Genomic DNA, 44167 nt, shown 5'->3' with positions numbered 1-44167 from the left:
GTGGTGGCCTGGGGCGGCTCGGGGGTGGGCTCCGCCGTCTTGCAGGCGGCGCCAAGGACACAGGAGGCGGCGAAGAGGGCCAGTCGCTTCAATGCGTTCTCCAGCACGGACAAGGGGTGAGAATCCGGCGCGCATCAACCCCTGATGCGCGGGGGCATTCCAGCTTCAACTCATGCGCGTGTGACAGGGCCGCCGCCCGCTGTCCACCATCTGAAGCAATGGCGTGGCCTCCGGAAACGACGGCGCCCCACGAAACGCCCCTTCCGTGAAGAAGGGACGCTCCGGGGGCGCGCGCAGGACTCCGGGTGAAGCACTCGAGGAGCGTCAGTCCTCCTTGCCGAGGATGCCGTCCTTGAGGCCGCCGTCCACGGGGTCCTTGCCCAGCCACACGGAGAAGAGCGCGTCCGCGAAGTCCTTGCCCTCCACGTCGATGGACTGGCCGCCCGTCACCTGCACGGTGGTGCCCTTGCCCGGCACGTAGGTGAGGTTGAGCTCCTGGCCCTCCTTCACCTCCGCGGGGATGGCGGCCTTGAAGGCGTCCAGGCGCGCCTGGAGCTTGGGCATGTTCGCGCCCGCGCTCTTCTTGAAGCCGTTCTCGATGGCCTCGGTGATCTGATCCTTCTTGAGGTCGCGCTTCATGAACATGCGCACGCGCTTCACCTCGTCCGCGTTGAGCAGCGCGGTGGCGTCCTGCGTGGGGTTCTCCACGTAGAGGCCCAGCGTGTAGACCTTGAAGATGGCCTTCTTGCGCAGGCCCACGCCGTTGAGCTTCAGCTCCTTGCCGGCCACGGTGGCGGTGTCCGGGTACTTCACACCCGCGATGTCCTTGGCCATGGCGGGCGCGGCGAGGGTCAGCGACAGCAGCACGGCGGTCAGCGTCTTCTTCATGGGAAAAACCTCCGGGTGGGTTTCCTGCGCGATGTTGGACGCAAACCTACCCATGCGTCTTCACGAAAGGATCCGCGAAGGACGTCCGCGCTTTGACGTGCTGCGGCGAAGCGCCCGGAAGGCGACGTTTCCCCGCGTGGCAACTCCGGGGTCTCCAATCAAAGACAGACGCCATTCGAGACATTGTTTCAGCCGTCCCAACAGGTAGACGGGCCGGGCCGGATTAGTGGCTCATTTCCGCCTCCGCTTTTCAACAAGCCACTGAATTTACTCGACTTTCAACTCCGCCACGCCCTCCGCGAGATCGGCTCGAAGGCACGAAACAATAATTCGCGTTTTATCGACAAACATTTCAAACACTGGCTTCGGAGTTTGAAATGACCATCCGCTCTCTCCTCTCTTCCCGTTCCTCCCGTTCCATTCCCGTGGCGAACCCCGCGCCGGGCTCGGCTGTCCGGGCTCCTGTCGCCCATCGCGCGCCAGATGGCTTCGAGCCTCGCCGGCCCGTCGTTCCGCAGGCGCCCCGTCCTTCCGTGGAGGACCTGCGCGAGGCCGTGCTGCGTTCGAAGCTCAAGGACGCAGCAGGCGCGCTTCGCGACGGCAAGAAGGAGGACCTCGGCGACGCTCTCCGGCAGGCCGTGCTGCGCGAACGTCTGCGCGACGTGGGCGAGGCCCTGCGCGGGGCCTTTGCCCCTCCGGCTCCGGCCACGACGACCTACACCATCCAGCCGGGCGACACCGTGGGCGACATCGCCTGGAACCTGATGCAGCAGGGCGTGCCGGGGCCGGTGGAGGCCATCGCGAACCAGATCGTCCAGCTCAACGGCCTCAGCAACCCGGACCTGATCATCGCGGGCGAAACGCTCCAGCTTCCCGCCGCTCCGGGCTCCGCCCCAGGCACACCTGGCGCTTCCCCCGGGACGCCCTCGGGCATGCCAGGGACGGGTGGGCCCAGCGCTCCGGGAAACCCCAGCGGCCCGGCGCGGCCGGGTGAGCGCTACCCCGTTCCGTTCATCAAGCAGATGTCGTCGCAGGGCACCGAGGACGACTGGAACCAGCAGTCCAACTGCGGCCCCACCACGATGGCGATGATCCTCAAGGGCTACGGCATCGGCACGGAGATGTCCGACGGAGCGTTCATCAACCAGCTGGGCCAGGGCGTGGGCATCACGTCCGCGGGCGTGGGCTACTCGGACATCCAGCGGATGGCCGCGAACAACGGCCTCACGTCAGAGGTCAACCCGGGCACGGACGTGGGCTGGATTGAACAGCAGCTCGCGTCCGGCAACCTGGTGGCCGTCAACGGCGAGAGCAACGTCATGTTGCAGAACGAGTCTCCGCCGTTCACCTCCGGCAGCTTCAGCGGCGGACACTGGATCGCCGTCACGGGCATGACGGCCGAGGGCAACTTCATCGTGCATGATCCGTCCAGCACCGTGACGGAGCTGACGCCCGCGGAGCTCCAGCGCTTCCTCGGGGAACACCAGTACGGCGGTTACTCCGTCGCCATCCATCCGCCGGCCGGCGTGGCCCCCACCGACGCACCGGGGCAGGCGCTGGAGTCCGTGCGGCTGGCGCCGGGGGCCATGTCGCTCGCGGAGTCCGGCTTCGCGGGCCAGGGCGAGTTCCTGATGCGCATGGCGCAGAAGTACGACGTGCCCATCGACCTGGCGCTCGCGATGCTGTGGAAGGAGTCGCAGTGGGGGACCGCGGGCGCGTCCGTGGGGGCCAACAACCCGGGCAACCTCAAGTTCGTGGGCCAGGAGGGCGCCCATGAGGCCTTCACGTCCCCGGGCGCGTCCGGCAGCTTCGCGGGCTGGCCCACGCTGGAGCAGGGCATCGAGGCGTACTTCAAGCTGTTGGGGACGCACTATCGAGCCGAGCTGGACAGCGGCGACTGGACGGCGCTCGTCAACCGCTACGCGCCGCCTTCGGAGAACGACTCCGGCCTGTATGTCCAGCAAGTGAACAGCTACGCGGCCGAGGTGCGGCGCCAGCTCGGAATCGGGTAGGCCCCTTCCGGTTAGACTCCCCTGCCCCATGGAGCCGTCCGCCCCCGCCGACGCCGTCTACCTCCGGGCCCGCGCCGCGTGGCCCGGGGTGGAACTCTCGCGCGAGGACTTCCTCGCCCACCTCGCCGCGCGAACGACGGCCGCCGGTGGGGCGCCGCTTCCACACGCGGAGGACCTGTTCCTGGCGTGCGCCTGCGCACGGGGACTGCCGACCGCGCTCGCCCACTTCGAGCGCCAGCACGTTCCCGCCGCGCGTCAGGCCCTGGGCCGCCGGGGCATCGCGCCGGACGTGGTGGACGAGGCGCTGCAACGGCTGCGGGAGCGGCTGCTGCTGCACCGGCCGGACGGGCCTCCGCGCATGGCGGAGTACGACGGCCGTGGACCGCTGGAGGCGTGGGTGCGCACCGTCGCCCTGCGCCTGGCGATGACCGAGCTGCGCGAGCGCGCCGCGCGTCCGGCGGAGGCGCTGCTTCCCACGCTGCTGCCCGCGGGGGACGCGTCCTTCGCCGCGCTCAAGCACCGCCACCACGCGGACATCGAGGCGGCCATCGCCGCGGCGCTCGCATCGCTGGAGCCCCGCCAGCGCACCATCCTCCGGCTGCACCTGGTGGAGAACGTGGGCGTGGAGGACATTGGCCGCGTCCACGGAGTGAGCCGCGCCACCATGACGCGCTGGCTGAAGGACGCGCGCGACACGCTCGCGGAACGGACCCACGCCGAGCTGCGCCACCGGCTGGACGTCGACGAACCGGAACTGCACAGCCTGGCCCTGTCGCTCCTCAGCGGCCTGGACCTGAGCGTGCGTCACCTTCTGCGCTGAGCCCGCCATGACCTGCCCTGACGAAAACACCCTCCTGGCGTACTGCGCGCGCTCGCTCGGCGCCGCGGAGGCGCGCGCGGTGGAGACGCACCTGGACGCGTGCTCCACGTGCCTCGCGCTGGTGGCGGAGGCGGCACGGGGCAGCGACCCGTCCACCCTGCTGGACGTGAAGAGCCCGGAGCGTCCCGACACGGGCCGCCTCCACGTTCCGGACGCCGAGCTCCAGCGCGGCACCGTGCTGGGCCGCTATGTCGTCATCGACCGGGTGGGCTCCGGCGGCATGGGCGTGGTGCTCAGCGCGTATGATCCGCAGCTGGACCGCAAGGTGGCGCTCAAGCTGGTGCGCTCGCTCCAGGGCGACGGCGCGCGGGAGCTGGAGCAGCGGCTCCTGCGTGAGGCGCAGGCGGTGGCGCGGCTGTCCCATCCCCACGTCATCACCGTCTTCGACGTGGGCACGGTGGACGGCCGGCTCTTCATGGCCATGGAGTTCATTGAAGGCCGCACGCTGCGCCAGTGGCTGAAGGAGCAGCCACGCACGTGGCGCGAGGTGCTCGCCGCGTTCCGGCAGGCGGGCCAGGGCCTTGCGGCGGCGCACGCGGCGCAGCTCATCCACCGCGACTTCAAGCCGGACAACGTGCTGGTGGACGCACGGGATCGCGTGCGGGTGACGGACTTCGGGCTCGCGCGGCTGCCGGAGGGTTCCCCGGCCCTGCCCCCGGAGTCGCTGCCGGAGGGCGTGACGCCCACTCCCGGCCCGGTGGACCTCACCCGCACGGGCTCCATCATGGGCACGCCCGCGTACATGCCGCCCGAGCAGTGGAAGGGCGAGCCCGGCGACGCGCGAGGCGACCAGTTCAGCTTCTGCGTCGCGCTGTACGAAGCGCTCTTCGGCATCCGCCCCTTCGCGAAGGGGCAGCCTCCGGACTTCAGCCGCCTCCAGCCTCCATCGAAGGAGACCGGCGTGCCCTCGTGGGTGCGCCGCGCGGTGGTGCGCGGGTTGAGCGTGTCGCCCGCGGACCGCCATCCATCCATGGACTCGCTGCTGGAGGCACTGTCGAGGACCCCGACCCACAAGTACACCTGGTGGGCGCTGGGCTCCGGTGCACTCGCGGTGGTGGGAGCGCTCCTGCTCGTGTCGAAGGGCGCGTCAGAGCCTTGCGACGGCGCTCCCGCGCGCATGGCGGCCGTCTGGAGCAAGGCCCGGGGCGAGAGCGTGAAGCGGGCCCTGGCGGCCACGCACAGTCCGCTGGCCGCGGAGGCCGCGGACGCGGTGGTGCGCAACCTGGAGGACTACGCGCGGAGCTGGGAGGAGGGCTACGTCTGGACCTGCCAGTCCACGCGCGTGCGGCAGGAGCAACCTGAGTCCGTGCTGGCGCTGCGCATGGCGTGCCTGGATTCGCGGCTGCAATCGCTGGGCGTGTTCGCGGACGTGCTGGAGCACGCGGACGCGCCGCTCGTGGCGAAGGCGGCCGAGGCCTCGCAGAAGCTGCCGCGCGTGTCGGACTGCGCGCGCGTGGAGTCGCTCCTCGCCGTGGTGCCGCCGCCGGAGGGCCCCGGCGTAACAGCGAAGCTCGCGGACGCACGCGCGAAGCTCGCCCGCGCGCAGGTGCTGCTGGAGACGGGACGCTATGCCCAGGGGTTGGGAGATGCGCAGGCCGTGCTCACGGTGGCGCGCGAGCTGGCGTACCGGCCGCTGGAGGCGGAGGCCCTTCATGCCATGGGCTGGTTCGAGCTTCGGCTGGCGCACTACGCGGAGGCGGAGCAGCGCTGGACCGAGAGCATGCGCGCCGCGCTCGCCGGCCGGCACGACCTGCTCGCGGCCCGCTCGGAGACGGACCTCGTGTTCGTGACGGGCTACGAGCTGGAGCGCGCGGACCGGGGCCTGGAGCACGCGGCGCAGGCGCGAGCGCTGCTGGAGCGCACCGGCCCCGCGGAGGAGGTGGAGGCCCAGATTGAACACAACCTGGGCGCGGTGGCCTTCGGCGAAGGGCTGCTGCCCCAGGCACGCGAGCACTTCGAGCGAGCCGCCGCGATCCGCGAGCGCGTCCTGGGCGCGGATCATCCCGACACCGCGAAGAGCCTCACCAACGTCGCGCGGATCCGGCTGCGCCAGGACGCGCCCGGCGAGGCCCTGGCGCTCTACCAGCGCGTGCTCGACATCCAGCGCAAGCGGCTGGGCGCGCGCCATCCCGCGGTCGCGGACACGCTGGTGCTGATGGGTGAAGTGCGCCAGCACCTGGAGGGACCGGCGGCGGTCGTGCCGCTCTACACCGAGGCCCTGGAGATCCGCGGCGCCATGCTCGGGGACACGCACCTGGACACGGTGCGGCTGCACAACCAGCTGGGCCTCGTCCACGAAGCCATGGGCACCTTCACGCTCGCGCGCCAGGAACATGAGCGTGCGCTCGCGCTGAGCGTCCAGGCCTTCGGCGAGGAGCATGTCGAGTACGCCCTGTCACTCGAGTACCTCGCCCGGTTGGAGGAGGCGCAGGGCACGCTGCCGGAGGCCCTGACGCGCTACGCGAAGGTCCTGGCCCTCCAGGAGCGGCTGTCCGGCCCCCGGAGCAACGCCACCCTGCGCGTGCGCGAGGAGCGGGCCCGGGCGCTGCGCAAGGCCGGCCAGGCGCGGGAGGCCGCGGCGGAGCTGGAGCAGGTGCTCGCCGCCAGGACGGCCACGGATGGCACCGGCCACGCCATGCTCGTGTCAGGGCTGACGGAGCTGGGCCGGACCTGGCTGGACCTGAAGGAGCCCCGGAAGGCCCGCGCCGTCATCGAGCGCGCCCTGGACATCATCCGTCCCCTGGGCTGGAGCGCGGTGCGCACCGCCGAGCTCCAGTTCGAGCTCGCTCGCGCGCGGTGGGACGCGGGCGAGGACCGGACGCAGGCCCTCACGCTCGCGGATCAGGCACTGATCACCTTTCAACAAGCCGGCCCGACGTGGCGCACGCAGGCTGAAAACGTCCAGCGTTGGCAGCAGGCCCGGCGCCCTTCACCCGCTGCCGCAACTCGCTGATCCGTCCCTGGATAATGAGAAGACCTTCCCCTCTGGAGTGGCCATGAGCTTCCTCTCCCGTCTCACGCCCTTTCCCCCGCGCCCGCCCGCTCCCAAGCCCCCGGTTGGCGTCGGTGTCCGGGCGCGGCCCCCCAGCCTGTCGCCGCATGATGAACAGATGCGCCGCGATCCTTCCGGAGGAAATGGCCAGGGCCTCTCCGTGGACAACTTCGATCCGAACCGGGTGGCGATGGTCTCTTCTGGAGGATCCGCCACGGTCCGCATGGCGTCCCAACCCGCGCTCGGCATGGTGGAGCCCCGGCTGCGGGCCGCGAATGATCCGAGCGGACCGGGCCGGGGAAAAATCGTCGTGGACCTGATCGGGGTCACGGTCATGCTCTTGCTTCGGGCGCTGCTGGGACAGCTGCTCGGAAAGCCCGCTTCTCCCCCGCCTCCGCCTTCCCCTTGAGCGTCACGACGGCGGGCGGTGCGTTACACACCACCGGCCGGATGCGCACCGTCCGAAGCGCGCGCCTCGGGGAGCAGCACGAGGCCGTCCTTCGCGAAGCGCACCACCTCCGCGTGGACGTCGTGCGCGGACATGCCGGTGGCCTGGACGACGGCCTCTTCGGACAGGCCCTCCACGGCCATCTTCAGCACCAGCAGCGCGGGCGGAGTGGCCGCCATGAAGAAGGTCACCAACCGCTGCGGATGGCGCCAGAGCAGCGCCAGCTCCTCGCCTTCCGCCGGCTCGCTCTCCGCGCCCCGGGCCCGCACGAACGCGCAGAGCCGGTAGGGATTCTCCAGCACCGTGAGCGTGGGGTTGGGCGTCAGCCGCTCCACGGCGTCCGGGATGCCCTCCTCGGACGCGAACACCGCGAAGTCCGTCCACTCGAAGCGCGCGAGCGCCGGGAGGAATGGCGGCAGACCCTTCGCGGCGGCGGCATCCGAGACGAAGGGCGCGAAGCCCTCGCCCAGGCGGTTGAGCTCGTAGTGCCGCGCGGGCCGCGTGCGGGTGTAGCCGTCCACCAGCGCGTCCCACGCTTCGGGCGTCACCGCCTTGCGCGTCAGCGGGAAGAGCTTCTCCAGCGTGGAGCGCACGTGGCCGCGCACGAACTGGCCGTAGAGCGCCATGCGCTCCGGATCCACATCCCAGCCCGGGTGCGACGCGGACAGCTTCAACAGCCCCTCCGCGCCGGGCGGCCCGGCGAGGTACGCATCCATGCTGTCGAAGAAGTGCTTCAGCGACGGCTTCATCGCGCACCCTCCGCGAGCACGGCGCGCGCCTGATCCGCCTCGTCCAGCACGGCGTCCAGGGACGGGATGGCCTGGTCCCACTCAATCAACGTGGACACCGGGCCGGTGCGCTCCAGCGTGTAGCGGTACAGCGACCACACGTCGTCGCAGACGCGGTCGCCGTGCGTGTCGACGAGGACCGTCTCGCGCACGTCGTGGCCGGCCAGGTGCACCTGCACCACGCGCTCCAGGGGCAGCGCGTCCACGAAGGCGCGCGGGTCGTAGCCGTGGTTCCTCGCGTTGACCCAGACGTTGTTCACGTCCAGCAGCAGCCCGCAGTCCGCGGCCTCCACCACCTGGCGCAGGAAGTCCGCCTCCTTCAGCGTGCCGCCCGGCATGGCCGCGTAGTAGCTGGGGTTCTCCAGCAGGAAGGGGCGCTCCACGCGCGCCATGACTTCGCGCACGCGCGGCACCACGTGCTCCACCGCGGCCTCCGTGAAGGGCAGCGGCAGCAGGTCATGCAGGTGCACGCCGCCCAGGCGCGAGTAGCACAGGTGGTCGGAGAAGAAAGGCGCGTCCAGGCGCTTCACCAACGCGGCCAGCCGGGTGACGTAGTCGTCATCCAACGCGTCCGGCCCGCCGATGTTGAGGCCCACGCCGTGCGGCAGCAGCGTCCAGCGCTCGCGGCACGCGTCCAGCGCGCGCTGGGAGCGCCCCCCCAGCGTGAGGAAGTTCTCCGGGATGATCTCCACCCAGTCCAGCGCGCGCGGCGTGCGCGGCAGCGCTTCGTAGAAGTCGCGGCGCAACCCGATGCCCGCCCCCAACGGCTTCAATCCATGGCGGTCTGTGTAGCGGGGGGACGGCATGCGGCACTTCCTCCTGGGGGTGGAAACAACACGGGCGGCAGGAAGGACTCTTCCCGCCGCCCGCGAGCCTGGGAGGAGACCTGTCACGCAGGCCCTCCCAGAGGGATGACTACTTCTTGCCGCTGCAGGAGCCAGCGCCGCAGGAGCCGGCGCCACAGGAACCCTCGGCGCCCTTCTCCGGGGCGGCGGCGGGAGCAGCACCCTCGGCGGCGGGGGCCGCGCTGGCCTCGGAGGCCTCGGGGGCGCCCGGCGACGCGGCGTGCACCTTGCTGCCCTCAGACGCCTTGTTGGACGCGCAGCCGGTGGCCAGCGCGCCGAGGGACAGGGTGCCGACGACCGCCGCAAGAGCCTTGACGTTCATGTGTTGCTTCCTTTCGTACCACTTGGGGGTGTGACTACGGGGACAGCGGACTCCGACCTGAACCACGTGGAGCGTCGAACAGCGGATGCATGCGATACGCGACATCCGCGAATCGGTTACGACCCTTTTTCTTCCCCAGACCGACCCGCGCCCAAGGCCTCACGAAGCCCACTGCCCGGCGCAGCATGGAGCTTGACGCCACCTGGGTCAATTCGGACGCCCAGGTCCTCCAGCAGGGGGTTCAACTCCGAGAAGGCGGGCTTCGGCAGGTGGCGGGCGAGCAGCGCGTCGAACAGCGGCTGGCCCGCGACCGTGTCCACGGCGTCGCCGAAACTTTCGAGTGTCGCGGTGGAGCCGCGCGTGGCGAGCAGCTCCAGCACGTCCTCCAGCCATGCGCGGCCGTTCGTCACGCGGCGCAGCTCCACGTCCAGGTGCAGCGCGAAGAGCGCGCCGGTCCAGTAGATGCCCATGAAGTTCCCCTCCTCGGCGACGACCTCCTTCATGGGGCGTGAGCGCGCGGCGGCCTGGCCTCGCGCGAAGCCATTCGCCAGCTCCTGCCAGGCCTGCTGGGCCGTCTGGCGTCCGGAGCGCATACGGGCAAGCTCCGTGTAGTAGGTGGCCAGTCCCTCTGTGAGCCAGGCCTCCCGGGGCACCAGCGCCGGATGCGTGAGGTGCAGCATCTCGTGGACGGCGACCCAGTCACGGGAGAAGGACGCGGTGGTGGCGTCCTGGCCCACGAGGATGGAGATGCTGGGCGGAGCGCTCCACAGGGTCATGCCGAAGTCGCCGGGCGTGGCCTTGCCGGGCACCGGGATGACGCGCACGGTGACGCGCGGGTACGGGAACGCCTTGCGCACGGTGACCACTTCGCGCCCGGCGTGTTCGAGCCACGCGCAGAGGTCCGCGTCCGTCAGGTGCGTGAAGCGGCCCAGCACCGCGACCTCCACCACGGAGGCGCCGACGCGCGCCTCGCAGCGCCTGCCTCCAAAAGCATGGAAGCCCGCGTCGATGAGGTCCTCGCCCCGCAGGTGATAGACGCCGTCGTCGCCGGCCTTCCAGGGCAGGAGCGCGTCCGCGCCGGACACGGTGAGCTCCACGCGCAGACCCGGCGGCACGTTGGCGGGGATCAGCAGATAGGCCTTGCCTGCCACGTGCCACGCGTCCCCCTCCCCCATGCCTCCAAAGAGGTGCCGGCCGACGCGTTGACCGGATGCGGCCAGAGGGTAGCGGTAGCGGACGGTGCGCGTCCCCTTGCGGAACTGCAACGAGCCTCGGGCTCCGGGGGTGAACTCGAGCCGGTTGCCACCATCATCCGTGGTGACCATGGACTCCACCCGCCCCGGCTGCTGGAAGATGAAGTTGAGCGAGAACGGTCGCGGTTCGGACGACACCGACTGCGGGAGGAGGAGCTCCACGTCCAGGCCCGGCGTGGGGTCGTTCGTGTAGCGGAGGTTGTAGCGGAGGACCGCGGTGTCCTCCCACGGGGCCGCGACAGGCACGGAGGCACATGCACCCAGCGTGAGCGCGAGGCAGAGGAGCCCCGCGCGAACCACCATCGTCTTCATTGCGTTCACTTCGTCCCCACGGTCCGGTGTCCGCGCGCAAGGACTTCACGGCGGCCCCCATGCCGTCCAGCGCTCAGTGGGGCTTCTTCCTCGGTGCGCGAACACGGCGCGTCCGGGGCGAGTCCTTCTCCACCTCCACCGGAGCCCCCGCGACGAGCAGCGCGCGAGCCGCGTCCAGAATCTCCCCCGCCAGCGGCTGGGACGCGGTGGCCCTCGCGAGCGTCATCGCGCCGAAGCACAGCGCCACCGTGGCCAGCATCTGCTGCCGGGGCGTGGCGCCCTCGCGCGCGGGGAGGTGCGCCTGGGCCTGGCCCACCAGGTCCTCCAGCCCCTGCCCGAACGCGGCCTGCACCTCCGGCGCCGCGCGCGTCAGGTCCGACAGGAGCGACGGCATCATGCAGGTCGTATCGCCCGTGTCCCGGTTGAACTGGTCCAGGTAGCGCCGCGCGAAGCGCTCCAGGAACTCCGTGCCCCGCACCGCCTCCAGCCCCGCGAGCCAGGGCGTCCTGCGCGCCGTCATGAAGGCGCGCAGCGACTCCGCGAGCAGCGACTCCTTGGAGGCGAAGTGGGCGTAGAAGCCGCCCACCGTCAGGCCCGCGGCCCGCATCACCCGCTCCACGCTCGCACCGCTGAAGCCCTCCGCGCGGAACAGCTTCTCCGCCGCCGCGAGGATGCGCGCGTGCGTGGCCTGCTTGTGTTCAGCGGTGTAGCGCATCGTCCCTACTCCTTGCCGCCCGCGCCCGGCGGCCGGAACACCATGCACGTCGTGGTGCCGTGCGCGTAGAGCGTGCCCTTCTCGTCCACCAGCCGGCCCTGCGCCGTCGCCACGCGGCCCCCCAGGTGGATGACCTCGCCCGTGCACAACAGCTGTCCCGTGTCGTGCGCGATGCCCTTCACGTAGTTCACGTGAAGCTCCAGCGTCGTATAGCCCGCGCCCACCGGCAGCATCGTGTGGATGGCGCACCCCATGGCGGAGTCCATCAGCGTCGCGGCCAGCCCGCCGTGCACCATGCCAATGGGGTTGTAGTGGTGCTCGCCCGGCTTCACCGCGAACACCACCCGCCCCTCCGCCACCTCCACCGGCGCGAAGCCCATCAGCTCCGCGATGGGCGGCGCCGGCAACTCCCCGCGCTGGATGGCGCGCAGGTACTCCAGCCCCGACAGCTTCTTCGCCGCGGAGGCGCCCTCTCGCGGGTCCCTCCACGTCACCGTCCGCGTGCGCGGATTCCCTGCCTGCTCGCTCATCGGGGCTCCCTTGGGCTTGAACTCATGGAAGGATGGTCATAATACCATCCTGATTCAACGAACAGGGTCAAGGAGTGCGCGATGGAACAGCGGCGCGTCGTGGTGACGGGAATGGGGCTCATCAGCCCTTGTGGCATCGGCGTGGAGAAGAGCTGGGACGCGCTGGTGAACGGCCGGAGCGGCGTGGCGCCCATCACCCTGTTCGACGCGAGCGCGCTGGACTGCCGCTTCGCCGGTGAGGTGAAGGGCTTCAATCCGGAGGACTACATCGAACGGCGCGAGGTGCGCCGCATGGACCGCTTCGCGCAGTTCGCGGTGGCCGCGTCGGACATGGCCCTCGAGGACTCCGGGCTGGTCATCACCGAAGAGAACGCGGAGCGCGTGGCGGCCGTCATCGGCTCCGGCATCGGCGGACTCAGCAGCCTGGAGGAGACGCACCGCAAGGCGCTGGAGAAGGGCCCGGACCGCATCAGCTCCTTCTTCATCCTCCAGATGATCATCAACATGGCGCCCGGCTACATCTCCATGCGCCACGGAATCAAGGGCCCGTCCTGGTCCACCAACTCCGCCTGCTCCACCAGCGCGCACGCCATTGGTGAAGCGATGCGCGGCATCCAGCGCGGCGAGTTCGACGTGGCGCTGGCCGGCGGCGCGGAGGCCCCCATCTCCATGCTGGGCGTGGGCGGCTTCGCCGCGATGAAGGCCCTGTCCAACCGCAACGACGCGCCCCAGGCGGCGAGCCGCCCGTTCGACAAGGACCGCGACGGCTTCGTGCTCGCGGAAGGCGCGGCCATCCTCATCCTGGAGGAGTACGAGCACGCCCGCGCCCGGGGCGCCCGCATCCTCGCGGAGCTCACGGGCTATGGCGCCAGCTCCGACGCCTACCACGTCACCTCGCCCGCACCCGGCCACGAGGGCGCCCAGCGCGCGATGAAGGCCTCCCTGAAGAACGCGCGCCTCGACCCCGCGGACATCGGCTACCTCAACGCCCACGGCACCTCGACGGACATCGGCGACCTGCTGGAGATGGAGGGCATCGCGAAGGTGTTCGGCGACGCGGCGAAGTCGCTCGCCATCTCCTCCACCAAGTCGATGACGGGCCACATGAACGGCGCGGCCGGCGCCGCCGAGGCCGTCATCAGCATCCTCGCCCTCACCCGCGGCGTGCTGCCCCCCACCATCAACCTGGAGAATCAGGATCCGCGCATCCCGCTGGACTGCGTGCCCAACACCGCCCGCGAGACGCGCGTGGACGCCGTCATGAGCAACTCCTTCGGCTTCGGCGGCACCAACGTCGCGCTCGTGTTCCAGCGGCTGCCGGAAACGCGCTGATTCTCTGTAAATAATCTGGCGCTTTTTTACTGACTTTTCCCCAGCCCCGCCGCGCCGCGTCAGTCAAGGGTTGACAACGCGGTGCGCGGGCGCCGCCGCCGCACACCGGGAGCGCCTGAAAGCCCCGTGATTACATGGGATTACGTCCCTACAAGGCCAGGGTGGAGGCAGTCAACCCTTCGCGCGTCGCCTGCGGGACAGCGCTGCGGCGTTCCAAAAACGTTGATTGCAAATCGGTAAATCGGTTTGCAGAGTGGATCCAGAGACCCGGTGTCGGAGCGCGGCTCCTGACGCGGCCCACCGGGGGTTGGAGCCATGAACAACGACAACGCTCTGAATGCGAACGTGGGGCTGAAGCTTCGCGGCCTGCGCTTGCAGCGAAACATCAAGCAGGCGGACGCCGCGAAGGACCTGGGTGTCTCGCCCGCGTACTTGAACCTCATCGAAAAGGGCAAGCGCGTGATGCCCTTCCCGCTCTTGTGGAAGGCGCTGCGCTACTTCGAACAGGACCCCGAACAGTTCATGTCCACGCTGGGCGAGGGCCGCGTGGACGAGGCCCTGGCGAAGCTCTTGGATGAACCGCTGCTCAAGAGCCTGGACATCGACTCGGAGTCGCTCCAGTCGCTGTCCGCGGAGCCGAAGCTGGCCGGCACCGTCGCCGCGCTGTTCAACCTCTACAAGAACACGCGCACGCAGCTGGAGAACGTGCTCGCGCAGCTCAACGTGGAGGAGCGCACGCGCACGCAGGGCTCCACCTCCGGTCTGGGCAACACGCCGGGCGTGCGCTTCGACTACTCGCCCTTCGACGAGGTCAGCGACTTCCTGGAGAAGCACCGCAACTACTTCCCGGAGCTGGAGGAGCAGGCGGAAGGACTGCGGCGCGACTTCCGCCTGGAGCAGCAGCTCACCAGCAGCAACCTCATCCGCATGCTGGAGGAGCGGTTCGACTTCAAGGTGCAGATTGAGCGCGCGGCCAGCGGTTCGTCCGTGGTGCGCCGGTTGGATCTGGACACGCGCACGCTCACGCTGTCACCGGACCTCACGGAGCAGCCGCTGAAGTTCCAGGTGGCCGCGTCCATTGGCCTGATGGTGATGGACCGCGAGAAGCTGGTGGAGCGCATCCTGGGCGCGGGCCGCATGCGCCACGGGGAGACGGAGCGCCTCATCAAGGTCAACCTGGCGAACTACTTCGCCGGCGCGCTGATGCTGCCCTACGGCGAGTTCTTCAAGGAGGTGCAGCGCACGCGCTACGACGTGGAGCTGCTCTCCAACATCTTCGGCACCACCTACGAGACGGTGGCCCACCGCATCTGCAACCTGTCCGACCCCAAGCGGCAGGGCCTGCCCTTCCACTTCCTGCGCGCGGACATCGCGGGGAACATCTCCAAGCGCTACAGCGGCACCGGCATCCGCTTCGCTTCCGGCGGCGGAAGCTGCGCGAAGTGGGCGGTGCACCTGGCGTTCCTCAACCCGTCCCAGATCACGCGCCAGTACTCCATCATGCCGGACGGCACGACGTACTTCTGCTTCGCGAAGGTGCAGCTGCAGCCGATTGAAGGCTCCATCGTGAAGGGCACGGCGTACTCCATCGGCCTGGGCACGCACGCGGAGAACGCGAAGTACCTGGCGTACGGCCTGCCCACCAACGACCTGCGCAAGGACGCCATCCCCAGCGGCATCTCCTGCCGCTTCTGCGAGCGCACGGACTGCAACCAGCGCGCGGCGGCCAGCTACCGCTTCGCGTTCGCCTTCGACGAGTACACGAAGAAGGACTGCTTCTTCTCCCCGCTGCTGGTCCACGAGAAGGAGAAGGCCGAGCGCAACGGAAACGCCGAGCCCGATGGCAACGGCGCTGAACACAGCGAGAAGCACGATTCGCTGGACAGGGGCGCCCGCCGCCGCAAGGTTCACGAGAACTGACATGCACCCGTCCGACAACGAACGCGCCCACATCGCCGACGCCATCCAGAAGCAGAAGAACGCGCTCGCCCCGCTGCGCATCACCGGCTCGCCCTCGGAAGTGGGCCAGGGGCTGGTGGCGCTGGCGGAGCTGTACGGGATGCTGGAGGACCACGCGGCGAGCCGCGAGCACTACGAGGAGGCCTTCGGCTTCTTCAAGACCGCGGGCAACAAGCCCGGCCAGGCGCAGGCGCTCTTCGGCCTGGGCGTGGTGAAGGCCCACTTCGAGGATCACAAGGGCGCCATCGAGCACATGGCCACCGCCGCCCTGCTCTTCAACGAGGCGCGCGACCGCGAGGGCGAGGCGCTCACCCGCGCCTGCATCGGCGAGTCCCTGCGCGCCATGGGCGAGGCCGACGGCGCCGAGGAGAAGTACCAGGAGGCGCTCATCCTCTACCGCCAGACGCGCAACAACGAGCGCATCGCGCGGCTGCTCCTGGACATTGGCGATTTGCGCATGGCCAAGGGCGAGTACGAGCCCGCCCGCAAGCGCTTCCTGGAGGCCGTGCCGCTCCTGGAGCAGGGCGAGGATCCGGAGGCGCTCGCGCTGGGGCACCTGCTGCTGGGCGAGTCCGAGGGCCTGATGGGCCACCACGACAACGCGCGGCCGCACCTGCTGCGCGCGGTGGACGTGTACGGCGAGCTGCACGACCACGTCTATGAGGCCCGCGCGCGCTGGGACCTGGGGCTGTCCTGCTACTACCTCCAGGACTACGCCGCGGCCCGAGAGCAGTTCGAGGCCGTGCTGCCCATGTACGAAGACCTCAAGCAGCACGATGAAGTGGCGAAGGTGAAGAACGTCCTCGCGCACTTCGCCGCGCGCGGCGTGTAGCCCCGCGCGCGGTCTTCACTGCGTCTGACTCCGGTTCAGGCCTGGAAGCCCGCGCCCACCGCCAGCGCGAGCAACCCGATGACACCCGCGGCGATGGCGGCGTAACGCCACTCGCCGCGCAGGCCCAGCAGCGTGCCCGCCATCGCCAGTCGCGCCACCGGCGTTACCAGCAACATGGACGCCGCGCCCTTGCGCAACAGGTCGATGGCCACGTGCACGGACTCGTCGCGCGGCAGCAACTCCAGCGCGAGCGACGTGACGAACATGCAGCCACTGGTGATGGCCCCGGTGCGCAGCATGCGGGCAATCCATCGTTCCCCGGCGGCGAGCCTCCGGGCCCCCCGGCGCTCTCGTGGGAGCTCCTCCGGCTGGGTGATGGGTTCCTGCGGGAGCTCCTCGTGGAACTCCCCATCCAACGCCACCGACGTCGCCTGCACGTTGCGACGCGGGGGTCCCGCCTCCGGCACCATCATCGACGGATGGACACCGGGTAGTTCAGGCTCCGCTTCATTCATTTCCATACGCTCGGCCACAGCCCCTCCCCTCCCTTCCACAACATCTGTCCGGCCACAATCAACAGGACCGCCGCGAAGAGCTTCTTGAGCACCGCGGTCGGGGTCCTCAGCATCAGCTTGCTGCCCACGGACGCGCCGCCCAGCACCCCTACGACCAACGGCGCCACGAGCCCGAGATTCAATTGGCCGCGCCACGCGTAGGCCGCGACGCTGGCGGCGCCGGTGACGCCCACCATCAGGTTGCTGGTGGCGCTGGCGACCTTGAAGGGCACGCGCATGCCGTAGGTCATCAGCGGCACCTTCAGCGGGCCACCGCCCACGCCCAGCAGCGCGGACAGCCCGCCCGCCACGAAGGAGCCGGAGATGCCCAGCGGGTAGTTGCCGGGCTCGTAGTTGGCCGCCGTCGCCGGCTCCTGGACGGGGCGGCGCATGAGCAGCATCTGCAGCGCGACGAAGAGCGTGAAGAGGCCGAACACCACGGCCACCATCGCCTCCGCGACGAAGGCCGCCACCAGCCCCCCGACGATGGCGCCCATCACCGTGGCCAGCTCCAGGGTGAGCCCCAGCCGCAGGTCACTCAGCTTGTTCTCCACGTAGCTGGCGGCGGCGGCGCAGGAGTTGGCCACCACGCACATCAGGCTCGCGGGGACGGCCTGCTCGAGCGGGATTCCGAATCCCAACACCAGCACCGGCACCAGGACGATGCCGCCCCCGATGCCCAGGAGCGCCCCCAACCCACCCGCCAACACACCCGCCGCCATGAGGAGCAAGACCGTCATTCCCTATCGAGGATAGGAGGCACTCCCCGCTTCGGATAGCGCCACATCCCCGAGGGCAACCTGCTCGATCGGTTGGATGCCCTGCACGCGAACACGGCACCGGGACGCGGGCCGTGTGGATCCGTTCACTAAGCGGCGGTGGCGCCCAGCGTGCCCTCTGGAAACTCCTCCAGGAAGCGCGCGCGCGTACGCGGCGTGTAGGTGCCGCGCGCCATGTAGCCGTGAAGTCTGCGAATCAGCCCGCGCGTCACTTCCAGCGCGGCGTCCAGCTCCACCGCGAAGTCAAAGTGATCATTGCGGTACAGCTCCTGGAAGGAGAGCTGCGAGTACGCCGGGAGGGCCCGGATGCGGCCGAGCGGACTGGAGAGGAAGAGCCCGGAGACGTAGAGCCCGCGCACCCAGCCATCCAGCTCCGCCTTGGTGGGCGCCTGTCCCACGCGGTCCTGCGACGCCAGGCGCACCAGCTCGTAGATGCCCCGGCCAATGCCGCGCAGCGGGATGCCGGAGCTCTTCACCACCTGGAACTTCTCGCGGATGCGGGCGGTGCCCACGCCATCAGTGCCGTCCTGCTGGCGCAGGAAGAAGAGCGTCTGGGCCCACTCCACCTGACGCCGTGCGTCCCAGGCCCGCTCGCCCTTGCGGCGGTGGCGCAGCACCAGCTGGTCCACCAGCGGGTGGAGGCGCCGGTCCAGGCTCAGGTGCATGAAATACCCCGCGAGGATGGCCAGGCCCGCCTCCGTGCCCACGAGGGCGCCGGTGGCGACGAGCTCCGCCATCTTCAGGCCCAGGCCCACCGGGGCGCGCTCGTGGTACAGCCGCGCGAAGTGGGGCCAGCCGGCCTCGGGCTGCATCATCACGCCCAGGCCCCCGCGCACGCCGGCGCACAGCGGCAGGTCCGGCAGCGCCGCGCCAAAGCGCGCGTACGGCAGGTCCTCGGACAAGGCGCGCACCCAGTCGGCGGGGAGGCCGTCCGGATGGGCGGCCAACCGTTCGATGGCCGTCAGATGCAGCAACAGGGTGGGCATTGGGAGTGCACAGCTATCCAGCGCGCCGGGGCATTGCAATGCCCGAGTGGCAACCAGCGCTTTGCGAGCAACACGCGGCGCGTCTACAGTCGCGCCCCTCGGATCACCCCCTCCCTCTGTCCAGGAGTCCAAGTCGCCATGCAATTCAGTCTCGTCTCCGGTGAAGCCGCGCCGGTGAGCGGTGAGCTGCTCGTCATCCCCCTCTTCGAGGGCGAGCTGGGTGATTCCGCCCCCGCGCCGCTGACGGCCGCGGATTCCGCGCTGGACGGCAAGCTGCGCGCCGCCGCCACCCAGGAGGGCTTCAAGGGCAAGGTGGACCAGTCCTTCCTGGTGCACACCCTGGGGAAGCTGGGCGCGGACCGCGTCCTCTTGCTGGGCCTGGGCAACCGCGCGCGCTTCCAGCCGGAGGTGCTGCGGCTGGCCGCGGGCCGCGCGGCGAAGACGGCGCAGCGGCTGAAGGCGACCGCCATCGGCTTCCGCGTGCCCGCCACGGACGACGCGGCGCTGGCCGTGCGCGCGGTGGTGGAGGGCCTGGAGCTGGGCGTCTACCGCTTCGACAAGTACAAGTCCGCCGCGCGCGAGGACAAGGGCAGCCCCAAGCTGACCCGCGCCACGCTGTCGCTGCCGGAGGGCACGGAGAAGTCGCGCGCGCTGGACGACGCGCTGACCCTGGGCCTGAAGCTGGCGGAGGCCGTCAACTGGGCGCGCGACCTGGTCAACGAGCCCCCCAACGTGGTGACGCCCACGAAGCTGGCGCAGGCCGCGCAGCAGGCCGCCAAGGAGGGCGGGCTCACCGCGGAGATTGGCGGGCGCAAGGAGATTGAGCGCCTGAACATGGGCATGTTCCTGGGCGTCACCGCCGGCAGCGTGCAGGAGCCGCGGCTCATCCACCTCATCTACACGCCGAAGAACGCGAAGGACGCGAAGCGCGCCCCGCTGGCGCTGGTGGGCAAGGCCATCACGTTCGACTCGGGCGGCCTGTCGCTCAAGCCCACCGAGGGCATGGTGGAGATGAAGACGGACATGGCCGGGTCCGCCGCGGTGCTGGCCGCGATGAAGGTCATCGGCTCCGTGGTGAAGCCGCCCTTCCCCGTGCACGCCTTCATCGGCGCGTGCGAGAACATGCCGTCCGGCACGGCGTACAAGCCCGGTGACATCCTCACCGCGCGCTCCGGCAAGACGGTGGAGATCACCAACACGGACGCGGAGGGCCGCCTCGTCCTGGGTGACATGCTCACCTGGGCCGGCGAGCACGAGCCGTCCGCCATCATCGACCTGGCGACGCTCACGGGCGCGTGCATGGTGGCGCTGGGCAGCTACATCGTGGGCGCCTTCGGCGACGACGACGACGCGGTGAACAGCGTGCTCGCCGCCGCGCGCGCCGCGGGCGAGGAGATGTGGCGCCTGCCCGTCAGCGACCTGCAGAAGGACGCGCTGCGCTCCGAAGTGGCGGACATGAAGAACTCCGGCGAGCGCTGGGGCGGCGCCATCAACGCGGCCCTCTTCCTCAAGGAGTTCGTGGGCGACACGCCCTGGGTGCACCTGGATATCGCCGGTCCGTCCAACAGCCCCAAGGAGCGCGGCTACCTCAACAAGGGCGGCACGGGCGTGGGCGCCCGCACGCTGGTGGAGCTGGTGCGCCGCAAGGCCGCGGAAGTGGCCTCGCAGCCGGAGCCCACCAAGGCCGAGGCTCCCTCGAAGGCCCCGAAGGCCGCCAAGGCCCCGAAGGCCGCCAAGGGCAAGCCGGCCCGCGCGTAGTCCCCGTGGAAGCTCCGGGCCCCGCGTGGGGCCTCGGGGCCCGGTTGCCCGCGCCGGCTAGCGCGGGTCGCCGGGCTCCTTCTCAGGCGCGCGGGGTGCCCGCACGGCCACGCTCGGCTCCGGGAGCGGACGGACGCCCGCCATCAGGGCGTCCACGCTCTCCGTGATGCCGGCGGTGGCCTCCGTGGGCCAGGTGGCCAGCATCATCAGCACGCGGCCGGAGTTGCCCTCGCGCACGGCCACCTTGCCGCGCACGCCCTCCCCCACCTGGAAGTCGAACCCCACCGCGTTGTCCGACAGCGCGATGGGCTGCGGATCCGTGGTGGTGAAGCCCGGCTGCTGGCGCAGCCCCTGCGTCAGCCGCTCCGCGAACTGCACGGGCGTGGCCACGCCGGGCGCCACCTGCAGCACCACCTGCGCGCCCGTCACGCGGTGGCGCAGGATGACGGGAATCGCCAGCCCCTCCGGGGTGCGCTCGTTCGTCTCATCCAGCTGCCACTCCGCCGTGGGCCGGATGATTTCGAAGCCCAGGTCCTCGTCCACGTAGCGCCGCGTGGTGGACGCGATGGCGGCCTCATCCGACGCCATTCCGGAACCGCCCGTGCCGGGCTCCGCCTTCGTCACCGCCGTCCGGGACGCGCCACACGCCGTGCTCAGCAGAAGCACACCCCACCCCAACATCCGCATCGCGCCCATGTCGCTCGTCCCCCGCAAGCCACCAGCCGTGGGGAGGAACGTGGACACCCACCTCCGGGCCCGCCAGGGGCACACGGGGGCGGTGTGCGCTGTCAGACGGTGGAAACTTCCCGGAGGTGCGCGGCCCTACGACAGGCCGCCCTGGAGGGTGCGGTAGGTGTTGGCCAGCCGCTCGGCCACGTCCGCCGGCAGCACGTTGCGCGCGGAGAACAGCGCGTAGGACACGAACGCGTCCAGCGCCTCCAGCGCCATGGCCCGGCCCACGGCCTCGCCGCCGCTGGTGGACACGTTGGCGCGCAGCCGGGCCACGTCCACCCGCCCGTCCGGCCCCAGCGTGACGCCGTGGTAGGCCTCCTCCAGGCCCGGCGGGGGCGACTCCACGAAGCCGCGCAGCAGGTCCACATCGCGGCCCGCCTCGCGCAGCGCGCGGTGCACCAGTGACAGCAGGAGGTTGTAGCGCTCCTCCGCGGACAGCAGCTCCCAGGCCATGCCCTCCACCGCGGGGCCCGGGGCCGGAGCCGGCTCCGCGGCCTGGACGGCCAGGTGGCCGCCGCGCACCGCCTCCTCCACGCCGCTGAAGAAGGCGTACTGGCTGCCCGCGTAGGCGGCCCGGAGCGCGCCCAGCGTCGTGCCCTCGCCCAGCTTCGCGAACAGGGCCTCCTCGCCGGGCAGCGCGCCCTGGGGGCCGGGCGTCACGCGCATGTCATCCGGGAAGCGGCGGCGCAGGCGGCCCGTCTCCTCCGCGCGCTTGATGCCGGTGAGCACCAGGTCGCGCGTGCGCTCCGGCAGCTTCACCGCGTCCACTGCGGGGGACTTCGCCTCCAGGAAGAGGAAGCTGCCCTCCACCATCTCGAAGAGGTTGAGCACCACCTCGCGCACCACGAACGTCATGGCGCTGTAGAGGCTGGCCTCGGAGACGATGCCCTGCGACGTGAGCACCTGGCCGATGCGGCGCGCGGGCGTCACCTGCGCCAGCGCCTGGGTGAGCCGTGCTTCCGTCAGGAGCCCCAGCCGCACCATCACCGCGCCCAGGCGCTCCCAGCGCTCGCTGGAGGTGGCGAACACCACCTGCCCGTCGCGGAAGGCCACCGTGCGGCGCACGCTGCCGTGCTGCACGACGAGCTGGCCGGTGCGGATGCCCGAGAGAATCTGGGCGAATACCTCCTCGACCGAGAGCGTCCCCAGGCTGCCGGCGAAGAAGCCGGCGGTGCCGTGGGACTCCGGGAGGAGCACCAGCCCCTCCGGCGCCAGGAAGTGCGCCGAAAGGGGCCGGGTGGGAGAGACGACAGCGGCGAGCGGCCGCTCCAGTTCGAGCGAAGCCGCCTCACCGCTCACGCGGGGCGTGGCCCTGGGTTTGGACGCCACCGCATCCCTCCCTGCAGGTACTGCCGGACTACTTCGCGCCCTTCAGCTCCGCGTCGATGACGCTCTTGAACTCGTCCAGGGGCTGCGCGCCCGACAGCATGATGCCGTTGATGAAGAACGCCGGCGTGCCGCTGACGCCCACCTTGGCGCCGTCCGCCATGTCCGCCTTCACCTGCGCGGCCGTCGCGCCGGAGTCGAGGCAGGTGTTGAACTTGGCCGTGTCCAGCTTCAGCTCGCCCGCGTACTTCTTCAGGTCATCCACGCCCAGCGCCTTCTGGTTGGCGAAGAGCTTGTCGTGCATCTCCCAGAACTTGCCCTGCTCGTTGGCGCACAGCGAGGCCTCGGCGGCCTTCTGCGCATTCTTGTGGAAGTCCAGGGGGAACTGGCGGAACACCAGACGCACCTTGTCGCCGTAGAGCTTCGTCACCTCGTCCACCGTGCCGATGGCGCGGCTGCAGAACGGGCACTCGAAGTCGCTGAACTCCACGATGGTGACCGGCGCGCCCTCCGGGCCCTTCGCCGGACCGGTGGCGGCCACCTGCTTGCGCTCGGCGGGCGGGCGCGGGGGCTCGGGCAGCTCGTACTTCACGTTGGCGCCCTGGCGGAGCGAGTCGAAGAACTTCTGGGCCTGCTCCTGCTTCTGCTGGCCGGACAGGAAGTCCACGATCTGCGGCTTCATCTGCTCGTAGGTCGCGCCCGGGGGCAGCTGACCCTTGGCGCCCTCGAACACTTCCTTGATCTTCTCTTCCGGCGGCGCGGGGATCTTGTCGTCGATCTCCGCCTTGAGCAGCTGGTCCTCGGTGATGCCGCGCTTGGTGGCCTCGGCCTTCACCAGGCGCTCCGTGACGAGCCCTTCCAGGCCGCGCTTGCGCAGCTGGAACTTCTGCTTGTCCAGGTTCGCCAGCGGCTCCTTGATGCGCTCGTTCAGCTCACCGAAGGTGACCTTCTCGTTGTTGCCGAAGGTGGCCACCACGGTGTCCGGCGCCGGCTCGGCGGCATTGCCAGCCTGGGCCTGCGCGGCGGGCGCCTGGGCATTGGCCGGCGCCTTCTCCTTGTTGCAGCCGGCGGTGAGGGATGCCGCGAGGAGGGCGGCCAGGGCGATGCGAGTAGAGCGCATGGACATGCCCGCCGACTTAATAGAGGTCCCCGGGACTGGCAAGGAATTGCCAGTCTGGCGTTCAGGCGACCAGGGGCTCCAGCTCCAACGCGCCAGTAAGGCTTGCACGGCCCGGCTCACGCCCTTCCACGTCCCGGCGGCGCGCGGTGACGATGTCGAAGCTGGAGGGGTCCGCCAACACCTTGCGCACGAGCTTGTGATTGAGCGCGTGGCCCGTCTTGAACGCCGTCATGTGGCCAATGACAGGCCGGCCAAAGAGCGACACGTCACCAATGGCGTCCAGGATCTTGTGGCGCACGAACTCGTCCGGGAAGCGCAGGCCGTCCGGGTTGAGGATGGCGGCCTCGTCCACGACGACCGCGTTCTCCAGCGAGCCACCGCGCGCCAGGCCCAGCGTCTTGAGCTTCTCCACGTCGCGCAGGAAGCCGAACGTGCGGGCGCGCGAGATTTCACGCGAGAAGCCCCGGTCGTTCACGTCCACGTCGAAGGACTGGCCCTGGATGACGGGGTGCTCGAAGTCGATGGTGCAGCTGATGCGGAAGCGCCGGGCGGGGGTGAGCGACGCCTGCTTGTCGCCGTCCGTCACCGCCACGCTCTTCTTGATGACCAGGTACTCGCGCGGCGCGTCCAGCTCGTGCGACCCGGCCTCCATGATGGCGTGCGTGAAGGGCGCGGCGCTGCCGTCCATGATGGGCACTTCCGGCCCGTCCAGCTCCGCGCGCACGTTGTCGATGCCCAGCGCCGCCAGCGCGGACATCAGGTGCTCCACCGTGCCCACCTTCACGCCGTCCCGGCCCAGGGTGGTGGCCAGCGACGTGTCCACCACGTACTCCGCCAGCGCGGGGATGCTCACCGGGCGCGCCAGGTCCGTGCGGACGAAGACGATGCCATGCCCCGCAGGCGCGGGCTTCAGGGTCAGCGTCACGGGCAACCCGGAGTGGAGCCCCACGCCGCGGCAGATGGCCGGCTGGGAGAGGGTGCGCTGGAAGTCGTTGAACTGGAGCATGTCGGTGTCGCCTCTAGGGACTGCTTCGTACTGACATACGCGGGGTATGGCCCCGTCAGGCCGTTCCACGGCGGTCTGACGCGCTGCACACAGGAGCAATCAACATGCCACGCGGCCGTGACACAAGAATTGCCTGATGAGGGGGCCCCACCCTTCCCAACCCCCTGGAACTGCTGGAGCGCTGGATGCCGGGACGGGAGCTGGCCTGGGGCGGGGTCCGGACACCCCTCTTGGGAAACCCACCACTGCTCCTCCCACCGTGACAGCGATGTCCGGAATTCATCCTTCGAACTCCGGGGCCCCCGAATGGTTTCGCGCCAACCGGGAGTGCGTGTCACCCACGTGACAGCGGCGCGTCTCTATCGCAGGCGAGTGCCTGGAAGCAAACGCACATCCCGGACATACCGGGAGTCCGGGGCTTGACGAGAATCATGACTGGGAGGGTGGGTCAGCGAGCAGGCGGCAGGAAGCGGTCGCGCAGGGCTTCCGCGTCCGGCCTGTCGAAGCCGCGGCCCTGGAGGAGGGAGCGGCGGCTGACGGCGTGGAAGGTGGTCTCCAGCGTCTGCGAGAAACGCCGGAGGTCCTCCGCCAGGCGGCTGCGGATGCCGGGGCCTTCCGGGGGCCAGGGCAGCTCCACCAGCAGCGAGGTGAAGCGGTCGAAGGCGTCGTAGTCCGCGTAGCGCAGCAGCTGGTAGCCGCCGTCGTGGAAGTAGTCGAGGAACGACTTGAGGGCCTCCAGCACGCGCTCGGCGGCGGGCACGTCCTCCGAGCGCAGGTGGCTTTCGGCGGCGCGGCACAGCTGGGCGTAGACCCACAGGTCCTTGCGCAGGCGCAGCGCGGCGTCCTGGGCGCTGGTGAGGTGGCCGAAGGCTTCGTCCCCCAGCGAGCCGTTGGGGGCGAGCGCGTCCACCAGCGCGACGATCTGCTGACGCAGGAGCGTGGTGAAGGCCTCCGCGGCGCGCAGGGGGGCGGCGGGGTCGCGGTCCAGGTCCACCAGCACCTCGCGGGAGATGCGGTCCGTCTCGCGGGCCAGGTCGCGCGCGGCGCGCAGCGTGGCGGCCTGCAGGTGCTTGGGGCCGGCCTTGGGGGACAGCTCCGTGTGCAGGTAGCTGGCGACGGCGGAGACTTCACCGCGCACCAGGGACAGGAGCACGCGCACGCGGCGCGGCACGGGCGGCTGGGACTCCGGATCCACGTGCGTCAGGTAGTGCAGCACGCGGAAGAGGCCCAGGAACGCGGTGGTGAAGAGGGGCCGCGTGTCCGCGGGCAGCGTGCCCAGGACATCCAGCAGGCGCACGGAGCGCAGCCGGTCGTACTCGACGCGGAACTCCAGCGGGCGGAAGGGGCGGAAGTAGCGGTTGAGGACGATCTCCCGCAGCGTCAGCTTGCCCACGTCCTGGAACAGCGACAGGCCGATGAGCGGCAGCTGGAGCAGGTTGTCGAGCAGGTTCTTCAGCGCGTCGAACGCCTCGCGCACGACGAAGAGGCTCTCCGGCGGGGTCTCCTGGTCCAGCTCTTCTTCAATCAAGAGCCGGCGCACGCGGTCGTCCGCGAGCTGGGTCTCCACGTACTTGCGGAAGACCATCTTCGGGTCGCTGTCCGGGTCCTGCAGGTGCCGGGCGACGCGCACGGCGCGCTCCATGGCGTCGCGCACGTCCACCAGCTCCTCGTGGAAGTCGCGCGTGACGAGCGGCCGGGCGCGGGCGTCCACCACGGAGTTGTGGAGGTTCAGGTAGCGCTCCACGGCGCGCAGCCACATCTCGAACTCGAAGAGCAGCTCCTCGCGGCCCTCCACCGGGACGCCGCGGAGCCAACGCTCGCGCTCGGCGAGGAAGCCCGCGCGCGTGGCCTGCGAGGCGCGCATCAGGTCGCCGTAGTAGTCGCGGGGACTGGGGAGGACCGTGGGCACGGCGGGCGCGGAGGCTTGGCTCATGGCGGAAGTGGGTGCGGGCTAGAAGAGCGCCCCTTGCGGGGAGCTGGGGGGCGGCGTCTTCTTGAAGTACTGGTAGGTGCGCAGCGTGGCGGTGCGGCCCCGGGGCGTGCGCATGAGGAAGCCCTCCTGCATGAGGAAGGGCTCGTAGACGTCCTCGATGGTGTCGCGCTGCTCGCCCACGCTCGCGGCGATGGTCTCCACGCCCACCGGGCCGCCGCCGAACTTCTCCAGGATGGTCAGGAGGATCTTGCGGTCCATCGCGTCCAGGCCGCTGGCGTCCACGCCCAGGCGGCTCAGCGAGTCGTGCGCCAGGTCGTAGGTGATGCGGCCGTTGCCCTCCACCTGGGCGAAGTCGCGCAGGCGGCGCAGCAGCCGGTTGGCGATGCGGGGCGTGCCGCGCGAGCGGGTGGAGACTTCGCGGCTGGCGGCGCGGTCCATGGGCACGCCGAGGATGCGCGCGGAGCGGTCCAGGATCTGCTCCAGGAACTTCGGCTCGTAGTACTCCAGGCGATCCTGGATCTGGAAGCGGTCGCGCAGGGGGGACGTGAGCAGGCCCGTGCGCGTGGTGGCGCCCACCAGCGTGAAGGGCGGCAGATCGATCTTCATCGCGCGGGCGGCGGGCCCGGTGTCGATGGTGATGTCCAGCCGGAAGTCCTCCATCGCCGGGTAGAGGTATTCCTCCACGGCGGCGTTGAGGCGGTGGATCTCGTCGATGAAGAGGATGTCCCGCTCGTTGAGGTTGGTGAGCAGACCCGCCAGGTCACCCTTCTTCTCCAGCGCGGGGCCGCTGGTGACGTGGATGCCCACGCCCAGCTCGTTCGCGATGATGTGCGCGAGCGACGTCTTGCCCAGGCCCGGGGGGCCGGAGAACAGACAGTGGTCCAGCGCGTCACCCCGGCTCCTGGCCGCGGCCACGTACACCTTCAGCTTTTCGACGACCGCCCCCTGCCCCACGTACTCGTCGAAGGTGCGTGGGCGCAGGGAGGCCTCCAGCCGGATGTCTTCCGGCTGAACATCTCCCGAGAGGGTGTCGTCGGACTTCCTCGCCATCGCCATTCCGACCCTATACAGCGAAGGGGGCGCGTGTCGCTGCCCTTCTGGCGGCGCTAGACTCGGAGTGGCACGCCGACCGGCCAGCCAGGGGGCACGTCCCCCTGCCCGAAGGGAGTCGCGTCATGATTTCCGCTTCTGCCCCGTTCCGTCCCCTGCCCCTCCTGCCCGAGGCCCGCGCCGAGCGTTCGCCCGGCCCCCGTCTCCAGAAGCTGCGCCGCGCCGCGCAGGAGGCCCGCGAAGCCTTCGTCCGGGAGGGTCCGGTGGCGGCGGTGGCCACCTGCGACCTCATCACGTTCCCCTACCCCACGCTGTTCGCCTTCAGCGGGGCGGCGCTGTCACCGGCGCCCTACGTGATGATGACCAACCGCATGCAGGTGGTGCAGTTCGCGGAAGGAGGCACCGGCCAGCGGCGCACGCTGCTCTTCAACCCCACCGACTACGAGCGGGGCCACGCGGCGCCCTTCTACCGCGCGCTGCGCGAGCGCTACGGCGCGTTCCTCTCCGACAAGGTGATGTCCACCCGTCACGGCACGGTGCAGGGCTACCTGGAGCAGCTGGGGCTGACGCCGTCGGACGTGGACTACCTGGCCTTCGACCACCTGCACATCCAGGACCTGCGCGGCTGGCTGGGCGGTGGCGGCGCCCCGCCTGTCTTCCCCCGGGCGAAGCTGCTGGTGCAGCGCGCGGAGTGGACCATGGTGAAGCACCTGCACCCCATGCAGCACGTGTGGTTCGTGCCCGGCGGCGCGGACATCCCGGACGAGCGCGTGGTGCTCCTGGACGGCGACACGTGGCTGGGCCAGGGCGCGGCGCTGCTCAGCACGCCCGGCCACACGCAGGGGAACATGTCCCTGGCGGTGGCCACCGCGAACGAAGTCTTCGTGGTGAGCGAGAACGGCGTGAGCACGGAGAGCTACACCCCGCTCCTGTCGCGCATCCCCGGCGTGCGCCGCTTCGCGGAGCAGATGGGCTGGGAGGTGGTGCTCAACGGCAACACGCGCGAGGACTCGCTGGAGCAGTACGCGTCCATGGTGGTGGAGAAGCTCTTCGCGGGCCCGTCCGCGCATGACGCGTCGTTCGTGAACTTCCACCCGTCCTCGCTGCTCACCGCGCACCTCTTGGCTCCGGGCCTGGGGCCCACCGTGGTGCTGCCCGCGCCGAACACGGGCGGGCTGCACCCCACGCCCGCGCTGCGGCGCGCGGCGTAATCCTCAGGGCTCCAGGCGGGCGCAGCGGGCCGCGGGGAGGAAGGGCAGCGCCCAGGGTTCCTCCCCCTGCCCCGGCTCCGTGGCGATGAAGAAGACGGAGCCCCCCGCGCGCACGAACCCGCGGGGGTTCGCGTCCAGCCCCGCGGGCGCGATGTCGCGCATCGGGTCCACGCGGCCCGGTTCGCCGTTGGAGTACCAGCCCTCGCGGCCCCGGCCGGCCGTCGTCGCGGAGAAGAAGAGCCACCCGTCCACCACCGCGAAGGCCGTGGGGGTGCTGCCCGCGGGGCCCGGCTCCACGTCCTGCACCAGCACCGTGCCCTGCGCCGTGCCGTTGGAGCTCCACAGCTCGCGGCCGTGCACGCCGTCATCCGCCGCGAAGTACAGCCGCCCGTCCAGCACCGTCAGCCCGGAGGGCAGCGAGCCGTGGGGCCCCGGCCGCACGTCCTTCACCATGCGGGTGCCCAGCAGCGTGCCGTCGCTCCTCCACAGCTCGCCGCCGTGGAACAGGTCCCCGGGCTCGCCGAAGAAGCCCTCCGCGCCGGCCATGAAGTACACGGCGTTGCCCAGCGGCGTGAGCTCCGACGGGTAGTCCCCCGCGAAGTGCCTGAGCGGGAAGGTGAAGAGGGGCTGGCCCCGCGTCACCCAGAGGTCCGCCTCGCCAAAGCCCAGGTCCACGAGGAAGAAGAGGCGGTCCTTCCCCGCTGGCGTCAGCGAGAAGACGACGGACTGCTCCGGGCCACGGAAGAGCGCCCGCGAGGTGCCGGTGCTCCCCTCCACCACCCACAGCGTCACCGCGTTGCCGTACGCCACCAGCGCCAGCTTCCCGTTCCACTCCGTCAGGTCGTCCAGGAAGAGCGAGTTCGGCCCGGGCGCGAACTCCTGCGTGAGCTGCGTGCCCTTCGCCGTGCCGTCCGTGCTCCACAGCTCACGGCCGCGCACGCCGTCATCCGCGGTGAAGTACAGCCGGCTGCCCACCACCGTCAGCCCGTCCGGCACGCTGCCCCGCGCCCCGCGCCGGATGTCCGCCACCAGCACCGTGCCCTTCGCGGTGCCGTCCGACACCCACAGCTCCGGCCCATGCACGCCGTCGTCCGCGACGAAGAACAGCCGCCCGCCCATCCGCGTGAGGAAGCGCGGCGTGCTGCCGTACGCGCCGGGCCGCACGTCCTTCACCCGGCGCGCTTCCGTGGCGCTCCCGTCCGTCACCCACAGCTCGAGCCCGGACACGCCGTCATTCGCGGCGAAGAAGACCTGCCCGCCCACCTCCACCAGCGTCTCCGGCGCCGAGCCCTCCGCGCCGCGCCGGACGTCCCCCACGGACCGCGCCGACGGGCCACACGGCTGCGGGCCTCCGGAGGCCGCCGAGTCCAGCGCCGCCGACACCTCATCCACCGCCGACACGTCCTCGCCTTCGGCCGCGCCGCACCCCACTCCGATGACGCCGGAGAGCAGCAGCACGACGACCGGAACACCACGCCACGCCGCCATGACACACGCCTCCTGGGCGCGGCGCAGCCCTTTCGGGACCACCGCACCTGCGCTGGAAATTGATGTTTGCAGCGTAATGAGCCAGCTCATGGCCGGCCAGGATTGCTCAGGGGTGTCAGCCCGTGAGCGGCGTGGATCCCCAGCTGATGGCAGGCGAACCAACGGCGCGTTCGCCGTGCGACGACAGCGGATTCCTACAGGAAAAAGAGTTGCGCGTAATTTCCAAGGATTTCCCGCCCCAGGAAGCACCGCGTCTCGCCCTGGGGGGCGGAGCGGTGTCTGGAAGTCACGGGCTGGAGCGCAGGGACTTGAGGGCTTCGCGGAAGAGCGCCTGGAAGGAGGCGTCCGGGCCCAGCTGCGCGATGACGACGTCCGCGGCCTTCTCCGCCTGGGGCTGCTTGTAGCCCAGGTTGAGCAGCGCGGAGACGAGGTCCGCCTTGTTGCCGGAGGTGACGGGCGCGCGCGGGGTGGTGCCCTTCGCGATGCCCTCCGAGTGGAGGTTGCGCACCTTCTCCTTGAGCTCCAGCACGAGCCGCTCCGCGGTCTTCTTGCCCACGCCGTGGATCTTCGCGAGCCGGCTCGTCTCACCGCGCGACAGCGCCGCGATGAGCTCACCCACCTCCATGCCGGACATCACGCCCAGGGCCATGCGCGGACCGACGCGGGACACGGTGTTGAGCAGTTGGAAGAGCTCCTCCTCCGCCGGGGAGAGGAAGCCGAAGAGCTCGAAGGCGTCCTCGCGCACCACGGTGCGGATGCGCAGGTCCACCGGCTGGCCGTCCGCGGGCAGCTTGCCCAGCGAGACGGTGGACAGGTTCACGCGGTAGCCCACGCCGTTCACGTCCACGACGGCGTCTTCAGGGCCCTTCTCCAACACGTTGCCACGCAGCCGGGCGATCATCGGCGGGTCTCCGGGCGCTGGTAGGCGGACGACAGGCGGTCCGCGAGCACCGACGCGGCCCCCTTGCGCTTGCCGTTGCCGGGAGCGCTGGCGCGGGGCATGCCCACGCGGAACTGGTTGAGGTGGCACAGCGCGACGGCGAGCGCGTCACTGGCGTCCGCGCGCTCCAGCGTCGCTTCATCCACGCCGAGCAGCGTGCGCACCATGCGCGCCACGGCGTCCTTGCCGCCCGCGCCGCTCGCGCCCACGGACTTCTTCACGCTGGCGGGGGCGTACTCGTGCACGGGCAGGCCCGCCTGCGCCGCGGCGAGCAGCGCCACGCCGCGCGCGTGGCCCAGCACCAGGGCGCTCCGGGCGTTGCGGAAGGTGAAGAGGCCTTCCACGGCCACGGCCTCCGGCTGGTAGCGCCCGAGCGCGGCGCTCAGGGCGGCGTGCAGGTCCTTCAGGCGTTCAGCCAGGGGCGCGGTCTCCACCACCTTGATGACGCCATGGCCCAGGTGCACGAGCTTGCCCTTCTTCTCCTCCACCACCCCGAAGCCCATGAAGCGGCTGCCAGGGTCCACGCCGAGTACCCGCACCGGCCCGTTCCTTTCCCACGCGCCCCTTGCGGGGGCTTTACGTGGACAGCGACTCCATCAGGGACTCGTCGATTTCGAAGTTGGCGTGCACGTGCTGCACGTCGTCGTTGTCGTCGAGCGCGTCCATCAGCTTCAACAAGCGCTTCGCGTTGTCGCCTTCCACCTTCACGGTGTTCTGCGGCACGAAGGTCCACTTCTGCTCGCCCAGGGGAAGGCCCGCGGCCTCCAGCTTCGCGCCCACCGCGTGCAGGTCCGCGGGAGCGGTGCGCACCTCGAAGCCGTCCGGCCCCTGGTCCACGACGTCCTCGGCGCCCGCGTCCAGGGCCTGCTCCATCACCTGGTCCTCGGTGGGGCCGGGCTTCACGGTGATGACGCCCTTCCTGTGGAACATCCAGCCCACGGCGCCCTCCGCGCCCATGTTCCCGCCGTAGTTGCTCAGGAGGTTGCGCACGTCGCTGGCGGAGCGGTTCCGGTTGTCCGTGAGGCACTCGATGATGAGCGCGACGCCGCCGGGGCCGTAGCCCTCGTACGTCACCTCTTCGTAGGACTCGCCAGCCAGCTCGCCCGTGCCCTTCTTGATGGCGCGCTCGATGGTGTCGCGCGGGATGTTCGACTCGCGCGCCTGGGCCACGGCCACGCGCAGGCGGGCGTTGCTGGCCGGGTCACCGCCGCCCAGGCGCGCGGCGACGGTCATCTCTTTGATGGCCTTGGAGTAGAGCTTGCCCTTGGCCACGCCCAGGACGGCATTCCGGCGTTTGAGTTTCGACCAGCGGTTGTGACCGGACATGGCGGAGGCTTCGGCGTGGGGTGGACGGGCGTTCAGCCCGTGGCGTTCCCGGCCTTGTGCCCCGAGCAGGCCGCCCGAGTCAAACCCTCACGACGCGTCCGGCCCGGGCTCCGCCCCGGATTCGGGAGCCAGGACGGGCTCGAAGAGGCGGGGCGGCCCCGCGGACTCCCGGGCGCGCTCGCGCTCCTCCACCAGGATGGCGGGCACCAGCACGCCCAGCATGAACAGGCGGGTCGCCGCCTCGTAGGCCAGGGCCTCCGGGAAGCGGCACTCCAGGAGCATCGCGCGCACGGTGCGCCGCCCGTCGAACAGGCGCACCACCTGCTCCACGTCCTCCGGCAGCGAGGGCAGCTCCTGCGAGAGCCGGTTGAAGTCCACCGTGAGCCGCGCCGCCAGGGGCAGGCCCTTGACGCGCAGCTGTTCGAAGCGCTCCAGGCCGGGCACCACCTGCTCGCACAGGAACGCGCGGTCCATGGAGAAGCTGCCCCGCTGCAACTCCGGGCCGAACGTCACCGTGTACGCGCCCGCGCCGAAGCACAAGAGGCGCCGGCACGCGAGGATGCCGCGCTCGCCGTGGAAGGCCGCGTCCACCAACAGGCCGTGGCGGAAGGTGAGCGCACCGGAGTCCTCCGACAGCACCACCCTCCCCGAGCGCACGCCGGACAGGAGGGCGCGCATCAGCGCCACGAGCGGCAGGGTCGCGGTGTGCGCCTCGTAGACGTCCTCCTCGCCGCGCCGTCCCGCCTTGAGCCGCGCGAGCACCGCCACGTCGCGCGCGTCCACCGGCTCCACCAGGTACTCGTCCGCGCCCACGCCCGCGGCGAGGTCGCGGTGGAAGTCCTCCGCGCACTTCGCCACCAGCAGCACGGGCAGGTCCGCGGACTTCGGGTCGGCGCGGAGCACGCCGCAGAGGCTGAAGCCGTCGCCGTCCGGCAGGTCCGCGTCGATGATGACCAGCCGGGGCAGGTCCGCCTTCGACTCCGTGGGCGCCGCGTCCGACAGCGTCCCGCCCGCCTCCACGCCCAGCCGCTCCAGCGCCGCGCGGGCCCCGTCCACGTGCACGGGCTCGAAGCCTTCGCGTGAGAGCGCCTCCGCCACCGCGGGCCGCGCCGCCTCCCCCACGAGCAGCACCCAGCCTCCGGCCCCACCCGACAGGTCGAGCGCGTCTCGACCGCCCGAGGGCGTGGAGGTTTCAGGAGGCGGTGCGGCGTGCAGGTAGGCAACCATGGATTCACATTCTTCCAGGGATCCCACGAGAATGCACAACCTGCCCCCAAGTCCCTGGGTTCGTTGGGTTTTTGCCAGGCTGCAAGCCAAGCTAGGGTGCGCGCCCATGACGCGCCTCGGACCGCTGCTCGCCCTCCTCGCTGTGCCCGCCCTCGCCTCCGCCCAGGACGCCGACGTCTCCTTTTCGCAGGAGGACCCGCTGGGCTCCGTGGTGGCGCCGGTGATGCTGCCCGCGGGGGCGACGGCGCTCTATGGCTACACGGGCGCGCCGGAGGTAGGCCTGGGGTTCCGGCAGGGCCTGGGCGCGCTGGAGGTGGAGGCGCGGGCGCGCTTCGACTGGTTCAAGCTGGGCGCGGCGCTGGAGCTCGTGGGCCGCAAGGAGGTGGTGCGGAGCGGGGCGTTCAGGCTGGCGCCGACGCTGGGCGTGGGCCTGGTGCTCAACTCCGGCTCCACGTACATGGACGACGACAACTTCTCCGGCGTGCTGGTGCGCATCCTGCCGGGGATGGTGGCGGGCTACCGCGTGGCGGACACCGTGGTGCTCCTGGGCCTGGTGGACCTGCCCATCGACCTGGGGCTCACGGGCGACAAGCAGCGTCGCTTCCAGGCGCTGGGAGGCTTTGGCGTGGAGGTGTACCTGGGCGGCAACCTGTCGCTGCTCGCGGCGGGACAGGTGGGCGTGGAGACGTTCCAGGAGCGCGCAGGCGCGGGCCACACGCGGCTGGGGCTCACCGGGCGCGTGGGACTGGGGACGCGGCTGTTCTAGAAATCCGGCAGAGGACTCTGGCGCGGCGTGCCCATCAGCTCGAGCGCGCGCATCGCGACGCGGATGAGCGTCTGGGCGCACGGCTCACAGCCTCCGCCGCAGCAGTGGGGCCAGCGTCCTTCCGGGTTGCGGAGGAGCGGGCGCACGCTGGACTGGTAGTAGCTGGGGAACTGGAGTTCCTCGCTCGCACGCGCGAGCGCGTCATCGAGGGACAGGGGCGAGGGGACGGGAACGTCGGACACGCTCCCGTTCATACCAGCTCAGAGCAGTGACGTCTGCGCCGGGGCCTCCGTCGAGGCGCCGTCCGCGGGCTGGCAGTGCGCACACCAGTGCGTGTTGCGGCCGCCGATGCGCAGGTGAGACACGGGCGTGGCGCAGCGGGGACAAGGCGCCCCTGTCTTGCCGAAGATGTTGCGCCGGTGCTTCGCCTGCCCCTGCACGCCGAACAGGTCGCGCTGCGTGCCGCGCAGCCGCAGCCCTTCTTCCAGCACGTCGCGGATGCCCTGGTGCAGCCGGACGATTTCAGCGGGAGACAAGGACGACGCCAGCCGCCGGGGGTCGATGCCCGCGACCCACAGGCTCTCGTCCGCGTCGCGGTTGCCCAGCCCCGCGAGCACGCGCTGGTTCAGGAGCACCGTCTTCAGCGGGCTGCGTCTGCGGCGAAGCTGCTTCGCCAGGACCTCCGGAGTGAACGTCTCATCGAGCGCCTCCGGTCCCAGCTCCTCCAGCTTGAGCTGCGAGGCCAGCAACGCCGTGGGTCCCAGCGCCACGCGCGCGTAGCCCAGCGTGTCCGTGAGCTGGAGCTCCTCGTTGCCCTCCAGCGTGAGCACGACGAGCGTCTCGGGAGGCCGTTCGCTTCCAACGGGCCGCAGCTGAAGCTCACCCCAGAGCATGAAGTGCAGCGCGAGCGTCTGCCCGTCATCGAGCGTGAGCAGCATGAACTTCGCGCGCCGCTCGGCCGCGAGCACCTTGCGGCCCTGGAGGTTCTGGATGAAGTCCGGCGGCGAGGCGAAGCGCACCGCCGCGGGCACCAGCACCTCCGCGCCCACGAAGCGCCGGCCCACGACGGCCTGCTTCAGGTCTCGGACGATGATTTCGACTTCAGGGACTTCCGCCACGCGCAGCCTCCCCCACGGGTCACAAGGTAGGAAGGCTGCGAGGTAACGTCATGGGTTGAGTCCTGCTGAGCACGTGCCTCGTCCGTTCGCCGGGCATCCGGCCGGACAAGGGTCACCGCCCTGCCCTGCTTCAGGCGCGCACCGTCACCTCGTGCACGTCGCGCTCCAGCTCCCTCACGTCCACCTTCACGTCGAGGAAGTGCGCCATCGTCTCGCGCTGCGTGAGCGAATGGCTGTCCAGCGCCACCGTGCGGAAGTGGCCTCCCTTCGCCAGGGCGCACAGCAAGAGGAGCTGATCACACAGGTGTTCGCCCACGGGCACGCCCGCGTCCAGGTAGCGCTTCACCTTCGAGGCGACCTCCTCGGCCACGGTCTCCGCGCGCTTGCCGCGCTCACCGAAGCCGGTGAAGACCTCCGTCACGTGCTCGCTCTCCACTTCGACGCGCAGCACGTTGCCCGGACCGTAGGCGCGCTTGAGCTCTTCCGGCCGCTGCTGATCCGGCCGCAGCTTCAGCACGGCGGCCACGGTGTCCAGCTCGCGCTTCGCAACGTCGAAGGGGATGGACGCCACCTGGGCCACGGCCTCCGTGCGCAGCATCCGGCCTCGCTCCAGCAACTGGAGCGGCTGGATCTTCGCGGGATGGATGTCCACGCGGAACCGTCCGCCGCCCGCCGGATAGTAGCCGGGCCGCTCCAGCGACACGTCCACGCGCGGGCCCATGCGGCGCAAGAGCGGCAGGTACGTCTTCTCCAGGAAGTCGAACGGCGGCGCCGCCGGGTTGTGCGTCCCGCCCTCCAGCATCAGCGTGGAGGCCCCTTCCGCGTGCAGCAGCGCGGGCAGCACCGTCTGGAGCACCAGCGTCGCGCTGCCCGCCGTGCCCACCGCGAAGTGGTAGTTGCCCGCGGACAGCGCGCGCGGATGGAAGGACAGCTGCTTGGAGCCCAGCTCCGCGCCCGTCACCTCCGCGGCGCCCACGGTCTCCGCGGCCTTGAGCGCGGTGAGGTGCTGGCGCAGGAGGCCCGGCTTGGCGCGGCCCGCGCGCACGTTGACCATTTCGAACGGCGTGCCCGTCACCAGCGACAGCGCCAGCGCGGTGCGCAGCACCTGGCCGCCCCCTTCCCCCTGTGAACCATCGATGCGAACCATGTGCGTGGTGCTCCTTTGCGCGCTCGCGGACGTGTGCAGCATCCCATCCCTGATTACAAAAAATAGCGGCGCCCGCTCCCCCACCCTTAACGGCCGCTTGCGCGGACCTCTTGGGGGGAACGGGCGCCTCGGTGTCTTCATCCCGGCATGAGCACCTCCGCAGGACGGCGGGTGGAACTGCTTCGGCTATCCCTTCACGCACACCACCTGCTTCAGCGTGTGGACGACCTCCACCAGGTCCGCCTGCGCGGCCATCACGGCGTCGATGGGCTTGTACGCGGCCGGCGTCTCGTCAATCACGTCCACGTCCTTGCGGCACTCCACGCCCGCGGTCGCCTTCGCGTGGTCCTCCAGCGTGAAGCGCTTCTTCGCCGCTTCGCGCGACATCACCCGGCCCGCGCCGTGGCTGCACGAGTGGAAGGCATCCGCGTTTCCCTTCCCGCGGACGATGTAGGAACGGGCCCCCATGCTGCCGGGGATGATTCCCATGTCGCCCTCGCGCGCCCGCACCGCGCCCTTGCGGGTCACGAAGCAGTTCTTTCCGAAGTGGTGCTCGCGCGAGATGTAGTTGTGGTGGCAGTTCACCGCGGACTCGGACAGCTCGAACGGAGGCAGCTCACCGCTCGCCTTCAGGGCCTCCACCGCCGAGCGCAGCATGAGCTCGCGGTTCATCGCCGCGAAGTCCTGCGCCCAGCTCACCGCGAAGACGTAGTCATCGAAGTGCTCCGTCCCCTCCGGCAGGTACGCCAGGTCCGCGTCCGGCAGGTGGATGAAGAAGCGCTCCATGTCCTGCTTCGCCAGCTCGATGAAGTGGCTTCCGATGCGGTTACCCACGCCGCGCGACCCCGAGTGCAGCATCAGCCACACGCCGTCCGACTCATCGACGCACAGCTCGATGAAGTGGTTACCCGTTCCCAGCGTTCCCAGGTGCGCCAGCTCCGGCCCACGGCCGATGCGAGGATGCTTCGCGACAATCTGGGCGTACCCTTCCGCCAGGCGGGCCCACGCGGAGGTATGCGTCGCGGGCGAGTCCTTCCACGCGCCACGGTCATTCCGGCCGCCGTTGTCCGTACGGCCGTGCGGCACCGCCGCCTCGATGGCCGAGCGGACCCCGCGCAGCGAGTCCGGCAGCTGATCCGCGCGCAGCGTCGTGCGCACGGCGATCATCCCGCAACCGATGTCCACGCCCACCGCCGCCGGCACCACCGCGCCCACCGTGGGCACCACGCTCCCGACCGTCGCGCCGTAACCGCGGTGCACGTCCGGCATCACGGCGACCCACTTGTGGATGAAGGGCAGGCCGCGGAGGTTGCGAAGCTGCTTCTTCGCCTCGTCCTCGAACGGCACCCCCACCGTCCACGCCTTGATGGGGCGGCCCGCGTCGTCCGACATCACCTCGTAGTTCGCGTTCATGCGGTCCATGGCTCTGCACCTTTCGGTCGTTCGACCCGGGCTCTGTGTCCCGGTCACGTGGGGGAGCTAGAGCAGCCGGCGTGCCAACGCCGCTCCCGAGGGGAGCATCCTGGGCGGGCTGGAAATCCGTATCCCATGGGATAAATACCTATCTTGATGGCTCAAAAGGCGAAGGCACGGCGGACGGTCGTCATCGGGATGTTGGGGACGACGCTGGACACGGGGATGGGGGCGCACCGATGGACGCGGTGGCGGCCCACGGTGTCGCTGTGTCAGCAGGAGGACCTGCTGGTGCACCGGCTGGAGCTACTGCACCCGCCCCACGGGACGTCGCTGGCGGCGGTCATCCGGGACGACATCGCGCAGGTGTCACCAGAGACAGAGGTGCGGCTCACGTCACTGCCCATCCGGGACCCGTGGAACCTGGAGGAGACGTACGGCGCGCTGCTGGACCACGTGCGCGCGAGCTCCTTCCATCCGGAGGAAGAGGACTACCTGGTGCACATCACCACGGGCACGCATATCGCGCAGATCTGCATGTTCCTGCTGGTGGAGAGCCGGCTGATTCCAGGCCGGCTGGTGCAGACGTCCCCGGGCAAGGGGAAGGAACACGGGGCGGTGGGCACGCACGCCATCATCGACCTGGACCTGTCGAACTACGACACGCTGGCGGCGCGCTTCCGGCAACAGCAACGCGAAGGGCTGTCATTCCTCAAGTCCGGCATCGACACGCGCAACGCCGCCTTCAACCGGATCATCGAGCGGATTGAGCAGGTGGCGGTGCAGTCCCGAGCCCCCCTGCTGCTGACGGGCCCCACGGGCGCGGGCAAGTCGCAGCTCGCGAAGCGCATCTACGCGCTGAAGAAGGCGCGCAACCAGGTGACGGGGCCGTTCGTGGACCTGAACTGCGCCACGCTGCGCGGTGACGGTGCGATGTCCACGCTCTTCGGCCACGTGAAGGGCGCGTTCACGGGCGCGGTGGGAGACAGGCCCGGACTGATGCGGCAGGCGAACGGCGGCGTGCTGTTCCTGGACGAGATTGGAGAGCTGGGCGCGGACGAGCAGGCCATGTTGTTGCGAGCCCTGGAGGACAAGCGCTTCCTGCCGGTGGGCGCGGACAAGGAGGCGGAGAGCGACTTCCAGCTCATCGCGGGGACGAACCGCGACCTCCAGTTGGACGTGGCGCAGGGACGGTTTCGCGAGGACCTGCTCGCGCGCATCAACCTGTGGACCTTCCGGCTACCCGCGCTGCGCGAGCGTCCGGAGGACATCGCGCCCAACCTGCAATACGAACTGGATCAGGCGTCGCAGGCACTGGGGACGCGGGTGACGATGAGCAAGGAGGCGCAGGAGCACTTCCTGCGCTTCGCCACGTCTCCTGAAGGCCGGTGGAGCGGCAACTTCCGGGACCTCAACGCGGCGGTGCTGCGCATGTCCACGCTGGCGGCCGGCGGGCGGATGACGCGCGACGTGGTGGACGAGGAGCTGGACCGCCTGCGTTCGCAGTGGCGACCCGCGGGCGCGGCGGCGTCAGCAGGTGAGGACGTCCTGGTGGAGGTGATGGGAGCGGCGCGCGCGGCGGAGCTGGACCGGTTCGACCGCGTGCAGCTCGCGGACGTGGTGACGGTGTGCCGCTCCGCGCGCTCGTTGTCGGACGCGGGCCGGACGTTGTTCGCGCAGTCACGCGCGCAGAAGAAGAGCGTCAACGACGCGGACCGCCTCCGGAAGTACCTGGCGCGCTTCGGGCTGGCGTGGACCGACGTGAGCGGTCGTGACGCGGAGTGACAGCGTCCTCGACCGCGGGCCCATTCCGCGGGAACGCGGGAACCTGTCCGACTGTCGGACAGGTTTGGACGGCGCGCCAGGCGAGAGGCGAGTGTGAACCTCCGGGCCTTGGGGCCCGGGCTCAGCGGAAGGCGGCCGCCACGGACCTGCATTGCGACGTGGCCTGCGCCTCGTCGAGCACACGGACCGTTCCGCCCTCGGGCGATGTCGGGACGGGCGCGGGCGCGGCTTGCGCGTTCGCTCCGCCCAGCCATGCGGGCGGCACCGTGCACTCGACGGTGAGCGGTCCTTCGAACGTCGCGCGCACGCGGCCGTCCTTCATCCGGACCTCACCCTTCGCCTGCTTCCCGGTGACAGTCAGCTCCAGGGTGCCCTCGTCCATCATCATCGCGGGCCCCCCGGGCAGCTGGTAGTCCACCACCACCAGGCCCGGGCCCAACGCCGCCTGCGGGATGATCCGAGCGGTGGCGTGCTTCGACGTCACGAACTTCTCATCCACCGCCATGCGGAAACGCCAGGTGCCCCCGTCGTCTGCCTGTGCATTCAGCGCGACCAGCATCAGGGTCACGGGTGGCTCCCCCAGGAAGTCGGCGATGAACCGGACGGACGGAGCCGAGTAGGTGCCCTGGTCCATCCGCACCGTGGCCGCGCCGCGTGGCTGGGGGAGCTCCGCCGCCGTGAGGCCCTCACGCGACGCCGCCCGCTCCTCCTTCGGCTTCGCGCAGGCGCCCAGGAGCAGCGCCACCACCAGGGCCCCGTGCCGCATGCTCAGCACCCCACTCGCAGGAGCATGGCGCTGACGGTGGTGTTGTCGTTCTCCCGCAGCTCGTCCACCGCGCCCGCCGGATCCATGTCCAGGTAGACGTAGTACGTGTTGTAGGGCAGCGACGACGGCACCGTGAAGCCCAGCGAGTAGATGCCCTCGGAGAATGCCCCCAGCGAGTGGGTGAACGTGCCCACCACGTGGGTGGACTCGTAGTAGCCATTCGGCGGCGCCGTCGGGCTCAGGCGCACGCGCATCGAGTAGGACGACACGGCCGCGTTGCCCAGGTTGCCCACGTAGAACTTCACGCTCTGCGCCGTGCCCCGGCACACCGACTTCGTTCCGGCCGGGTCCAGCGTCTGCGCCACGTCCCCCACCACGCCCATGGAGGACGGCAGCAGGTTCGGCTTCGTCACCGAATAGCCGTACAGCGTGTTCATGCCCTGGGCGTTCGTGGGCCACAGCGTGGAGGACTCGTAGCCGCCCGTCACCAGGTGCGGCGGCGAGGTGCGCAGGATGCTGTGCCCACCCTCGTGCTTGAAGCCGAAGAAGTGCCCCGCCTCGTGCACGAACGTGCTCCGCCCCGACGTGCCGAACGCGTTGCCGTTGCGCGGCGTGAAGTCCAGGTCGCTGGCGATGCAGACGTCCGCCTCGTCGATGCCGTTGCTCCCGATGAAGCACAGCCCCACGACGGAGTACGTCACGCCGTTGTTCCCGTCGATGGACGCCCGGTCACACAGGCCGATCTCGTTCTGCCCGTCGCTGTGGTCCAGCGAGCAGTCCGTCGCCGCGTTCACGTTGTAGCCCGCGACGATGTGAGACAGGTCGTCCCACTGCCTCAAGCCGTTCCAGTACGCCGCGTTGACGTTGCCGGAGTCCGGGATGCTGCACCGGTTCCGGTACACGACCGGCCCGCTGTACCACTTCACCGGCGTCCCGTTGCACGTGTCCCAGGCGGCGGCGCCCGCCTCCATGCCGCCCAGCACCAGCGCCGCGACGACGCCCACGAATGTCGTTGTCTTCATGGCGGACCTCATCACGGCTGGCCGGGCGGGACGTCCCGCTCGGGCTGGAGGGGAACGGCACCCGGCACCACCGGCGACGCCACGGCGGGCGTCACCGGCACGGACAGCGACGACGCGGTGGTGACGGGCTCCTCGCGGAACGCCCCCGTCACCGTGAGCCCGCGCGCGCGCAGGTGGCTCTGGAGCAGCGAGAGGAACGCCTCCCGCTCCATCCCCTCCGGAGCGCCCCGCGCCTGCGCCTCCGCGCGCAGCGCCGGACGGGCGCCCATCAGGTCCACCGTCTCGAACACCGGCGCCGTCTGCCGCACGCCCGCCGAGCCCAGGCCCGCCACGAGCCCGCCCTCGGCGCCCACGAGCACCTCGCGGCCCGCCACCGACTCCACGCGGAAGGCGTGCTCATCCAGCACCGGCGACAGGCTCCACCCGGTGTTGCGCAGGAAGACCACGTAGCGCGCGCCCCGGACGAAGCGGGGCACATGGCTCACCACGAGCTGCCGTCCATCCGGCAGCACCCCTCCGGCCTGCTTGAGGCGCAGCTCACGCGGAGCCGCGCCCAGGTGCGCCCGAACGTTCCCCAGCGTCACCACCGTCCACGGGCCCGTGCGCGGCGAATACTCGCTGCGCACGTCCGTGACTTCCCCCTCCACCACGGAGGCCGTCTGGTCGAACAGGCTGAGGATGCTGTCCACCGCGCGTGGCGGCCGGAGCGACGCTTCCGCGGCCAGGGCGCTGTCCTGCCGCGCGGGGGCTTCGTCCCCACTGGCGGCGCTGCACCCCGTCACTCCCAGGAGGAGCAGTACGCACGCCCCCCTTCCGAACGTCGTCCATGGTCTGCCCACGCGCATCACGTCCGCTCCCTTCGTGTCGTCAGTGGATGAGATAGAAGGCGTCCTGGCGCGGCACGAAGAACCGCCAGCCTTCGTCCGTCAGGTAAGCCGGATCTTCCTGCATCACCGCCACCTTCTGCCCACCCCACTCTGGCACGGGCGTGACGGTGTTGAGCTCGACGGCGAGGTACGAGCCTTTGCGCAACAGTCTGGGTGCCTCCGAGCGCGACGCCGCGCGGAAGTCGATGGCTGCGCCCAGCGCATGGCCCTGCGCGCCCAGCGGATGGCTGTAGACCTTGGCCTCGATGCCCCGCTCCTTCATCTCCGCCATCGTCGCGTCGTAGACGTCCGCCGACGAGCGCCCCGGCCGCGACGCCCGCAGCATCAGCGCGTCCTGCAGCGTCCGCGTGTTCTCCAGCGCGCGCTTCAGCCCCTCCGGCGCGTCCGTCTCTCCGTCCTTCAGCACGTACGCCATCTTCTGCCAGTCCGTGCTCAGCCCCAGCGCCGAGACGCCGAAGTCCACGTGCAGCAGGTCGCCGCGCTGGATGACCACCGCCTCGTCCGCGACCGCGAGGAAGCCTCGGGAGAAGCCGTCCTGCATGCCCTGCCGCTGCACGCGCAGGTCCGGCTGGAACCACGTGCCCACGCGCGCCTCGAAGAGCGCGTCGTAGAGCCAGCGGCGCACGTCCCCCACCGTCGTCTTGCCGGGCACCACGACTTCATTGGAGAGCGCCCGCTTCACCAGCGACTCCGTCAGCACCACCAGGTCGCGGTAGGGCGTGAACTCGCCGGGCAGCCGCGTGTCCAGGTACTCCTCGATGAGCGGCGCCGCGCTCACGAAGCGCGCCTCCGCGGTCGGGCCCAGCGCCTCCACCAGCCACTTGTAGGTGTCGTGCGTCAGGCTGCGCGTCACGCCCCGCCGCCCGTCCATGGCCAGCGCGATGGTGCGCGGGTGGTAGCGCGCGTCCAGGTCCGCGAGCGCCTCCGTCTGCTTGCGCTCCACCGGGGGCGCCTCGAAGAAGCGCGCCACCGCCTCCGTGGCGTAGCCCGTCAATGCGACCTTCTGGAGCCCCGCGTCGCCCGCGTCCACGAAGACGAACACGTCGCGGTTGCCCGCGTACGGCAGCGGCGGCGCGACCCAGGCCGTCAGCGGATCATCGTGGAACTCCTCGTTGACCACGACCCACATGGCCACGCCGTGCCGGCGCATCATGTCCAGCAGCAGCCCGTGCCGCTCCTTCAGCCAGGACTCGCGCAGGGCGCGCTCCTGGGATGGCGGCGGTACGGGTGAGCTCTTGAGGGCGGTGGGGGCACTCGCGGGGACGGTGGCACAGGCCACCAGACAGCCCAGGCTCAGGGCGGGCAGAACTGCGCGCCAACGGTTCATGTCGGGAACTCCGGGTCGGGAAGAAGGCGGAGCAGCCTAGCTCGCCCGAAAAACCGAAGCCCCCCGCTCCCGGAACCCATGGGGTCCGGGAACGGAGGGCCTGGGGCGCATTCCCACCTGCTCACCCGCTCGGATGCCCTCGCTCCCTCACGCTTCCGGGTCCCGTCCCCCCCGGTCCGGGACACCTGGAACCCGCCGGCCTCACGGCCCGCAAATCCACTGGAAGCGGCGGCCCTCCCCCGAAGGCCGCGTGGAGCGCGGACGTCCAACCGCGCGCGCCGTTACCTCAGTAGCTGGCGACCCAATCCAGGTCGCTGTCCTCGAAATCGAAGGGCGATTCCTCGCCTTCGTGCCGGGAGTCCTCTTCCCCGTCCTGCTCCCCGGCCCGGTAC

The 44167-nt window shown here is 70.5% G+C and carries 40 protein-coding genes; 11 read left to right on the top strand and 29 right to left on the bottom strand.

Features of this window, described 5'->3' with window-relative positions; all coding sequences use genetic code 11:
• Positions 1-324: 324 nt before the first annotated feature.
• Entirely contained in the window at positions 325-888 is a 564-nt protein-coding gene (locus D7V80_RS17555) for a chalcone isomerase family protein (RefSeq protein WP_120589260.1), read from the bottom strand.
• Between the two features lie 377 nt (positions 889-1265).
• Between D7V80_RS17555 and D7V80_RS17550 the strand changes: the two genes are divergently transcribed.
• The 4 genes from D7V80_RS17550 to D7V80_RS17535 all read left to right on the top strand — a co-directional run bounded on the left by D7V80_RS17550 (position 1266) and on the right by D7V80_RS17535 (position 7181).
• Entirely contained in the window at positions 1266-2900 is a 1635-nt protein-coding gene (locus tag D7V80_RS17550) for a C39 family peptidase (RefSeq protein ID WP_120589259.1), read from the top strand.
• A 28-nt stretch (positions 2901-2928) separates the two neighbouring features.
• On the top strand, positions 2929-3720 hold the full coding sequence (locus D7V80_RS17545) for a sigma-70 family RNA polymerase sigma factor (RefSeq protein WP_120589258.1): 792 nt from the start codon (positions 2929-2931) through the stop codon (positions 3718-3720).
• Positions 3721-3727: 7 nt separating this feature from the next.
• Positions 3728-6733, top strand: a complete 3006-nt coding sequence (locus D7V80_RS17540; RefSeq protein ID WP_120589257.1) for a tetratricopeptide repeat protein — start codon at positions 3728-3730, stop codon at positions 6731-6733.
• Positions 6734-6890: 157 nt separating this feature from the next.
• A complete protein-coding gene (locus tag D7V80_RS17535; protein WP_120589256.1) occupies positions 6891-7181 on the top strand; it encodes a hypothetical protein in 291 nt (96 codons plus the stop codon).
• 23 nt (positions 7182-7204) lie between these two features.
• Here D7V80_RS17535 and D7V80_RS17530 read toward each other — a convergent pair whose 3' ends face one another.
• The 6 genes from D7V80_RS17530 to D7V80_RS17505 form a co-directional block, all read right to left on the bottom strand.
• Positions 7205-7969 (bottom strand): DUF2063 domain-containing protein, encoded by a 765-nt coding sequence (locus D7V80_RS17530; protein WP_120589255.1) that lies wholly within the window; start codon positions 7967-7969, stop codon positions 7205-7207.
• On the bottom strand, positions 7966-8814 hold the full coding sequence (locus D7V80_RS17525) for a DUF692 domain-containing protein (protein ID WP_120589254.1): 849 nt from the start codon (positions 8812-8814) through the stop codon (positions 7966-7968). Before D7V80_RS17525 ends, D7V80_RS17530 begins: the two co-directional genes overlap by 4 nt.
• A gap of 109 nt (positions 8815-8923) precedes the next feature.
• Complete coding sequence (locus D7V80_RS17520) at positions 8924-9175, bottom strand: hypothetical protein (protein WP_120589253.1); 252 nt, start codon at positions 9173-9175, stop codon at positions 8924-8926.
• A gap of 116 nt (positions 9176-9291) precedes the next feature.
• Positions 9292-10740, bottom strand: coding sequence for a hypothetical protein (locus D7V80_RS17515; RefSeq protein ID WP_120589252.1), 1449 nt, complete (start codon positions 10738-10740; stop codon positions 9292-9294).
• Between the two features lie 73 nt (positions 10741-10813).
• Complete coding sequence (locus tag D7V80_RS17510) at positions 10814-11455, bottom strand: TetR/AcrR family transcriptional regulator (RefSeq protein WP_120589251.1); 642 nt, start codon at positions 11453-11455, stop codon at positions 10814-10816.
• Positions 11456-11460: 5 nt separating this feature from the next.
• Positions 11461-11985, bottom strand: a complete 525-nt coding sequence (locus D7V80_RS17505) for a PaaI family thioesterase (RefSeq protein WP_120589250.1) — start codon at positions 11983-11985, stop codon at positions 11461-11463.
• 81 nt (positions 11986-12066) lie between these two features.
• Between D7V80_RS17505 and fabF the strand changes: the two genes are divergently transcribed.
• The 3 genes from fabF to D7V80_RS17490 all read left to right on the top strand — a co-directional run bounded on the left by fabF (position 12067) and on the right by D7V80_RS17490 (position 16108).
• Positions 12067-13317, top strand: a complete 1251-nt coding sequence (gene fabF / locus D7V80_RS17500; RefSeq protein WP_120589249.1) for a beta-ketoacyl-ACP synthase II — start codon at positions 12067-12069, stop codon at positions 13315-13317.
• Between the two features lie 315 nt (positions 13318-13632).
• A complete protein-coding gene (locus D7V80_RS17495) occupies positions 13633-15237 on the top strand; it encodes a short-chain fatty acyl-CoA regulator family protein (protein WP_120589248.1) in 1605 nt (534 codons plus the stop codon).
• Position 15238: 1 nt separating this feature from the next.
• Entirely contained in the window at positions 15239-16108 is an 870-nt protein-coding gene (locus D7V80_RS17490) for a tetratricopeptide repeat protein (RefSeq protein WP_120589247.1), read from the top strand.
• Between the two features lie 35 nt (positions 16109-16143).
• On the opposite strand, the gene D7V80_RS17485 is transcribed toward D7V80_RS17490, so the two are convergent.
• From D7V80_RS17485 to D7V80_RS17475, 3 genes are all read right to left on the bottom strand, one after another.
• Positions 16144-16623 carry a hypothetical protein gene (locus D7V80_RS17485; protein WP_233585439.1) on the bottom strand — a complete coding sequence of 160 codons (480 nt, stop codon included), beginning with the start codon at positions 16621-16623 and terminating at the stop codon, positions 16144-16146.
• Positions 16620-17402: a sulfite exporter TauE/SafE family protein gene (locus D7V80_RS17480; RefSeq protein WP_120564086.1), complete on the bottom strand. Its 783-nt coding sequence runs from the start codon at positions 17400-17402 to the stop codon at positions 16620-16622. Before D7V80_RS17480 ends, D7V80_RS17485 begins: the two co-directional genes overlap by 4 nt.
• A gap of 128 nt (positions 17403-17530) precedes the next feature.
• Entirely contained in the window at positions 17531-18427 is an 897-nt protein-coding gene (locus D7V80_RS17475; protein ID WP_120589245.1) for a hypothetical protein, read from the bottom strand.
• A 138-nt stretch (positions 18428-18565) separates the two neighbouring features.
• On the opposite strand from D7V80_RS17475, the gene D7V80_RS17470 reads away from it, so the two are divergent.
• Complete coding sequence (locus D7V80_RS17470) at positions 18566-20185, top strand: leucyl aminopeptidase (RefSeq protein ID WP_120589244.1); 1620 nt, start codon at positions 18566-18568, stop codon at positions 20183-20185.
• A gap of 57 nt (positions 20186-20242) precedes the next feature.
• Here D7V80_RS17470 and D7V80_RS17465 read toward each other — a convergent pair whose 3' ends face one another.
• From D7V80_RS17465 to ruvB, 6 genes are all read right to left on the bottom strand, one after another.
• Entirely contained in the window at positions 20243-20881 is a 639-nt protein-coding gene (locus D7V80_RS17465) for a hypothetical protein (protein ID WP_120589243.1), read from the bottom strand.
• A 126-nt stretch (positions 20882-21007) separates the two neighbouring features.
• Positions 21008-22246, bottom strand: coding sequence for a DUF4388 domain-containing protein (locus D7V80_RS17460; RefSeq protein ID WP_120589242.1), 1239 nt, complete (start codon positions 22244-22246; stop codon positions 21008-21010).
• Positions 22247-22274: 28 nt separating this feature from the next.
• Complete coding sequence (locus tag D7V80_RS17455) at positions 22275-23369, bottom strand: thioredoxin domain-containing protein (protein WP_120589241.1); 1095 nt, start codon at positions 23367-23369, stop codon at positions 22275-22277.
• Positions 23370-23424: 55 nt separating this feature from the next.
• On the bottom strand, positions 23425-24369 hold the full coding sequence (gene lpxC, locus D7V80_RS17450) for a UDP-3-O-acyl-N-acetylglucosamine deacetylase (protein WP_120589240.1): 945 nt from the start codon (positions 24367-24369) through the stop codon (positions 23425-23427).
• Positions 24370-24817: 448 nt separating this feature from the next.
• Complete coding sequence (locus D7V80_RS17445) at positions 24818-26302, bottom strand: hypothetical protein (protein WP_120589239.1); 1485 nt, start codon at positions 26300-26302, stop codon at positions 24818-24820.
• Positions 26303-26320: 18 nt separating this feature from the next.
• On the bottom strand, positions 26321-27358 hold the full coding sequence (gene ruvB / locus D7V80_RS17440) for a Holliday junction branch migration DNA helicase RuvB (RefSeq protein WP_120589238.1): 1038 nt from the start codon (positions 27356-27358) through the stop codon (positions 26321-26323).
• A gap of 119 nt (positions 27359-27477) precedes the next feature.
• On the opposite strand from ruvB, the gene D7V80_RS17435 reads away from it, so the two are divergent.
• The gene (locus D7V80_RS17435) at positions 27478-28563 is read left to right on the top strand and encodes a hypothetical protein (protein ID WP_120589237.1); all 1086 of its coding nucleotides are present in this window, start codon (positions 27478-27480) and stop codon (positions 28561-28563) included.
• Between the two features lie 3 nt (positions 28564-28566).
• On the opposite strand, the gene D7V80_RS17430 is transcribed toward D7V80_RS17435, so the two are convergent.
• The 5 genes from D7V80_RS17430 to D7V80_RS17410 all read right to left on the bottom strand — a co-directional run bounded on the left by D7V80_RS17430 (position 28567) and on the right by D7V80_RS17410 (position 33544).
• Complete coding sequence (locus D7V80_RS17430; RefSeq protein ID WP_120589236.1) at positions 28567-30051, bottom strand: ELWxxDGT repeat protein; 1485 nt, start codon at positions 30049-30051, stop codon at positions 28567-28569.
• 286 nt (positions 30052-30337) lie between these two features.
• Complete coding sequence (gene ruvA / locus D7V80_RS17425; protein ID WP_120589235.1) at positions 30338-30952, bottom strand: Holliday junction branch migration protein RuvA; 615 nt, start codon at positions 30950-30952, stop codon at positions 30338-30340.
• Positions 30949-31530 (bottom strand): crossover junction endodeoxyribonuclease RuvC, encoded by a 582-nt coding sequence (gene ruvC, locus D7V80_RS17420; RefSeq protein ID WP_120589234.1) that lies wholly within the window; start codon positions 31528-31530, stop codon positions 30949-30951. The genes ruvA and ruvC overlap by 4 nt, the downstream gene beginning before the upstream one ends.
• 37 nt (positions 31531-31567) lie before the next feature.
• On the bottom strand, positions 31568-32317 hold the full coding sequence (locus D7V80_RS17415) for a YebC/PmpR family DNA-binding transcriptional regulator (RefSeq protein WP_120589233.1): 750 nt from the start codon (positions 32315-32317) through the stop codon (positions 31568-31570).
• 87 nt (positions 32318-32404) lie between these two features.
• Positions 32405-33544 carry a PleD family two-component system response regulator gene (locus D7V80_RS17410; protein ID WP_120589232.1) on the bottom strand — a complete coding sequence of 380 codons (1140 nt, stop codon included), beginning with the start codon at positions 33542-33544 and terminating at the stop codon, positions 32405-32407.
• A gap of 106 nt (positions 33545-33650) precedes the next feature.
• Between D7V80_RS17410 and D7V80_RS17405 the strand changes: the two genes are divergently transcribed.
• A complete protein-coding gene (locus tag D7V80_RS17405; protein WP_120589231.1) occupies positions 33651-34310 on the top strand; it encodes a hypothetical protein in 660 nt (219 codons plus the stop codon).
• Here D7V80_RS17405 and D7V80_RS17400 read toward each other — a convergent pair.
• From D7V80_RS17400 to D7V80_RS17385, 4 genes are all read right to left on the bottom strand, one after another.
• Positions 34307-34564 carry a hypothetical protein gene (locus D7V80_RS17400; protein ID WP_199738708.1) on the bottom strand — a complete coding sequence of 86 codons (258 nt, stop codon included), beginning with the start codon at positions 34562-34564 and terminating at the stop codon, positions 34307-34309. The genes D7V80_RS17405 and D7V80_RS17400 overlap by 4 nt on opposite strands.
• Before the next feature lie 6 nt (positions 34565-34570).
• Complete coding sequence (mutM, locus tag D7V80_RS17395; RefSeq protein ID WP_120589230.1) at positions 34571-35428, bottom strand: DNA-formamidopyrimidine glycosylase; 858 nt, start codon at positions 35426-35428, stop codon at positions 34571-34573.
• 130 nt (positions 35429-35558) lie between these two features.
• On the bottom strand, positions 35559-36575 hold the full coding sequence (gene rtcA / locus D7V80_RS17390; protein WP_120589261.1) for an RNA 3'-terminal phosphate cyclase: 1017 nt from the start codon (positions 36573-36575) through the stop codon (positions 35559-35561).
• Positions 36576-36761: 186 nt separating this feature from the next.
• On the bottom strand, positions 36762-37997 hold the full coding sequence (locus D7V80_RS17385; RefSeq protein ID WP_120589229.1) for an RtcB family protein: 1236 nt from the start codon (positions 37995-37997) through the stop codon (positions 36762-36764).
• 147 nt (positions 37998-38144) lie between these two features.
• Here D7V80_RS17385 and rtcR point away from each other — a divergent pair, with 147 nt between their 5' ends.
• Entirely contained in the window at positions 38145-39773 is a 1629-nt protein-coding gene (gene rtcR, locus D7V80_RS17380; RefSeq protein WP_120589228.1) for an RNA repair transcriptional activator RtcR, read from the top strand.
• A 121-nt stretch (positions 39774-39894) separates the two neighbouring features.
• Here the strand turns inward: rtcR and D7V80_RS17375 are convergent, their stop codons facing one another.
• The 4 genes from D7V80_RS17375 to D7V80_RS17360 are packed head-to-tail and all read right to left on the bottom strand — an operon-like array spanning position 39895 to position 43775.
• A complete protein-coding gene (locus D7V80_RS17375) occupies positions 39895-40539 on the bottom strand; it encodes a hypothetical protein (RefSeq protein WP_120589227.1) in 645 nt (214 codons plus the stop codon).
• 2 nt (positions 40540-40541) lie between these two features.
• A complete protein-coding gene (locus tag D7V80_RS17370; protein WP_120589226.1) occupies positions 40542-41561 on the bottom strand; it encodes a hypothetical protein in 1020 nt (339 codons plus the stop codon).
• Between the two features lie 11 nt (positions 41562-41572).
• Positions 41573-42406, bottom strand: a complete 834-nt coding sequence (locus D7V80_RS17365) for a hypothetical protein (RefSeq protein WP_147447127.1) — start codon at positions 42404-42406, stop codon at positions 41573-41575.
• A gap of 22 nt (positions 42407-42428) precedes the next feature.
• The gene (locus D7V80_RS17360) at positions 42429-43775 is read right to left on the bottom strand and encodes a M24 family metallopeptidase (RefSeq protein ID WP_120589224.1); all 1347 of its coding nucleotides are present in this window, start codon (positions 43773-43775) and stop codon (positions 42429-42431) included.
• Between the last annotated feature and the right edge of the window lie 392 nt (positions 43776-44167).

Source organism: Corallococcus sp. CA054B (genome assembly GCF_003611625.1).
GTDB lineage: Bacteria > Myxococcota > Myxococcia > Myxococcales > Myxococcaceae > Corallococcus > Corallococcus coralloides.
The sequence above is the reverse complement of the archived record's forward strand: the minus strand, read 5'-3'. Positions and strand labels throughout refer to the sequence as shown.

Excerpts from the sequence above, each read along its gene's own strand:
- D7V80_RS17555 (WP_120589260.1), bottom strand. The coding sequence starts at position 888 with ATGAAGAAGACGCTGACCGCCGTGCTGCTGTCGCTGACCCTCGCCGCG.
- D7V80_RS17550 (WP_120589259.1), top strand. The coding sequence starts at position 1,266 with ATGACCATCCGCTCTCTCCTCTCTTCCCGTTCCTCCCGTTCCATTCCC.
- D7V80_RS17545 (WP_120589258.1), top strand. The coding sequence starts at position 2,929 with ATGGAGCCGTCCGCCCCCGCCGACGCCGTCTACCTCCGGGCCCGCGCC.
- D7V80_RS17540 (WP_120589257.1), top strand. The coding sequence starts at position 3,728 with ATGACCTGCCCTGACGAAAACACCCTCCTGGCGTACTGCGCGCGCTCG.
- D7V80_RS17535 (WP_120589256.1), top strand. The coding sequence starts at position 6,891 with ATGCGCCGCGATCCTTCCGGAGGAAATGGCCAGGGCCTCTCCGTGGAC.
- D7V80_RS17530 (WP_120589255.1), bottom strand. The coding sequence starts at position 7,969 with ATGAAGCCGTCGCTGAAGCACTTCTTCGACAGCATGGATGCGTACCTC.
- D7V80_RS17525 (WP_120589254.1), bottom strand. The coding sequence starts at position 8,814 with ATGCCGTCCCCCCGCTACACAGACCGCCATGGATTGAAGCCGTTGGGG.
- D7V80_RS17520 (WP_120589253.1), bottom strand. The coding sequence starts at position 9,175 with ATGAACGTCAAGGCTCTTGCGGCGGTCGTCGGCACCCTGTCCCTCGGC.
- D7V80_RS17515 (WP_120589252.1), bottom strand. The coding sequence starts at position 10,740 with ATGAAGACGATGGTGGTTCGCGCGGGGCTCCTCTGCCTCGCGCTCACG.
- D7V80_RS17510 (WP_120589251.1), bottom strand. The coding sequence starts at position 11,455 with ATGCGCTACACCGCTGAACACAAGCAGGCCACGCACGCGCGCATCCTC.
- D7V80_RS17505 (WP_120589250.1), bottom strand. The coding sequence starts at position 11,985 with ATGAGCGAGCAGGCAGGGAATCCGCGCACGCGGACGGTGACGTGGAGG.
- fabF (WP_120589249.1), top strand. The coding sequence starts at position 12,067 with ATGGAACAGCGGCGCGTCGTGGTGACGGGAATGGGGCTCATCAGCCCT.
- D7V80_RS17495 (WP_120589248.1), top strand. The coding sequence starts at position 13,633 with ATGAACAACGACAACGCTCTGAATGCGAACGTGGGGCTGAAGCTTCGC.
- D7V80_RS17490 (WP_120589247.1), top strand. The coding sequence starts at position 15,239 with ATGCACCCGTCCGACAACGAACGCGCCCACATCGCCGACGCCATCCAG.
- D7V80_RS17485 (WP_233585439.1), bottom strand. The coding sequence starts at position 16,623 with ATGAATGAAGCGGAGCCTGAACTACCCGGTGTCCATCCGTCGATGATG.
- D7V80_RS17480 (WP_120564086.1), bottom strand. The coding sequence starts at position 17,402 with ATGACGGTCTTGCTCCTCATGGCGGCGGGTGTGTTGGCGGGTGGGTTG.
- D7V80_RS17475 (WP_120589245.1), bottom strand. The coding sequence starts at position 18,427 with ATGCCCACCCTGTTGCTGCATCTGACGGCCATCGAACGGTTGGCCGCC.
- D7V80_RS17470 (WP_120589244.1), top strand. The coding sequence starts at position 18,566 with ATGCAATTCAGTCTCGTCTCCGGTGAAGCCGCGCCGGTGAGCGGTGAG.
- D7V80_RS17465 (WP_120589243.1), bottom strand. The coding sequence starts at position 20,881 with ATGGGCGCGATGCGGATGTTGGGGTGGGGTGTGCTTCTGCTGAGCACG.
- D7V80_RS17455 (WP_120589241.1), bottom strand. The coding sequence starts at position 23,369 with ATGTCCATGCGCTCTACTCGCATCGCCCTGGCCGCCCTCCTCGCGGCA.
- lpxC (WP_120589240.1), bottom strand. The coding sequence starts at position 24,369 with ATGCTCCAGTTCAACGACTTCCAGCGCACCCTCTCCCAGCCGGCCATC.
- D7V80_RS17445 (WP_120589239.1), bottom strand. The coding sequence starts at position 26,302 with ATGAGCCAAGCCTCCGCGCCCGCCGTGCCCACGGTCCTCCCCAGTCCC.
- ruvB (WP_120589238.1), bottom strand. The coding sequence starts at position 27,358 with ATGGCGATGGCGAGGAAGTCCGACGACACCCTCTCGGGAGATGTTCAG.
- D7V80_RS17435 (WP_120589237.1), top strand. The coding sequence starts at position 27,478 with ATGATTTCCGCTTCTGCCCCGTTCCGTCCCCTGCCCCTCCTGCCCGAG.
- D7V80_RS17430 (WP_120589236.1), bottom strand. The coding sequence starts at position 30,051 with ATGGCGGCGTGGCGTGGTGTTCCGGTCGTCGTGCTGCTGCTCTCCGGC.
- ruvA (WP_120589235.1), bottom strand. The coding sequence starts at position 30,952 with ATGATCGCCCGGCTGCGTGGCAACGTGTTGGAGAAGGGCCCTGAAGAC.
- D7V80_RS17415 (WP_120589233.1), bottom strand. The coding sequence starts at position 32,317 with ATGTCCGGTCACAACCGCTGGTCGAAACTCAAACGCCGGAATGCCGTC.
- D7V80_RS17410 (WP_120589232.1), bottom strand. The coding sequence starts at position 33,544 with ATGGTTGCCTACCTGCACGCCGCACCGCCTCCTGAAACCTCCACGCCC.
- D7V80_RS17405 (WP_120589231.1), top strand. The coding sequence starts at position 33,651 with ATGACGCGCCTCGGACCGCTGCTCGCCCTCCTCGCTGTGCCCGCCCTC.
- D7V80_RS17400 (WP_199738708.1), bottom strand. The coding sequence starts at position 34,564 with ATGAACGGGAGCGTGTCCGACGTTCCCGTCCCCTCGCCCCTGTCCCTC.
- rtcA (WP_120589261.1), bottom strand. The coding sequence starts at position 36,575 with ATGGTTCGCATCGATGGTTCACAGGGGGAAGGGGGCGGCCAGGTGCTG.
- D7V80_RS17385 (WP_120589229.1), bottom strand. The coding sequence starts at position 37,997 with ATGGACCGCATGAACGCGAACTACGAGGTGATGTCGGACGACGCGGGC.
- rtcR (WP_120589228.1), top strand. The coding sequence starts at position 38,145 with ATGGCTCAAAAGGCGAAGGCACGGCGGACGGTCGTCATCGGGATGTTG.
- D7V80_RS17375 (WP_120589227.1), bottom strand. The coding sequence starts at position 40,539 with ATGCGGCACGGGGCCCTGGTGGTGGCGCTGCTCCTGGGCGCCTGCGCG.
- D7V80_RS17370 (WP_120589226.1), bottom strand. The coding sequence starts at position 41,561 with ATGAAGACAACGACATTCGTGGGCGTCGTCGCGGCGCTGGTGCTGGGC.
- D7V80_RS17365 (WP_147447127.1), bottom strand. The coding sequence starts at position 42,406 with ATGCGCGTGGGCAGACCATGGACGACGTTCGGAAGGGGGGCGTGCGTA.
- D7V80_RS17360 (WP_120589224.1), bottom strand. The coding sequence starts at position 43,775 with ATGAACCGTTGGCGCGCAGTTCTGCCCGCCCTGAGCCTGGGCTGTCTG.